The sequence below is a fragment of the Flavobacterium xanthum genome (genome assembly GCF_900142695.1).
Lineage (GTDB): Bacteria > Bacteroidota > Bacteroidia > Flavobacteriales > Flavobacteriaceae > Flavobacterium > Flavobacterium xanthum.
Map to the genome: position 1 here is coordinate 1 of NZ_FRBU01000026.1, position 45,375 is coordinate 45,375.

Here is a 45,375-nt window from a genome sequence, read left to right on the forward strand (position 1 = left end):
AAAAGAACGTTTGCCGTTGTTGCGGGTGCAAAACTAACTCCTTTATACCGGTATTCAAGCTTTTTTAAACTCTTTTTTTATCCTTTTCTTAACTTAATCTTTAACTTACTGAAACCGTGAATTTTGAAAGTAAAAGTTTTTTGTACTTCTCTCTCCCTTTCCAAAGCTAAGCATGTTAAAAGGATCAAAATCTAGTTTTTTTGTCATTATATCGCGCTAGCAGCGATCGGATATGTGACTCCTTTTAGACATTAATTGGTTCTCTAAACCTCTTTGTTGGGATTACAGACAAGATTAATACTGAAATCAGGTCCTTGAATGCAGTATCATCGAAGAAAGGTAGGAAGTTTTTATCGCCTGGGCAGTTGTTGCTTGTTTGTTTATTGCGGTTCTCATTGTATTAAGACATTCTATTCCTATATATAAGGTACACCGAATTCTAAATCAATTATACAACTCCCCGCGTTAGGGATAGTAGCAAAAAGCCCGCAGGCAAGTGAAGTGTAACGCAACTTGACGAGGACTTGTAGCGAATAGCCCGACCCTCTATAAAAAAGAGGCTACTACCCATTTAGATAATAGCCTCTTTTTTATAGAGGGAAACGCCCAAATGAAGTTTAATCGAAACGGATGGCTTTTACTGGTGAAATTTTAGTTATTATATAGGATGGAATTAGCAACACCAAGAAACAAACAGCAACTGTAAGAGCATTAAGCAAGGCTATATATCCCCAGTTCAAATAAACTGGGGCTTGATTGACATAATAATTTTCTGGATTGAGTTTGATGACACCAAAATGTTGCTGAATCAACAACAACGATATCCCTATGAGGTTTCCCCAAAACAGTCCTCTCACTATAAGGTAAAAGGCATTGTACAGAAATATTTTTCTAACTGACCAATTATTTGCCCCTAAAGCTTTAAGAATTCCTATCATTTGAGTGCGTTCAAGAATGAGCACTAAAAGCGCAACAACCATATTAATGGTGGCGACAAGTATCATGACCGCTAAAATTACTATAATATTAAAATCGAACAATTGAAGCCATTCGAATATATAACTGTATTTTTCGATTATGGATTTCGTATCTAACGTAGAAGACGTTTGTGCATAAACCTGCTCACCTGTTTCCTGAATAGTATTAAAGTCATCTACAAAAACCTCAAAAGCTCCCACTTGATCGGGACTCCATTTATTAATGCGCTGCAAGTGTCGAATGTCTCCTATTAAATAAGTGGCATCAAATTCCTGAAATCCAGAGTTAAAAATACCTGTGATTTTAAATCTTCGGATGTTTGGTAGTTTGTTTTGACTTTCTTTAATGAAAAACGTATTAAAAGAATCACCTACTTTTAGATTCAACCTTTTAGACAAGAATTGAGAAATTAAGACCTCTTGATTAAGCTCTTTTGAGAAATCAGGCAATTTACCTGAAACCAGATATTCTTTAATATTATTCCACTGGTAATCCTGCCCAACTCCTTTGAGGATTACTCCTTCGAAAGCAGTTTCGGTTCTTATTATTCCTGCTTTGGTTGCGATGGCTTGAATGTGACTTATTCCAGAAACTGAAGTGAACTTTGGATAAAAATCTTGTTTTTTAGAAATAGGAATAAGTGTAACTTCCGATTGATTATTATCATAATTCGAAATAATAATATGGCCATTGAAGGCAGAAATCTTCTCTCGGATTTTTTGTTGCAATCCAATCCCAGTTGCTACCGAAACAATCATCATGATCATTCCTATGGCAATTGCCGAAATTGCAATTTTTATAATTGGCGCAGATATACTACTTTTATAATCTTTAGCAGTGATAAGTCGTTTGGCAATAAAGTATTCTAAATTCAATTTGATATGGTATCTAGTTTGGTGTTCAAAAATACATTTTTATTATTTGTTTTACTAATCGTGTCTTGCGGAAGTTCGATAAAGATTAAAGAAGAAACAAAAAACTATACAAAAACTACAATAAAAAATCTCTTTCAAACAGTAAAAACTGGTGCTGCTAATTTTGATGCTTATCTGCCATTATTAAAAGATAAAAAAGTTGGTATTGTAACCAACCAAACAGGCATCTTACCCAATAAAACCCATTTGGTTGATTTCTTTTTAGAAAAAAACATAGCTATTCAAACTATTTTTGCTCCAGAGCATGGTTTTCGAGGAACTGCGGACGCGGGTGAACATGTAGTCGACGGAAAAGATTATAAAACAGGATTGCCTATTATTTCGCTTTATGGGGATAACAAAAAGCCCAGCTCCGAACAATTAGCTGGAATAGAGATCTTGGTTTTCGACTTGCAAGATGTGGGCGCACGATTTTACACGTACATTTCCTCTTTACACTATATTATGGAAGCTTGTGCCGAAAACAACATTCCTTTATTGATTTTAGACAGACCCAATCCAAACATAAGTACTGTAGACGGTCCAATTTTAGAAATGGAATTTACGAGTTTTGTAGGAATGCATCCCGTACCAGTACTTCACGGAATGACTATTGGCGAATACGCACAAATGATAAATGGAGAAAAATGGTTAAAACAAGGAATTCAATGTCAACTAACAGTAATTCCTTGTCTCAATTACAATAGAAATCTAAACTACAGTCTACCAGTAAAACCATCACCTAATCTTCCGAACGATCAAGCCGTTGCTCTTTATGCTAGTTTGTGTCTTTTTGAAGGTACTAATGTAAGTGTTGGTAGAGGTACAGAGAAGCAATTTCAAATTTACGGATCACCTTATTTACCCAACAATACCTTTAGTTTTATACCAAAACCAAATTTAGGTGCTAAAAACCCATTGCATAATGGAGTAAAATGTTTTGGCGAGGACCTAACCACTCAAACTAAACTGAATCAACTGGAATTGAAATGGCTTCTAAAAGCATATAACTCTACCTTAGATAAAGCAAAATTCTTCAATTCTTTTTTCACAAAATTAGTGGGAACTAAAAACCTCCAACGGCAAATAGAAAATGGAATTTCAGAAAAAGAAATCAGAGAAAGCTGGAAGGACGGCTTGCAAAAGTTTAAGAAAATGAACGCAAAATATTTGATTTATTAAAAATTAATCCTTTACTCGACAGAAAAGGATTGAAAATCACAATAGGGAGATATAATTGTAAATTATAATGGCAACTTCTTCTTCATTTCTTCTACTATATTAAAAGCAGCTGGGCAAATTGCGACGTTCTTTAACGTTAGATCTGTAATTTGCTGAAACTTCTTTCTGTCCGTATGCGGGAATTCGCGACATGCTTTTGGTCGGACGTCATAAATCATACATGCATTTTCATGATCTAAAAAAGTACACGGAACACTTTGCAAAACATAATCTTGGTCTTCATCAACATGCAGATATTGTTCTATAAATTGCTGTGGCTTTTGTCTCAAATATTTCGACACACGCTCAATATCTGCAGAAGTAAATAATGGCCCTGTTGTCTTGCAGCAATTAGCACATTTCAAACAATCTGTTTTTTTGAATTCAGCATCATGTAAATCCTGCATTACATAATCTAAATTTTTCGGGGTCTTTTTTTTCAGCTTATCGAAATACTTTTTGTTTTCGATATGCTTATCTTTGGCTTCTTTAGGAAGTTCGTTTAAAGTAGGTTTCAAATTGAAAGTTTAATTTTTTTGCAAAACTAACACTTTTTGAACGAGGATTATAGCTTTATGAATGTTGAATTTAGAATTACAAACAATGAAAGACCTTTTTGGCCAAGCCATACTCGATTATCAAACCAATAATTCTCCAGAGGATTTAATTACTGAGACTACCATCTCTGAAGAAGATGAAATGTCCGTTGCTTATTTATTCCGTTCGCACGACGAAATGCCATTAATGGAACAAAAAGCACTAGAACTTGCTAAAGGAAAAGTGCTAGATGTAGGTTGTGGTGCAGGAAGTCACAGTTTGTATTTACAAAACGAAAGAAATTTACATGTTACCTCAATTGATATTTCTACAAATGCCATTCAAGCCTGCACGCTTCGTGGACTTAAAAATGCACAAGTTCAAGATGTAATGACGATAGAAGATGAAAAATACGATACTATTTTATTATTAATGAACGGTGCTGGCATGTGCGGAAAGTTAAAAAACATCCCTAATTTTCTTTTAAAATTAAAATCATTACTGCTTCCTGGTGGTCAAATTTTACTGGACAGTTCTGATATCATTTATATGTTTGATGATGATGAAGATGGCGGCAAGTGGATACCTTCAAAAAACGAATATTATGGCGAAATAGTTTTCAACATCTCCTATAAAGGCGAGAAGGAAAAACCATTCGATTGGATGTTCATTGATTATAATACTTTGCAAAATGCTGCTTTAGATAATGGATTTCAATGCCAATTAATTCTCGAAGGGGAACATTATGATTATTTAGCAAAACTTTCATTTTAAAGTAATACCCTAGAAGGAGACAAGATAAAAATAAATCCTTCAATACTAAAAAAGTGAACAAGCTGGCAATTCAAAAAACCAATAGTTTCACACAAGGACTATAACGAAAAACCCCAAAACAGGATTAAATGTTTTGGGGTTTAATTTTTAAGGGATATTCAAATATTTATGTGTTTGTAATGATACGCGCCATTTGGGATTTTTCATGACATAATCCACAATTAACGGTGTCATTTCTTCTTTTTTGCTCCATTCTGGTTGAAGAAACAAAATAGCATTTGGATTTACTTTTTCGGCTTGTTCTTCAGCAAAAACAAAATCATGTTTATTATAAATAATTACTTTCAACTCGTGCGCATTATCATAAACGGTTTCTGTCGGTAATTTGTTTTTCTTTGGCGAAAGACAAATCCAATCCCAAGCTCCGGAGAGCGGATAAGCACCTGAAGTTTCAATATGAACTTTTAAATTTTGTTCTTTTAGTTTTTGAGTAAGCAAAGTCATGTCCCACATCAAAGGTTCTCCACCGGTAACCACGACAGTGTCTGCATACTTATTTGCATTTTCGACTATCAAATCAATACTCGTTGGCGGGTGCAATGCTGCATTCCAACTTTCTTTTACATCACACCAATGGCATCCAACATCACAACCACCTATTCGAATAAAATATGCTGCTGTTCCAGTATGAAATCCTTCTCCCTGAATGGTATAAAATTCTTCCATCAAGGGTAACATCGCGCCTTTGTTAACTTCTAATTGTATTTCTTTTGATAACATTATTTTATTTTAAAGTGCAAAGATAGTTAATTTGAAAAGGAGTTAATTTGAAATCGGTAGCTAATATTACAAACTTCGAAAATGCGTTAGCCATCAGCAATGTAATCCATAGTAAGAAATGAGAATTTTATCCTTAACTATTATTCTCTTAAAATATTAAGCACAAAAAAAACCGATAATCAAATGACTATCGGTTTCTATTATCCTTAAAAATTTCAACTATTTTAAAATCTTTATCGACTCAGCAGCATAACTATTTGCTGGATCTAAAGCAAGAGTTTTTTTAAAGTACTCAATAGCTTTAGGCTTGTCAGTGTTTGCAAAACTTGCTGCCATATTATTGTAAGATTCAATAATCTTAGTCTTAACGGCTGGTTTGGCAAGTTCTTCTGCTCCTAGTTCTGTAGTTTTTGCTACATAATCTTCATAATTCTTAACCATAACATCATCTTTTTCAAGTAATCTGTTGGTTCTTGCTTTATAAAGATAAGCTTCTAAATACGTTGGCGAAGCTACTAACACTTTATCAAAAGCTGCCAGAGCCTTTTCCAATCCAACTACATCAACTTTCACTCCTTTTTCTTTGTTTATGTTTGCGTAGTAATTCGCTAAACCAAAATAAACATTGTCATCAAGGAAATTTGAAGAATCATTGGTATTTGCACCATATTCAAATATTGCAGCAGCTTCGGTATACAGTTTTTCTGCAAATAATTTTTTACCTACTTCACTTAATTCTTGGACTGCTAAAGGTTCCATTTCAATCGCTTTTTTGATATCCACTAAACCTGCTTGAAAAGCAATTGGATCAATTGACAATCCATCAGCGCTAGTTCCTTTTTTAATTTTAGTTAAACCCAAATACAAATAATCTAATGCTATAGCTTTATTTCCTGGAGAAGTAATAAAACTGTCCAATGATTTAATAGCTACATCAACATTACCGTTTTTGTATGCAGCATATCCTAAATAACGGTAGATTCTTGGATTAACTTTGTCCAATTCTATCATTTTATTTGCTTCAGCTTCAAGTGCTACATAATCCTCTACTAAAATAAGAAAATCGGCACGACGCATTCTAGAATGAATAGAATAATCTGTTAAGGACATGTATTTATCGTAGTATCCTATTGCAGTTTTGTAATTTAAAGCAGCTTGAGATGGCTTGTTACGTGCTATTTTATAATACGTTTCTGCTAACTCTCTGTATACTGGTCCATAATTTGGATTCAGTGCAATTACTTCATTGTACGCTTTTAAAGCTTCATCATACGATTTAGCCCCTTTCAACAAAACTCCTAATTGCATTTTTGCTCTAAGCAAAGTATTGTCTGCCTGAAAAGCACTTCTATATGCAACATAAGCTTCATTTTGCTTACCATCACCATAATAAGCATCTCCTAAGGCCAGTTGCAATTGAGCATCTTGCGCATTATTAATTGCAGCTCTACTTAAAACTGCGATTGCATTTTTGTAATCTGGTTTCACCGCATTCATATAGGCTCTACCGATATAAATAAATTCTTCGAAATCTTTTCTTCTCATGTCGCCTGTAGCTAAAGCAAATTTAGCTTGAGCACCAGCAACATCATTTTTATCTAAATCCATTTGACCTAGACCAATGTGATTCAATTTAGCCCCATCAGAAGCGCTTAATCCATTTTGAAAATAAATCTTAGCAGAATCTTGTACATTTTGATTCAGATAAACATTCCCTAAAGTAAAAAATGCAGCTCCATTAGATGGCTTTGCTTTAATGATTGATTTTAAAATTGTTTTTGCGCTTTCAAATTGCTCCGCATCAATCGCTTTTTTAGCTTGATTAATATCCTGTGCTTGCAGCGTAAAAGCTGACGCCAATAAGGCAACACTTAACGTTGTAAATTTATTCATGTTCATTGTAGTTAAATTATTTTTCATCATTTTGGCTTTTAGTTATTGTAAATTTCCTCGCAGGAATACGTATAGGTAACAACCCGGATTTTAAAATTATTCTTTGTCCTACATCTCCACCAACGAATGAAGCGAACCCCATCCCTAGGCCAGAATAACCTTGACAGTTGATTATATACAAATCACGTGCCAAAGGGTATTTTTTTTCTGCTATATTATTTTGCGATGGCAAGTAGGATTCATTCCCTACGAGACCCGTTACTCTTAAAGCATTCACATTATCAACATACTTTTGCATCGCTGGCTGTGGCTGAGATAGCCAATTGACACCAACAACACCAATCATATCTGAATTTTCCGAAACATATTTTATCACTTCATCATTGGTTTTAAAGGAGAAAACCCCACTTTTAGGAATACTCTCAATCCCTGCCAAAGATTTCATGTAGCGCACCGTGCTTGAATTCAAATTGTCAAAAACCAATCCTTTAATTGATGGAGTAGACTTTCCTTGCATAAAACTTATGACCTCTTTAAGAGAGATTATCGAGTCTTGCTTATTCTTATTAGCAATAAACGCAATGGCATCTGTAGCAAATGGCGTTATTTTAGGGTTAATTTTTCTCGATCTAAAAATTTTCAATTCCTCCGCTGTCAAATTTCTAGACAAAATCGCTATAGCTCCTTTTTCATTAAATAAAGAGTTTAGGACTTCAGACTCCGATTTTGAAACAAGCTTTATCTTAGCCTCATAATTATTCTCAAATACGGCTACCTGATCCTCTATTATAGGAGACAACGTTTCATCAACAAAGACCGTTGCAGTACCTTTCAAAATAGTTTCCTCTTCCTTTGACGTATTAGTTTGATTACAAGAGTAACCTAACACTAGTACTAAGAAAAAAATAAAATATGGAAGTTTAGCAAATTTTTTCATAAACTAATTATTATTATCGTTAATAATTCGGAAGAATCTAAATGAAGCATAAGCTATAAGTAAAATTCCGAATGCGATTCTATACGCTGGAGACATATCTAAAGGGAAATTCTTCATGAAGATAATGAATAAACCTAATACAAGATATACCAGAAAAAACAAAATTCCTAAAACAAGAAGAAATCGCTCTTTAAGCGATTTCTTCCTAATATTACTAAGTATGTTATTCAACATTAATCTGCAGATTGAATAGTGATTGGAAGCGAATAAAGTACTCTTACCTTCTTACCATTTTGTTCACCCGGCGTCCATCTTGGACATTTTTTCAAAACTCGAATAGCTTCTTTTCCTGTACCATAACCAATATCTCTAATTACTTTGACATCTGTTAATGAACCATCTTTTTCAACTACGAAGGTAACGTAAACCTTACCTTTTAAACCTTCTTCTTCCGGTGTTTGATAGTTATCACCAACAAATTTATAAAATTTATTAATCCCTCCTGGAAAGTCAGGTTTAACTTCAATACCAGCAGTATTATAAATTTGATTATCTACCTCTTCAACTACCGCAGCTGTTCCTGTACCTACTGGTTCAACAGTTAAAACTGCATCAGGATCTCCTTTGATCGTAACTGCACCTAATTTTTTATCTTTTATTTCGACAGTTTTAGGTGGTTCCTCTGTAACTTCCTCCGCTTTAGCCACGACTGGTTTTACAAACTTCACTTGATCCACTTTTGGAGGTGGCGGTGGTGGTGGTGGGATATTCTTCTTTATCTCTTCCTTTTTAGGGGGCAATTTAATTGTAACAATTTTATTATCTAAAGTTTCATCTGCTTCGGTAGAATCAGGTAGTAAATTTAAAATAAGCGGCATACTGACTGCTAGCGCAAAAACAATTGCACCAAAAATAAGCGCTCTAACTGCAGTCTTGTTATTTGATTTTCTAAGTTCGTAAGCGCCGTAGGCCTTATTACGTCCCTCGAATACAATATCAAGCCATTGGTTTGTGAATATATCTAATTTCATTTTTCTTAATTATTAGGTTATTGAGTAGTAAGAAAATCTTATTTATCTTCTAACAATTTTAATTCTTCTGGAGAGAAATCATTTACAATTGCATTTGAAGGTACTCCCACAATATTCATCTCATCTAGTATATCTACTAAATTACGGTAGCTTGACTTTTTACTTGGTTTAATAATTACGATTAACCCTTTGTCTTTGTTACCAGTGTATTCAATTACTGATAATTTTCTTTTCAATAATTCTTTACGAATACCCTCTTTACCATAAGATATATCCTTAGGACCAGCAATTGGAGTTGCCAATAAACCCATATAATAAACCATTTTGTCATTATCACCTAACATCACCGTCAACGTACGGTTTTCGTCAACTTTAATGGGCTTTTCTTTGATTTTATCATCTTCCTTATCTGGCAAACCCAAGCTCATAGATTGAGGTTTAGACAGGGTCGTGGTAAGCATAAAGAAAGTAATCAATAAGAATGCCAAATCCACCATAGCAGTTAAATCTACTTTAGAATTTGCTTTTTTACTTCTTACTTTTCCACCTTTTTTGCCTCCACCGTCGCCGGTATTTAATTCAGCCATTTTAGTGTATGTGTTTTAATTATTTTTCTGTTGCTCTTAGACCAGTAACTAAACTAAAGTTATTGATTTTTTGATCCTGTAAAATATCCATTACTTGTTTAATAGCAGGATATTCTTCTTTTGCATCTCCTTTGATAGCAATTTGCAATTCTTTGTCGTTAACGTCAATATTTGCTATGCGAGAATTGTAGATCCATTCTTTCAGTTGATTGTCCAATGAATCTTTAGGGATTCCAGGTTGCAACCCCTCTTTATTGCGTTCCGAGGTTTTCATTCCAATCAACTGTTTTAGATTCGTAATTGGAACTCCAATACCTTCCATTAAAGAAAAAGTTTTAGTTTCCTCCTCTGTAAAGGTAACTCCATATTTTTGACCCATTAATTCAAGCGCTTTTATACGAACTTCTCTTCCTTTTAGGTCAAAGAATACTTTCCCTTTCCCAACAGTTATTGTAGCCAAATCAGTATCTGGCAGCTTGGTTTGAGTAACCGAAGCGGGCGTATCTACTGGCAATGCTTCCGGTATCTTTGCTGTAGCTGTCATTACAAAGAACGACAACAAAAGGAAAGCAACATCACACATTGCAGTCATATCAGTAGACCCTGCTTTCTTTTTCATTTTTATAGCCATTAATATATTTTTTAATATTTACAAGAAAATAGATTTCGTTTTCCAACTATCTATTTTCTTGTAAATTAAATTATTAATTATTTTTGTGTACTTCTGTAGTGTCTGTAAGTATTTACAATTGTGTTACCTGCCTCGTCAATAGAGTAAGTCAAATCATCAATTTTAGAAGTAAAAAAGTTGTAAGCTACAATTGCTAAAGCAGAAGTAGAAATACCTGTTGCAGTGTTGATAAGTGCTTCAGAAATACCATTTGCAAGAGCAGCTTGATCTGGTGTACCAGCAGCAGACAATGCACTAAATGCTTTAATCATACCTGTTACTGTACCTAACAAACCTGCAAGTGTACCCAATGAAACCATTGTAGAAAGCACAGTCATGTGTTTCTCTAACATTGGCATCTCTAATGAAGTAACCTCTTCAATTTCTTTGTGAATAGTTTCTGCAGCAGCTTCGCTATCAAAACCTTCTCTTTTAACTTCTTGATATTTCAATAAAGCTGATTTTATTGGATTTGCAACAGAGCCTTTTTGTTTGTCACATGCAGCAATAGCTGCTTCAATATTACCACTTTTAATATCGTTTTGTACATTTTTCATAAAAAGATCAAGATTTCCTGTACCTGAAGCTTTTGATATTACAGCATAACGTTCAAATGAGAACACAACAACCATTAATAACAAACCTAATAATACCGGTACAATAGGACCTCCTTTATATACCATTGCTAACATATTACCTGGCAGTGGATGACCTGTATTTACGCCGCCTTCGAAGTTAGCACCATTACCCATTATAAAATTCCATATTACCCATCCCACAAAAATACATGCTACAATAATGATTCCTGAGATCATTCCTCCTCCGTTTGCACCTTTTTCTTTTTTAACGTTTGCCATTTTTTTTAATTTTAATAGTTTTAAATAATTTATCTTAGTTATATTAAACTTGTAGTGGAGCAAATTTATATTTTTAGTTCAAATAAAAAAACTTTTTTTTATTTTATTACAATTAAATTTATTTCAAAAACATATTTATAGATTTTTACACTACATTTATATCAATATACGCAAACAATTAGGCATTATTATAAAATATAATATATATTTTTATGAATAATTAACATAATAATTCAATAAGATGCTATTTAGCAGGAAAACTATTATTTTACGGTATTAACAATAAAAAAGGAGGAAAACTGCGGTATACACCAAAATTGTTAATTTTAGAAAAATATAATATCTTGCATCGTATTTCAAAACAACCTATAATGGACACAAAGGAAAAATTTATTCAACAAATAGCACAAGGATATAGTTCTAAAGGTGAAAGCATTATTCTTGGTGGTGCGATTTTAGACGGAGAAGCTTTACCCAATACATTTGTAAAAGTGCCTTTAAAGACCATAAACCGACATGGCCTAATTGCGGGAGCTACCGGAACTGGGAAAACTAAAACCATACAAGTTTTTTCAGAACAATTATCAACCTTTGGAATACCTGTTTTAATGATGGACATCAAAGGTGATTTTAGCGGAATCGCAATGGAAGGAGAAGAAAAACCTTTTATAATGGAACGACATGCTAAAATTAACATTCCGTATTCCACTACACGTTTTCCTGTTGAATTATTAACTTTGTCTGAGCAAAATGGCGTGCGACTTCGCGCCACTATATCTGAGTTTGGACCCGTGTTATTTTCCAGAATTCTAAATTTAAATGATACACAGGCTGGTGTGGTTTCTGTCATCTTCAAGTATTGTGATGACCACAAAATGCCTTTATTGGATTTAAAAGACATCAAAAAAGTAATTAATTACATCACCGAGGAAGGGAAAGATGAAATTGAAGAACAATATGGCAAAATTTCCACATCGACAACTGGAACTATTTTAAGAAAAATAATTGAACTTGAACAACAAGGAGCAGACTTATTTTTCGGAGAAATGTCTTTTGACATAGAGGATTTAATGCGTATTGACGAAAACGGAAAAGGATACATCAATATTTTGAGACTAACTGATATTCAAGATAGACCAAAATTATTCTCCACATTTATGCTGAGTTTATTAGCCGAAATTTATCAACAAATGCCTGAAAAAGGAGATTCAGACCAACCAGAATTAGTAATTTTCATCGACGAAGCCCATCTGATTTTTAATGAAGCTAGCAAAACTTTATTAGAGCAAATAGAGACCATCGTAAAATTAATTCGTTCTAAAGGCATCGGAATTTATTTTATCACACAAAATCCTATGGATATTCCAAGTGGTATTCTGGCTCAGTTAGGTTTAAAAATTCAGCACGCTTTGCGAGCATTTACAGCCAATGATCGAAAAGCAATCAAACAAACCGCCGATAATTATCCAACATCCGAATATTACAAGACTGATGAAATTCTAACTAGTTTAGGAATTGGCGAAGCACTAGTTACCGCCTTAGACGAAAAAGGAATTCCAACGCCACTCGCAGCCACCATGATGCGTGCTCCGATGAGCAGAATGGACATTTTGACAGAAAGCGAAATTCAAGAAATCAATAGCAAATCAAAATTAGTACAAAAATACAGCGAACTTATAGATCGCGAAAGTGCTTATGAAATGTTGAATAAAAAAATTGCTGTTGTCGAAGAGGAAACAACCATACACAAGCAAACACAAGAAGATCAACAACGACAAAATCAGAGTTCTGATACAGCAAGTGCTGTTGGAAAATCTGTTTTAAAAGTTCTAACTAGTGCCACTTTTATCAGAGGCGCTTTTGGAATCTTGACAAAAATGTTTAAAAAATAAGTCAACCTGACCGCATTGTAAGGTTGATTCTAAAAAATGCAGCTCAATTATGAAAAAATATTTTATTCAAAACAAGCCTTTTATTGTACCAACCACTGATGGGAAATTAATAGAAGAGCATCACGGAAAGGCATCAACAGGTAATAATGACATCTCTATTGCTCACATGGTTGCTCCACCTAATTGGAGTGAGCCATTTCAAACTCCTGATTTTGAAGAATACACGTATATTATTAAAGGTAAAAAGCAATTTGTCATTGAAGATGAAACAATCATCCTAGAAGCAGGACAATCTATCAAAATCGAAAGAAACACCCGTGTACAATACTCCAATCCTTTTGACGAATCCTGCGAATACATCGCCATTTGTAAACCCGCATTTTCTATAGAAAACGTTAACAGAGAAGACTAATGCTGCAATAAATTGTATCTTTAGAATTCAAAAATAAATTTAATATGGGAATTCAAAAGAAAATTGTAATTATTGGTGCTGGTTTTGCCGGTTTGCGCTTGGCACAAGATTTAGAAAACACGGATTTTGACGTTTTATTAATCGACAGAAACAATTACCATCAATTCCAACCTTTAATGTATCAAGTAGCAACCGCAAGACTTGAGCCAGCAAGTATTTCATTCCCTCTAAGAAAAGTATTTCAGCATTCAAAAAATGTGCGAATTCGGATTGCAGACGTCATAAGTGTTGACTCACAAAATAAAATTTTAAAAACTTCTATTGCTGATTTTGATTACGATCATCTTATAGTCGCTTTTGGATGCACAACTAATTATTTTGGAAATGATGAAATTGAAAAATTTGCATTTCCAATGAAATCCGTTCCTGAGGCTATTCAACTTCGAAATCAAATTCTACAAACTTTCGAAGATGCTTTAATTGCTCCACCGGAAGAACTTCAAGCCTTAATGAACTTTGTAGTTGTAGGAGGTGGTCCTACCGGAGTTGAACTTGCTGGTGCTTTGGCGGAAATGAAAAAAAACATTCTCCCAAAAGATTATCCTGACAAAGACTTTTCAAAATTGACTATTTTTCTACTCGAAGGATCTCCCAACGTCTTGAACCCAATGAGTATCGATTCTCAAAAAACATCTCGCAAATATTTAGAAGAATTAGGTGTAATTGTAAAAACCAGCACCATCGTAAACCATTATGACGGCAAAAATGTAAGCTTACAGAACGGTGATATCATCAAATCAACTAATGTTATTTGGGCTGCGGGAATCATTGGAAACACCCTTGAGGGTATTCCTAAAGAAAGTATAACTAGAGGCAATCGATTTCTCGTGGACCGCTACAATACTATTGTAAATCTGGAAAATGTTTATGCACTTGGCGATATTGCTTTTATGGCTACTCCTAAATATCCTAACGGACATCCACAAGTGGCTAGCGTAGCTATCGAACAAGCCAAAGTTCTAGCGAATAACTTCAAATTTAGCTTGAAAAATAAACCGAAAATTGAATATGAATACCACGACAAAGGCTCTATGGCAACGGTAGGAAAGCGAAAAGCGGTTGTTGATTTACCCAAATTTAGTTTTCAAGGCAGACTGGCTTGGTTTACTTGGATGTTCATCCATTTAATGTTGATTTTGAGTGTCAAAAACAAACTCTCTATATTCATTACTTGGATGTTCAGCTATTTTAATAATGACAGTACTTTACGAGTCTTATTGAAACCGGCGACAAAAAATAAATAGATAAATCTGAAAAGGACTCCTTCAAAGAGTCCTTTTTTTATTTTAACAGTTCTAATATTTTATTTTCAACAGCTTTAGAGTCCCATATTTCTGCAATATTTTCTACTTTTAAAATTTCATCCATAATTGAATTTTGATAATCGCCAATAGCTAACGCTTCGGTATAAGGGCGATCACTAAAAGTAACTCTGCTGTAAAGCGGAATCCATTTTTCTGGATGTTTATCTGAGAATGATTTTTCGATTTTCTTTTGCAGAAGAAAGTTTTCATCTGCAGTCTTGGAGCTCATTTCTAAAAAATTACGATACGAAAGTTCCGCAATCGCATCTGCATTTGGTTTACGTGATTTTTGGTATTCAGAGAAAACTGTTTTCCAATCATCTCCATACTTTTCCATCATTTCGTAAAGCACGGAAATATCTTCAAAACCGGCGTTCATTCCTTGTCCATAAAAAGGAACAATTGCATGACTGGCATCGCCAATAAGCGCAATTTTATCTTCATAAGTCCATGGATAACATTTCATTGTCACTAACGTACTGGTAGGATTCTTAAAGAAATCTTCTGCTAATTTTGGAATTACATCTATTGTGTCAGGTAGATTTTTTTCAAAAAAAGCTTCCACTAATTTTATGTCTTTTAAAGATTCAAAAGAATTTTCTCCTTCAAATGGCATAAACAAAGTACAAGTAAAACTTCCGTCTAAATTAGGCAAGGCAATCAACATATACTCGCCACGAGGCCAAATATGAAAGGAATTTTTATCTAATTTATGTGTTCCGTCAGCATTTGCAGGAATGTTTAATTCCTTGTAACCAATGGGTAAAAATTCTTGCGAATAATCAAACATACTTTGGCGCTGCATGCGGTGACGAATTCTAGAAAAAGCACCGTCCGCACCAAAAACCATATCATATTTTTTATCTTCCCAGGCACCACGCTCCGTTTCTCCAATATGTAGCGTTGCATCATCTAGCGAAACGTCCCATATTTTATGTTCAAAAAAGAATTCAGCTCCTGCGGCTTCGGCTAAATCAATCATTTTCCTATTCAAAATTCCTCTTGAAATAGAATAAATCGATTCTCCTTCTTGACCGTAATTTTGAAAATTAAGCTTATCCACTAAGTGAATCGCGCGTTTTTCCATAGGAATTGCAATCTCACGCACGGCATTTCCTATTCCTACTCCATCCAAAGCTTTCCAACCTCGATTGGACATCGCTAAATTGATGGAACGACCAGAAAACTGTATTTTTCGGATATCAGGACTTCTATCGTAAACATGTACCGTGTGACCCGCTTTACGAAGATAAATAGCTAATAAAGATCCTACTAATCCAGAACCTACAACTGCTATTTTTATGGGAGTTTGCATTATTTATTTATAAAAAGTTAAGCAAAATTACTCATTTATTATTTTAGCTCCTTTATAAAAATCATTTTTTACCAGGAATAAAAATCAATTTAGTCGAAGTTCTAACAATCTCTTTCTTATTCAGCATCATTCTTCTGAATTTACCCATGTTATACAGCTCAGCCTGATCGCTGTAATGCGCACTTAGTGGATTACCAGACTGTCCTGTTGGTAAGATACTCCAGCTATTTTCTATATCTGAAAAGTCTATGATTCGTCTTGTGGATGGACCTCCTTTGACCAAGTAATTGCCGTCTTCCGTAAAATCAAAAAAGAGATTATTAATTACTTCCGTTGAACCTGAAACTTCAAAAGGCCCCACATTGAAAATACTTCGCAAAGCGGCTATCTTTCCTAATGGGTGCTGGTGTTCCACTGTATGCACTCGATTCCAAGTCCAATCCGAAACGGTATTTCCCAGTTGGTTTTCTAAAGCTACAACGGATTCTTTGAATGATTTGGAGACAATCTGACTTCTTGTTTCTTTCTGATTTTTAGTCTTAACATTATCCCACCAAAGTGATTTTTCATTCCTAATTTGTCTCGCTATAATTTGCTTCATGATGTGCGTTCCTAAAAACATCTTGAAATTTTCAGCACCAAGTTCATCTTCAAAAGTATTTTTTAAGTAATTAAAAATCCATTTATTATAGATTGTAGGAGCCACATCACTCAGATTATTAGTTCCTTTCCAATCTTTTAAAATACTCAGGGCTTCTTTTTCATTTTCTGAAAGGGATTCCTGATTTACATTTGAGATTAAATCCCTCACAACTTTTGGAGCTACAGAAGAGGTATTATCAAAAATCATTTTTCCTACCGAAACCATATCCCAATTTGATTTTGGATTCAATAATTGCGTAATTCGTTTGGCTCGATCTTCAGGAAGATAATAACCGGGATACAAAAACCCGTCAATTGGTTCGGGTTGATTATTTGCGGAATAGACATAATTCCATCTAGGATTCACCGCCGAAGGATTTTTGGAGAAATCCAGATATTGCTCTATATCATCCTTTCCACTAGCACCATCCAAAATAAAATTTGGATTTACACCTTCCTTATGCTTATACAATTTCCCGGTTGCCCACCAAGCCACATTTCCTTTGGCATCGCCATACATAACATTCAATCCTGGAGCGGCGATTAGTGAAACACCTTTCTGAAAATCGGATTTATTTTTAGCGTGTGAAAGCGCATACACCGCATCGAGAATTTGAATGGGTTGTTGTGTATAAATCCAAGACATTGCCACAGGTTTGTCTTGCTGTAAACCATCAATTAAATCGTTCATAACAGGACCGTGGCGCGTCACTTTTACATTCAAAACTACATCAGTAGAATCTTTTACTTTGATTGTTTTTTTTCGAATTTCGTAGGTACTAAAACCAGTTGGTGTCTTATATTCATTGGCATTGGCTGGATTATTTTGCTCTTGGTACAAATCAATATCATCATTTTCAAACATAGTTAAACCATAGGCATATTCCCTATTATGGCCTAATAATGGATAAGGTGTTCCTGCTAGATAACAGCCATATAATTCGAAATCTGGAGTGACGATATGTGCCTCATACCACGTTCCAGGCTGCGAAAATCCAATATGTGGATCGTTAGCAAAAATAACTTTTCCGTTCTTTGTTTTCTTTGGAGCAATAACCCAACTGTTACTTCCTATAAAAGGAGCAACAGGGGACTGATCCAAAAGTAGCGCCACTGACTTTGAAATAGCAGCGTATTCTTGAGGCCTGTTTTTTGCGTTTTTAATTTTTGTCGTATTAAAGGCACCATCAATTCCAAAATCCTTAAGATAATCCATTCCATATTTATTTCGAATATCAGTTAACAACGGATCTGATTTTTGAGCCATCGCAAAACTAAAAGACATGTATCCAAAAATATTATAGACATCCTTTATGGTAAACTTTTCTTTTTTAACGCCCACCAAACTAAATTCTATTGGTGTCGTTCCTTCCTCCATGTATTGATTAATACCCTCCAAATAAGCCATTGTCAATTCATAACTGGGAATATTTTTATCTAAATCCGCAATCGCTTTGGCAGAAGCCTCTTCGATTCCTAAGCCAGCGAAGAATTTGTCATTTTTAAGAGCAACCGAACCAAAAATTTCTGATAATCGTCCCAGAGCAATGCGGCGCATCAATTCCATTTGCCAAAGCCTATCTTGAGCATGAACATAGCCCAAAGCAACCATGGCATCTTTTGAGTTAGTGGCATAGATATGAGGCACCCCAAATTCATCAAAATAAACTGTAGTTTCCTTTTGAATATTTTTCAACCGCACTTTACCTTCATATTTTGGTTGCAGATAAAAACCATAGAGAAGGACTGCTACCACCAAAACAAATAGTAAAGCAAGCAAAAAAATAAAGGATTTTTTAAGTAATTTCATCATTGGATAAATTGAAAAACAAATATATAGGATTTGACAGATAATTAAAACTATTTATTTCAATGTATGCTATCGAAACAGACAGCACTAAATTATTATATAATTTTTGTTTAATTAATTTCGTAATTAATTAAACAAAAAGTATATTTGTTGTAAATAACAGTAAATATGAAAAACATTTCAAGAGATGCTATTGATAAAATGGAAAAAATCGAAAGATTAAATTTAATCAATTCCTGCACTGGTTACAAATCTGCTAATCTACTTGCTACAAAATCCGTTGATGGCAAATCAAATGTTGCCATTTTTAGCAGTATCACTCATCTAGGCAGTAGCCCAGCGCTGATTGGATTCATAATGCGCCCAACAACGGTGCCCAGAGACACGTACAAGAATATTAAAGAAACAGGATATTTCACAGTGAACCATATTACTGTTGACATGATTGCAGATGCGCATCATACTTCAGCAAATTATGAACTGGGAATTTCTGAGTTTGATAAAACTAATTTAGAAGAAGAATATAAAAATGGTATTGAAACCCCTTTTGTAAAAGGAAGTCCTGTTCAATTGTATTGCAAGTACGTTAATGAATACTACATTAAAGAAAACGACACCATTCACCTAATCGCTTCTATCGAAAATTTATTTTTTGAAGAAGAACTTGTACATAAAGACGGTTGGTTGCAAATTGATAGAGGGAACGTTGTGGCAATAAATGGCCTAGATGGGTATTGTTTACCCAAATTAGTGGATCGTTTCCAATATGCGAGAAAAGAAATTCCAAGCACCTCCTTTTCCAAAAAATAAGAAATGAAAAAACTGCGGTTAATCCTTGGTGATCAATTAGATTTACAGCATTCTTGGTTGCAAGAATACGATGAAAACACGATTTATGTTATGGCCGAAATGCGGCAGGAAACAGATTATGTAAAACATCATATTCAAAAAGTTGTGGCCTTTTTTCTGTCAATGAGGAATTTTTATACAACTATAAAAGACTTGGGACATCAAGCAGTCTATTTTCAAATTACCGATGGTACCAATCCACAGGATTTAGAAAAAATAATTGCTCTTTGCATCGAAAAATATAAAATCGAAAAATTCGAATACCAATTTCCTGACGAAAACCGACTGGATGAACAACTAAAAAAAATTTGTTCCAAATTAAAAATTGCCTCAGAAGCTTTTGACTCGGAACATTTTTATACCAAGCGTCACGAACTTTCTGAATTTTTTGAAGGAAAGAAGTTGTTGCTGATGGAAAATTTTTATCGGAACATGCGAAAAAAACATCATGTCTTGATGGATGGCAGCACTCCATTAGGCAACCAATGGAATTTTGATGCTAACAATCGTAAGAAATACAAAGGAGAAGTTCCAGTACCTTCAGAAAAAAATTTCCATACAAATGTTTCTGAAGTTGTTGCCCAAATCAAAGAAGCAGGAATTACAACTTTTGGAAACATCGATACAAATAATTTCAGTTGGCCTACTTCTCGTCAGCAATCTTTGGAGGTTTTAGATTATTTCTGTAAAAATCTATTAAAACATTTTGGTGATTATGAAGATGCGATGCATACCGAGGAAAAATTCCTTTTTCATTCTCGTTTGTCTTTTGCTATGAATAGTAAAATGCTGTCACCAAAAGAAGTCATAGAGACCGTCATCGCTTTTTATCATGCCAATGAAACTGAGATTTCCATCTCACAAGTAGAAGGATTTGTAAGGCAAATTCTGGGTTGGCGCGAATACATTCGAGGAATCTATTGGAAAGAAATGCCAAACTATGCCCAACTGAATGTTTTGAAAAACACGAATAAACTACCTGATTTTTTCTGGACGGGTAATACCAAAATGAATTGCATGAGTCACGCCATCAATCAAAGTTTAGACGAGGCTTACGCGCATCACATTCAGCGTCTAATGATAATTGGTAATTTTACGTTATTAACGCAAATTCATCCTGACGAAGTAGACGCTTGGTATTTAGGCGTTTACATCGATGCAATCGAATGGGTCGAAATGCCCAATACTCGCGGGATGTCACAATATGCCGATGGTGGAATTATTGCTACAAAACCGTATGTATCTTCTGGAAGTTACATTAATAAAATGAGTAATAATTGTGCCAAGTGCCATTACAATGTCAAGGAGAAATTTGGAGATAAAGCGTGTCCCTTCAATTCACTGTATTGGAATTTTCTAGATGAGAAAAAAGAGTTTTTTAAAGGAAATCAGAGAATGTCCATGATGCTGAATTTATTAAATAAAATAAATCCTGAAGAATTGTATAAGATCAAAACGAAGGCAAATGCCATTATTGAAAATATGGATTCGTATTAAACAAAAATTTACTCAAAAAAAAAGAGTGTTTAAGCTCTCTAGGAACTTAAACACTCTTTTATATATTACGAATAAATTTAATTCTTTTTGCTTCCGTCGATAATTGCTCCAGTACCAGCACCTATTCCAGCGCCAGCAACACCACCAATTATAGCTCCCTGAACTTTTTTCTTGCTGATAATTGCTCCGGTAGCAGCACCAACTCCTGCGCCAATTACAGCTCCCTTAGCTGTACTACTCCATCCTTTCTTTCTTGTTGTCGTTGAATTTGTAGTAGTGGTCGTTGTTCCAGGTGCCTGTTGATTAACTACAACAACTTCCTTTTGAGTTTCAATTTTGGCTTCTTCAATCTTAACCATTTCAACTTGCATAGAATCAATAACCCTTTGTTTCTCCATTTCAACTTTCATGGAATCTACAGTAGCTAGTTTTGCTTTTTCAATTTCCATTTTTCCTTGATTTTGACAAGAAACAACTACTAAAGACAACAATATAAAATATATAATTTTCATAATTTGATTTTTATTAATTTCTAATCTACAAAGGAACGCTTAAAGTCCTAAAAAACAGTTATACAATTAAAACTATTTCTTATATAATTCAAAGCTATGCTTTATTTAGAATTCCTGTTTTCAAAATTTGACCAAATTCATACATATCTGTGTAGGATGTATATATTGGAACTGGTGCTAATCGAATAACATTTGGTTCGCGCCAATCAGTGATGACAGCGTTTTTCATTAAATAGTCAAATAATCTTCGTCCTTCACCATGAAGCAATACTGATAATTGGGAGCCTCTTTCTAATGGATTGGATGGTGTAATGATTTCGAAACTACTATCAACTTCTTTATCAATTTCTTGTAAAATAAACTCTAAATACGATGTGATCTTATCTCTTTTTTGCAGTAGTGCTTCCATTCCAATTTCATCAAACATGTCCACTGATGCTAAATAAGGTGCTAATGACAGAATAGGTAAATTGCTAATTTGCCAACCATCGGCTCCATGAATAGGATCGAAATTTTGTTCCATCTTGAACCGACGTTCTTTATTGTGTCCCCACCATCCTGCGAATCTTGGCAACTCTGAATTGTTGTGATGGTTTTCATGTATAAAACATCCTGAAGCATTTCCGGGACCTGAATTCATGTATTTATAACTGCACCATGCTGCAAAATCCACATTCCAATCGTGTAATTCTAGTTTCACATTTCCAGCAGCATGTGCTAAATCCCATCCTACGTAAGCTCCCGCTTTATGACCTGCGGCAGTTATGGTTTTCATATCAAAAACTTGTCCTGTGTAATAATTGACTCCACCAATCAATACCAAAGCCAACTCGTCACCAACTTCTTCAATTTTTGCCAAAACATCTTCCAAACGAATGTTGTGTTCACCTTCGCGACGCTTGATTTCTACAAGCGCATCTTCTGGTTTATATCCATGAAAATGAACCTGACTTTGAAACATATATTGATCCGAAGGAAATGCTTTTTCTTCACAAATAATTTTATACCTGGTTTTTGTAGGTCGGTAAAAAGAAACCATCAACAAATGAAGATTCACGGTCAAGGTGTTCATTACCGTAACTTCGCTTGGCAGCGCCCCAACAATCTTACTCAGTGGTTGTGCAAAGCGCTCGTGATAATCCCACCATGGTTTTTGACTATAAAAATGACCTTCAACAGCTAAATTTGCCCAATCATTCATCACTTCATCTACATACGCTTTAGTCCTTTTGGGTTGTAGTCCCAGCGAATTTCCTGTGAAATAAATCACTTTTTTACCATTTACCTGTGGAAAAAGAAACTCTTCTTGGTACTTATGTAATAGATCTTGCGAATCTAACTGTCGTGCAAATTCAATGGTATTTTCGAAAATCATAATTTGTTTTTTGTTTTGTAAAAGTACAAAAAAAAGACCTATCGATAAAGGACTTTAAAAGGATTGAATGTAAAACTATAGTTAAAAAAATTAGCCTTTCACGAACTAAAATAAAAAATCTGTGAGTAGTAAAAATAACATCACACTCCTAAATTGACTATATTTGATTGACTATAAAAAACTCAACAATGCTTAAAAACAGTTTAAACGTAATTATTATTGCCATAGCTTTAGTAATTTCCTCCTATCTCTTTTCGAATGCTTTTCAGAATCGCAATAAAAGCAACGATACCATCAGTGTGACGGGTTCCGGAAAGAAGGATTTCGTATCGGATTTGATTGTTTGGAGTGGCTCTTTTTCTAAAAAAAGCATGACGCTTAAGGAGGCTTATGCCGCATTAGATATTGACAGAGAGAAAATAAAAAGCTATTTATCAGGCAAAGGAATTGCCTCGAATGAAATGGTTTTCTCAGCGGTAAATTTCAATAAGGATTTTGAAACTACCTTCAATGAAAACGGAACGACAAGACAGCAAATATTCACTGGATTTACGTTGACACAAAGCGTAAGCATTCAATCTAAGGAAGTCAATAAAATTGAGGAATTATCCCGACAATCCAGTGAGTTGATTAATTCCGGAGTGGAATTCTATTCGTCTCCACCGGAATATTATTACACAAAGCTGGCTGAATTAAAAATAAAAATGATTGCCGAAGCTACAAAAGACGCGAGCATCAGAGCCAAAAGTATTGCTGAAAATGCGGATGCAAGTTTAGGAAATTTAAAAAAATCAGACATGGGCGTTTTTCAAATAACTGGTCAAAACTCATCAGAAGATTTTTCTTATGGCGGTTCTTTTAATACGCAATCCAAAAACAAAACGGCTAATATTACGGTGCGATTGGTGTATCAAGTGGATTAAACTCAGGGGTGTTTTACACAACAATTTTGTGTGAGGGATGGAAGCGGCATCCTTTATTTTCTTTCTTTAAGAAAATAAAGATACAGCGTACAGCCCGACCCGCTTTTTCAGCGGGGACACCCAAATTTGACTTCACTTAGAATAAAACAAAAAAAAACTCGCCATTACTGACGAGATTCTATTATTTAAGATCTGGAATGAATGCCGCTTAGATGATTAACATTGCATCACCATAAGAATAGAATTTATATCCTTCTTCAATTGCTTCTGCGTATGCTTTTTTCATTAAATCATGACCACAAAATGCGGATACCATCATTAATAATGTTGATTTTGGCGTGTGAAAATTAGTGATCATACACGTTGGAATAGCAAAGTCATGCGGAGGAAAGACAAATTTATTTGTCCATCCATCAAAAGGATTCAAAGTGTTTTGAGAAGAAACAGAACTTTCAACGGCTCGCATGGAAGTTGTTCCTACAGTACAGATACGTTTCTTTTTGGCTTTAGCCCCATTGACAATATCACATGCTTCCTGACTTATTTTTAATTCCTCAGAGTCCATTTTATGTTTAGATAAATCCTCAACTTCTACTGGATTGAAAGTTCCTAAACCTACGTGAAGCGTTACTTCAGCAAATTTGATTCCTTTAATTTCTAGTTTTTTCAATAAATGTTTAGAGAAGTGCAATCCTGCAGTTGGTGCTGCAACGGAACCTTCCTCTTTAGCATAAATAGTTTGGTAACGCTCCGCATCTTCTGGAGTTACGTCTCTGGAAATGTATTTTGGGATTGGAGTTTCTCCAAGTTCTGTTAGTTTATTTCTGAATTCTTCATACGAACCGTCGTAAAGAAAACGCAAGGTTCTTCCACGGGAAGTGGTATTGTCGATAACCTCAGCCACTAATGAATCGTCGTCTCCAAAATATAATTTGTTACCAATTCTGATTTTACGTGCCGGATCAACTAAAACATCCCAAAGTCTTTGCTCAGAATTCAATTCTCTAAGTAAAAAAACTTCGATTCTAGCGCCTGTTTTTTCCTTATTTCCGTACAAACGAGCTGGAAAAACTTTAGTATTATTCAGAATCAAAACATCACCTTCGTCAAAATAATCGATAACATCTTTGAACATTTTGTGCTCTATAGTTCCTTTCTTACGATCAATAACCATTAGACGTGCTTCGTCTCTGTTTTCAGCTGGATATTCGGCAAGAAGTTCTTTTGGCAAATCGAATTGAAAATGTGATAATTTCATTTGATAAATTTATGAGTTATGGATTTTAAAGCATGAGTTTTGATCACACGCTATTAAATCGTGTGCAAATATACGATTGTGAGATAGGCGTTGTCAAGTGTTTTGCTGTTTATTTTCAAAAGCCGTTGATTAACTAGCCTTTAAACCGATTATTTTTCTGAAATATCAAAATCTAAACTTTTTAAATCATTCCAAAAATCAGGATAGGACTTAGAAACTACTTCTGCATTTTCGATTAGAATCGGAACTTTTAAAGCTAGTGGTGCAAATGCCATCGCCATCCGGTGATCGTTATAAGTGGCAATTTTGACACTATGATTGATTTCGTTTGAAGCCTCAAGTGTCAAGCTCTCATTGGTAACTGCGATTTTTGCACCTAGTTTTGTTAGTTCAATTCGAAGTGCTTCAAGTCTATCTGTTTCTTTAATTTTTAAAGTATGAAGCCCCGTCAAATGGCAGCCAATCCCTAACCCTAGACAAGTGACCACAATAGTTTGTGCGATATCCGGAGTATTGTTTAATTCTAAGTTTAAAAATTGCGGTTTAAATTCAGGCTGTTTAACTAAAATCATTTTGTTTTCTTCAAAATGCGTTTGAACTCCCATTTGCTTATAAATTTCAACCAAAGCCGAATCGCCTTGCAAACTGGTTTCTTTATAGCTGGTCAAAGAAACAGTTGCCTTTTCAGCTAATGCAACCAAACTAAAAAAGTAAGAAGCAGAACTCCAATCGGATTCTACGGTCATAACTTTTGATGCTACTTCTTGTTTTGGATAAACGGTAATGACATTTCCTTCGAAACTGGTTTTGATGTTCAAATCATTCAACAAAGCCAACGTCATTTTGATATAAGGAACTGAAGTAATTTCGCCAACCAAAGTGATTTCAATACCATTTTCCAATTTTGGCGCCACTAATAATAATGCCGATATGTATTGACTACTCACATTGGCAGGAATATTCACTTTAGAAGCGGTGATTTTTTGTCCTTTGATTCGGATAGGCGGATAACCCACTTCTTTCTCGTAGGAGATTTTAGCCCCTAATTGTTCCAAGGCTTCTACCAAAACTTTTATGGGCCGCTCTGTCATTCGTTGAGAGCCGGTCAAAACTACTTCTCGTCCTTCGCTTACAGCAAAATATGCTGTAAGAAAACGCATTGCTGTTCCCGCATGATGAATATCAACTACTTCCTCGTTTCCTTTCAATGCCTTTTGCATTACTTCGCTGTCATCAGAATTGGAAGTATTGGCTAAAGTGATATTTGGAAATAAAGCTTGTAATAATAACAATCGGTTGGTTTCACTTTTTGAGCCAGTAACTGCAATTTCGGCTTGTAAATTAGAATGGGAAGTTTGTAACAGTAAATTCATGTTTGTAATTATGAGTTATGAATTATGAATTATCAGTGGTCTAATTCAAGTTCGCAATTTACCACTCCGTATTTATAATTCATAATTTATACTTCACAAATTATTTGAGTTTTTCGTTGTTTTTGTGACGGTCTTTGTCTCTAACGGATTTCAAATCCATTTTTTTGTCGAATGCCTCCTGCAGATTAATCCCAGTTTGGTTTGCCAAACACAATACCACAAAAACCACATCGGCTAATTCTTCTCCCAGATCTTTATTCTTATCACTTTCTTTCTCTGATTGTTCTCCATAACGGCGGGCTATGATTCGGGCGACTTCGCCTACTTCTTCGGTCAGTTGTGCCATATTTGTGAGTTCGTTGAAGTAACGAACGCCGTGTTCTTTGATCCAAGTGTCAACGTCGAGTTGGGAATTTTTTAAGTTCATTGTTTTTTGTTTATGAAATTAATTTTAAATTTTCAAAAAACCTAATTGATACACCATAGGTTGCAATTTTTCGGTTAAATCTTTATAGGATTCTTCAAAGGATTTAAAACTTACGGGTTGAAAATCGCCACTTTCGTTGCGCTTTTTCATTGCGTTCCGTATTTGATACCAACCAACATCTGGACGATTCAATTTTAATTCCTCTCTCACGCTTCGAACATCGGTTTGGGAGAAATAGGCTTGCCACAATTTTTTGCCCTCTCTTAGAATAGCGTTAGCTTCATTAGAAAATATCTTATCCGTGAGATAATTTACCATAAAATCACTTTCAAAACGGTCGGTTGCGCCAACTTCTTCTTCGGTAAAAGGTATAAAATGATTGACGATATTCCATTTCTTGTCGTTCCATTCTAGGTCGTTGGCGCTGGCGGTTCGTTGACAACGATTAAACAACATCCAAATTAAACAATCAGTTTTGAATTCTTCTGTTAATTCTTTTGTGGGCTGTAAAAACTGGTCACGGTCATTTAACCATGTTGGAGTAACTAATCTACGAATAGAGAAAATTATAGAGGCTTGCCACAAGTTTTCGTCTGTAATATAAAAACCATTTCCACCACCATAAGGAGAAGAAAATATAATTGTTTGTTGTTCGGCATGTTGTAAATCATTTACACCACAGTACATATAAGCAATCGCATTATCAGACCAAGTCTTTACACGTGGATTTGTTTGAGAAGGAGAAATTGAATTTCTTAATGGAACAACCAAATCTTTATTTGTTTTTGGTCTATTCAACCAAACATTAAGAAATGTATTGTTGGGTAAATTATAAAATGTTTTTTCTCCGATTGGTGTTGCATTTTTATCTAAAACATCAACTACTATTTCTTTAACCCTGACAGGGTTCAAAACCCTGTCAGGGTTGTTGGCCGTTTTCCAAACTAAAAACCCAATTGGGAATTTACCTGTAAGTCCTTCAAATGCTTTATTATGAACTACAAATCCCCCTAAATATTTGGCAATCCAAACTTGTCTAAATTTTTCAAAGTTAGGAGCATTTACATATTTCATCGTGCTGAACATAGCAATAGTTGCTGTTGGAATTTCATTTGCTATTCGTGCTAAAAATTGTGTAAACAATTCGTTGCTAGCTTTTCCATATTCACTCATTAATAATGAAGCTATTTTTGTCTTTGCAACACCTGTTTTATTTTCAGCTGTAACTCCTTTGGCAATATTTTCAAAATTTGTAGCCTCAGCATACGGCGGATTAATCAATACCAAAATCTTTTTACCATCAGCAATCGCTTTGCGCAAGCCTTCGGGTACTTTATTAGTTAACGTGTAATCAATTTTTCCGTCATCGGTAATATCATCATTGAGGTAATCGTATTGAAATCGTTGCGCTGCTACACAGGTTTTGGTGGCTTTCATTACATCTACATCGGCACTGTCTAGTGTGCTCATATAAATGTTGCGTGGGTTGGAGTGTTTTACTTCAAGATTGCCCACTCCGCAACACATATCCCAAACCAAATAGTCTTTTTGCCAATTTTCCCCAAGGGTTTCGGCTAGTTTATCATAGGCTTTGTCAACCACTGCCAATGGCGTGTAATACGCTCCTTTAAAACTGCGCTCGTCCATGGGAATTAAACTATCGCGACGTTCTAACAAATAGTTGCGGTATTCTGCTTTTGGTGGTTTGTGATAAATGGTCCAAAACTGGCGATAGCCTTCTTTGTTGCCCAATTCGTAGTTTTTGCCGGCAAGGGCAAATACTGGTGCCCCGTTTTTGTGCATCAATTCGGCAGGCAAATTCAGGTGCGTTGACGAGGTACCATCGTGCATAATATCGGCAAAAAACAACAAGGCATAATCATCTTCGGCAACGCCATTTATTTCTCGACCTATCATTGCTACCCATTTGTCAAAAACTTGTTTCAAGTTGTCTGGGGTAATGGCGGTGCGAATGATATCGCCTTTGGCAATGGCATTTTTTATGGTTGAAATAAATTCTTCTTCGTGGGTTTCTATCTTAAACGAAACAAAGTGCGTACCTATGTGAGCCGAAATAGCATCGAGTGCTTCTTGGGTATATTGACTCGCTGATTTTCCCCATTTGATGGTTTTCTTTTCCAGAAAAGGAATAACATCGGTACTTTTCATAATGGCAGCTTTCTTAGTGTCGATTACACACAAAAAAGGCGGCACATAATCGCCTTTATTTAACGCATCTTGTACATAATGCATCAGTTGGGTAAACATGGCGTAGGTAGAAAGCTTGCTGTTATCTTTGGCTTCAAACCATATTTCTTTAGTTTGAATATCGATTAGGTTTTTTTGGTATTGTTTGAGACCCAACGCCTTTATATAGATGTCTTTCACATCTTCTTCGCTAGATACTTTTTGTAGTTTTTCGTAAAGGGTCATACAATCTTATTTGTTTTACAGATAAAAACAAATGTAAGAATTGTAAAATAAAAAACACTCCGAGTAGAAGTGTTTTGATTATAATTTAAATTGATCTTTTCTAAATTTTCTGGGAAGTAAAGCTGAGTTTGAAAAACAATCAATAATTTTGTCAAATTCTTCATCAGTTAATTTTCCTTTAAACTCAATGTCTTCAATTTGATAGGTCGACAAAAGATTAACTTCTGATTCATCAAAGACGTATTGAGCATACAAATACGTATCTAACTTAAAAGAAAAATTATTGTTTGTAACTACAACATCTTTAGGAATATAATAACAACAAATACACTTTTCAGGAAATGAAATACAACCATGATTTTTCTCGATGTTAGCATGAAGTGATTCTACTTTTGTTGGTAAAATAGCAGCTATAAATCCATTTTCGATTGTTTTTAAAACAAGAAAGAATTTGTTTTTAGGTTCGTTTCCATTCTTAAAGATATACTCTTTAAAATAAAACAGATGTCCTTTCTCAAACATCATTTATCTTTGATTTAAAGATGCTGTAAAGTTCAAAAATTCTAAATGATCCTTGTAGAATGCTAATTTATTCTCATCGTATGAAACTAAATCGGCAAAATCAATTTTAAAATCTGTAGCATTGATTTCTTCCTTTAGCAAAGCGTCTAAAACACCATTTTTTTGAGCGGTTGTGTACCAAAGAGAATTTTTTTGATGTGTATAATCAACTAAATAATTGGTGTTTTTGCCTGAGAATGTTGTTACAATTTCATCGAAAATAGCAATATCAGAATCAGAAAATTCATCATCATTAAAACTATTAACCGCAGAAATATGAGTTTTGTTATCAATAATTTCAGATTTAATGTATTCTTTCAAAAGTGACGTTCCGTCATTAAACTCAATGTATAAATCCTGACAAACAGGCCCATATTTCCAAATCTCATATTGCAGATTAAACATAGGAAAACCTCTTTTCTTTACAGAAAATTCATCTAAAATATAAACTAGTTTCAACAAACTTGTCTTTGGAAGAAAGCCCATTTTTTCAATTAAATAAATTAAACCATTGCCTAATTTATCTATTTGATTTCGTGAATATTTATTGTGATTTATCATAATTGGATTGATTAATAATGAACTGATTTTCAGAAACATGAATTTTAATCGGGGTGCAAATGTAGCATATTTTATTATAGATTAAGATTAAATATACAACTAATTATTGTAACTCTAACAAAACCTACTCTCTATTTTTACTGTCAATTACTATTGTTACTGGCCCGTCATTTAACAGAAGTACTTTCATATCGGCACCAAAAATACCTGTTTGCACTTTTTTACCCAGTTCTTTTTGCAAATGGCTTACAAAATTTTCATACAAAGGAATGGCAATTTCTGGTTTTGAGGCTTTGATATACGAAGGCCGATTGCCTTTTTTGGTCAACGCATGCAATGTAAATTGGGAAACTACAAGTACTTCGCCGTCGATATCTTTGACAGATAAATTCATCAGATCGTCTTCATCACCAAAAATGCGGATGTTCGTAATTTTATTCACCAACCAATCAATATCTTCTTGATTATCGGCATCTTCAATACCAACTAAAACCAATAGACCTTTTTGAATATCCGCTACGATTTTGTTATCTATTGTTACGGAGGCTGAGGAAACTCTTTGGAGAACTACTTTCATAGCCACCTAGCCCCCGAAGGGGGAATTCTCAAAATTGTAAATAAAAAAATTTGTCATGATTTCTAATTTTATTTTTAACAGTTTAACGTTCCCCCTTCGGGGGTCGGGGGCTTTTATTCCCTCGTTTTATCACTAATGATTCTATCCTCATTGTGAATGTCCGTGCGGTAATTTTCATCATCACCTTCCAGAATTTTAAGGTAACTTCTGTAGCGTGACCATGCAATTTCATCTTTCTCTAAAGCTGCTTTTATGGCACAATGCGGTTCATCCTTGTGCAAGCAATTGTTGAATTTGCATTGCTCTTTCAATTTGAAAAACTCAGGAAAATAACCACTGATTTCTTCTTTTTCCATATCCACAATTCCAAAACCTTTGATGCCTGGCGTATCGATAATTCTGGCATCAAAAGATAGATCATACATCTCAGCAAACGTTGTTGTGTGCTGTCCTTGTTTACTAGCCTCAGAAATCGTTTTTGTTTTTAAATGCAATGACGGTTCCATAGCATTCACCAAAGTTGATTTTCCAACTCCAGAATGCCCAGAAAACATACTCACTTTGCCAATCATCATTTCTTTTAATTGTTCAATTCCCTTCATTTCAGTAGAAGAAACCCGCAAGCATTTGTATCCAATTTCTTGATACACATGTTGCATGTACAACTGTTCGTCTAGCGTAGCGTCATCAAAAGTATCTATTTTGTTAAAAACAAGAACAGTTTCAATTCCATACGCTTCAGCAGTAACCAAAAATCGGTCAATAAAATTAAAAGTCGTTGGCGGATTATTGATTGTAACTAACAAGAAAACCCGGTCAATATTAGACGCAATAATATGCATCTGATGTGATAAATTCACTGATTTCCGTACGATATAGTTCTTCCTGTCATGAATTTTATGAATCGTTCCTGTAACAGTGTCGGATGATTCTTCTAATTCATAATCTACAATATCACCTACAGCAATGGGATTGGTACTTTTGATTCCTTTAATTCGGAATTTCCCTTTCATACGGCATTCTATAAAATCACCTTGTTCGGATTTTACGGTGTACCAACTTCCTGTAGATTTGTATACGAGTCCTGTCATGGAGCAAAGGTAAAATTTTGTTTCAAGTTTAAAGTTTAAAATTTAATGTTTTTTAAACCCTCTTAAAACGAAAATCCCTTCCACTAATATTAGTGGAAGGGATTATTTTATGATAAGTTATAAATTATTTCAAATAAGGAAAATTTCTAGACACTTTTCTCATCATACTCTCAACAATATCATCTGTAGAGATGGAGATATTATCATTCATAGTCTTAAAAAAGCGCCATAACATCTCGCCATCCTTACCATTATTAATCGTCATCGTTAATGATCCAGATCCTGTTTTTCCACCAAAACCCCCCAAAAGAACGGCTGTTGCAATAGCAGCTCCCTCAGATTTGGACTGTTCTGATTCGAAAGTACCGCTAATTACTGCATCAACACCAAGTGCTTTTGCAACTTCATCCTTAGTCATTTCATCCAACTTATCTGCAATTCCAGATTTTTTAAGTAAAATATTTGTCTTTTCTACGTCTTGAAAATTTACAGCATAAGAATCCGCTTTGCGTAGTAAAAAAGTATACATACTGGACTGGATCGACTTAGACATTTTAAGTTCTTGATCTCTATTACCCTCGACACTAAAATTTTTAGGTTGCTTTTTATAAGTAATTTTGACTGTAAAAGGCAAAATAGCAACTGTTTTATGCTCTTTTATTAAAGATGCAAGTTCAGGACTTTCAAATACTTGTTTTTGCGAATATCCTAGAAAACTTAGGAATACAAATGACAGTACAAATAATTTTTTCATAAAATGTAGTTTTAAATTTAATACTGCACAATACTACAAAAAAACCTACAAATAAATTGTAGGTTTTCATAATTATTATAAAATTATTTTACGCATTCAACACTTTGTCTTGGTGACTGATACTTTCTTGGTGAATTGCTTTGAACATTCTTAGTACAAACTCTTCCGAAAGTCCTTTGGTCTCCCCATCCAAAATCATTTTACCTAATATTTCATTCCAACGGCTGTTTTGTAATACTGCTACGTTGGCTGCTTTTTTAACCAAACCAATTTCATCCGCTACTTTCATACGTTTGCCTAAAAGTTCTAGCAAAGTGGCATCTAAAACATCAATATTTGCTCTCAATTTTTTCATTTTCTGCGTAAACTCATCTGATACATCATCCGTTTTTCGCACTTTTAAATCAATAAAAATTTGTTTCAACGCATCAGGAGTCACCTGCTGTGCAGCATCACTCCAAGCGTTATCAGGATCAATATGTGTTTCGATAATCATACCATCATAATTCAAATCTAAAGCTTCTTGCGTCACTTCAAGAATCATTTTGCGGTCTCCAGTAATATGAGATGGATCTATAATTAAAGGTAAATCAGGGAATTTATTTTGCAATTCAATAGCAATTTGCCATTCTGGAATGTTTCTGTATTTAGTTTTCTCGTAAGTCGAAAACCCTCTGTGAATAACCCCTAATTTCTCGATTCCGGCATTGTACAAACGCTCTACACCACCTAACCACAACGATAAATCTGGATTTACTGGATTCTTTACCAATACAATTTTCTTAGTACCAGCCAAAGCATCTGCAATTTCTTGCACTGCAAAAGGATTTACGGTAGTTCTTGCTCCAATCCACAAAACATCGATATCATATTCCAATGCTAATTTTACGTGAGCCGCATTGGCTACTTCCGTTCCCATCAACAATCCGGTTTCTTCTTTTGCTTTTTTCAACCATTTCAATCCAATTTCTCCAACACCTTCAAATCCTCCTGGACGCGTTCTTGGTTTCCAAATTCCTGCTCTAAAAATACTTACATCTGAATCTTTCAATTCATGTGCTATTTTCAACACTTGTTCTTCGGTTTCAGCACTACAAGGTCCTGCTATCACTAATGGATGAGTCAAATTAAATTCATTCAACCAATTTCTCATTTCTTTCTTGTTTTCCATCTTTTCTAAATTTTATTTTTTTTTAGTTTTTAGTTATTTTTGAACAACAGAGTGCGTTATTTCTTAACGTTCATTCCGTTTAATATTTCCTTTATTTTATTCACACTTTGCATTTCATTGTAAATCGCATCGTAATCTTCATTTTCTAATAATTCCTTAAACTTTGACAAATTCGAAATGTATTCATCCAATGTTTTTACGACCTGTTTCCTATTTTGTTTAAAAATTGGCGTCCACATCGCTGGCGAACTTTTGGCCAGACGAACCGTACTTTCAAAACCAGAACCCGCCATATCAAAAATATCCTGTTCGTGTTTCTCTTTGTCAATTACCGTTTTTCCTAACATAAAAGCACTTATGTGAGACAAATGCGATACATAAGCAATGTGTTTATCGTGTGATTTTGGATCCATATAACGAATCCTCATTCCCATTTCTTTAAACAAATCCAACGCTTTTTCCTGCAATTTGAAAGTCGTTTTCTCTACCTCACAAATGATGTTTGTCTTCCCTTGAAACAATCCTTTTATCGCTGCCGAAGGTCCTGAGAACTCCGTTCCTGCTATAGGATGCGTAGCGATAAAGTTTCTTCTTTTAGGATGATTCGCAACCGCTTCACAAATAGGCATTTTAGTGGAACCCACTTCAAAAACTATCGTTTGATCACCAATTACATCCAAAACTTGCGGCAAAACAGTCAATGTCACATCCACAGGAACCGAAACAATCACGAAATCCGCATCAGCTAAATCCGCAAATGTGGCACTAGCATCAACAACCCCTAAAGCGATGGCTTCTGCCAAATGAGTTTCGTTGTTATCAATCCCATAAATTTTGGCTTCCGGATGCAGCGTTTTAATGTCCAATACCATCGAACCGCCTATCAATCCTATTCCTATTACAAATACTTTCATCTCTTATTTTTTTTGTAGCTAATCCTGCTATTCGTTTCAATCTTTTATGCCGAACCACGGCATAAAAGGATTTCCACTGCTATCAGGGCTAGGGAATCTCGTTATCCAGAAATTTATTTTTCTTTAAACGACTTTTTTTAAGCAAATCTGCTAATAGCTTCCTGTACTTTTTCTTCTTTTACACACAATGCAAATCGTATGTATCCTTCGCCATTGCTCCCAAAAATAGTTCCCGGCGCGATAAATATAGATTTCTCGTACAATATTGTATCAATAAACCGTTCCGCAGAGGTTATTCCGTCAGGCAATTTGGCCCAAACAAATAACCCAACACCTTCTTTGTACACTTTACATCCCAATTTCTCAGCCAACAGCTCCGTTAGAACGCGCCTCTTTTTATAAATTTCGTTCATAGAATCAAACCAAATCGCATCGCTTTTCAACGCTTCGATTGCTCCTTTTTGAATCCCAAAGAACATCCCGCTATCCATGTTGCTTTTTACTTTCAAAACAGCATCGATACAAGCTGCATTTCCTAACAGCATTCCCACTCGCCAACCCGCCATGTTGAAAGTCTTGCTCAAAGAATTCAATTCCAAAGCCACGTCTTTTGCTCCTGCCACTTGCAACAAACTCATCGGATTGTCATTTAAAACAAAACTGTATGGATTATCATTGATTAATAAAATGTTGTATTTTTTGGCGAAAGCCACTAACTTTCCAAACAATTCTAAACTTCCTCTCGCTCCTGTTGGCATGTGCGGATAACCAATCCACATGATTTTTACTTTCGATAAATCCAGTTGTTCCAAAGCCTCAAAATCAGGTTCCCAGTTATTGCCTTCTTTTAAATCATAATATACTGGAACTGCTCCCACCAAATTAGTCACCGAAGTATATGTTGGGTAGCCTGGATTTGGTATCAACACCTGGTCTCCTTCATTCAAAAAAGCCAGTGAAACATGCATAATTCCTTCTTTAGACCCCATCAAGGGCAAAATTTCATTAGCTGGATTTAACGCAACTCCATAATTATTTTTGTAAAAATCAGCCATACCTTGACGTAATTCTGGCAATCCTTGGTAACTCTGGTATTGATGCGCATTTTCATCTTCCATTGCCAGAACCACTGCATCAATTACAGCTTGTGACGGTTGTAAATCAGGACTTCCAATACCCATATTGATAATGGGTTTTCCTTCGGAAGCCAGTTGTCTTACTTCTCTTAATTTTGAGGAGAAATAGTATTCTTCAATTATATCGAGACGTTTAGCTGTTTTGATCATGATCTTACATTTATATTATTACTCTAATCTTACTCCTTTTTGGGACTGAGCTAGGTGGCTATTGTTTTGTATTTTTATATTCCCCTAATACTTTGAAATATTCCGCCATAATGACCAATAATGATTTTGCTTTAGCATAATCTTCATATTTTTCAAAAGTAACATCCACAAAAAAGGAATATTTCCAAGGCGTCTCTATTTTTGGCAACGATTGTATTTTGGTTAAATTCAGTTTACAATCACTCATCACATTCAAAACTGCCGCTAAACTGCCACGTTTGTGATCCAATTCGAATTTGATGGACGCTCTGTTAATTTCATTTTCTGGAACAAATGAATTCTCTTTTTTGACGATTACAAAACGGGTCATATTATTTTTAATCGTTTGAATTTCCGGCGCTAAAATTTCTAAATCATACATTTCAGAAGCGGTTTTACTGGCAATTGCAGCAATTCCTTTCAACTGATTCTCCTGAATTCTACGCGCGGTTTCAGCAGTATCTTTGTCTTCAACTAGTTTTATATTTGGATATTTTTTAAGGAATTCCATACATTGTAAAATAGCCATAGGATGCGAATGAACCTCCAGAATATCTTCCATTTTCTGCCCTTTTAACGCCATTAAATTTTGATGAATTCTCAAATAATGTTCTCCTATAATGTGCAAATTATTTTTGTCAATCAAAGCGTAATTTGGAATAATTGGCCCCGCAATAGAATTCTCAATCGCCATAACTGCCTGATCTGATTTCCCTGAAAGAAGGTTATCCACTAACTCTTCAAAGGATAAACATTCGTCCAGAGCAATATTTTGATCGAAATATTCCTGTGCCACCTGATGATGAAAAGAACCCGTTATGCCCTGTATTCCAATTATTTTATTCATTTTACACACTTTTAAGCAAAAAAAAATCCCGATTTACATCGGGATTGTATATTTATAGTATCAATTTAATTTTTCTAATTAAATAACCATACAACAATCCCTTTCTACCTTCCAGAAGAAATAATAAGAGTTGCTAAAATAAAATCGGTTACTCAACATGTTGTTGTTTTTTTTTTATTAATTACTCTGCGAATGTATACATAATTTCCAGCTAACCCAAAAAAAAGGAGGCTTTTATTGCACTAAAAAAGGATTCACTAAAAAACTGGTTATTAATTATGTAATAATTAAAAAAAGGCTTTAAAAATCTCATTTAGTTAGTGAGTATTTGAAATTTATATCCCTTAAATCTTTTCTAACCTCCATTTTATGCCAATTATAGACAAGACAAACTCGTACCACTGCCTATCAGAGTTATTATAATGCCAAGAAAATATGAAAATGATTTTATTTACAGAGGATTAAATCAGTACTACTTTAAAATTAATATCAAATCAAGCCACTAATTTTTCGGTAAGCCATTTTTTTCCTTCCGAAATTCGGGTCACCAACATCGCTGATACTAGATCGCCATTGGCATTTAGCAAAGTTGCCATTGGATCTACTAAAGTTCCTATAATCATAGCTGCGGGCAAAGCCTGTTCCATAGGAAATCCATAAACAGTTATGGCGAGAATTTCTCCTATGTAACCTCCATTTGGAATTCCGCCCTCGACAACCGAAACAATTACCGTAATTCCTAACGCAATCAGCAACGTATTCGGATCGGTTAAATCTTTTCCAAACATGGCAAAAATCACGGCAATTTTAATAATCGAAGACATGCTCGAACCATCCTTATGCAAAGGCGCACCCAGTGGAATAACTACATTTCTGATGTGAGCCGGAATATTTATTTTTTCGGCACCTTCCAGATTAGCAGGAATTGTAGCAATGCTACTGCACGTTCCCAATGCCGTTAATGAAGGCGTAATATTATTTTTCCAAAATACTTTAAATCCTACTTTTCCCCCAGCAATGAAAGCATACAAACTAAAAAATACGACAAAGTAAAAAGCACAAACTGCATAATACAATCCCAAAGGTTTTGCGTAGGCGCCAAATAATTGAGGTCCAAAAATCCCAACCTGATATGCAAAATAAGCTCCTAATCCTATCGGAGCCGTTTTCATAATGATGTGCAGCAACTGTTTCATCACTTCATTACCTGAATTCAAAAACCTACTGAAATCTTTCCCTTTTTCACCCGATTGCAAACTGGCAAATCCTATCAAAAATGAAAATATAATGAGCGCTAACATATTTTTCCGAGACAAAAGTTCAAAGAAATCACTTGCAGTTAGCAGTTGGGTTATTTGAGATCCCGCGCTACTTTCCTGAATGGTTTCTAATGGAATTTTAGAAATAATAATATCCTGCTGAATAGGAAATAACAAGACAGCAACGAGCATCAAAATAGCCGAAATCAATACGGTGCTTAAAAACACTCCTATAACAATTACAAATAATTTTCCCAGTTTCTCTGTTTTTTCTAAATTGGCAATCGAAGATGCAATCGTAAAAAAAATCAACGGAATAATGGCTGTAAACAACAAATTCAGAAATATATCGCCCAAAGGTTTAATCACTTCTACTCCTTTTCCAAAAACTAAACCCAATATACTTCCTGCCAAAATTCCGCCAAGAAGCAATAATATACTTTTGTAATTCTTCAAGAAATTGCCAATTTGTATTGTTGCCATAATATTCTATTTTATTGTAAATATATAAATCTATACCACTAGTTATAACCTATTTTTTGACTTTAAAAATCGGAATTTATAGCCATTTGAAAATTTGAATTAAAAAAATCTTAAAAATCCTTTGAATCAGTGGCAAAAGAAACAACAAATCAATACTTTTTCTGTTTACTTTTGTACCAAATAAAATTCCATGTCAATAGAAGTTAGTAATATATCCAAAAGTTACGGTGCCCAAAAAGCACTGGATAACATTTCATTTTCTGTCAAAAAAGGAGAAATTGTTGGTTTTTTAGGTCCAAATGGTGCTGGAAAATCGACTTTGATGAAAATATTGACCACGTATATCAATGCCGATGAAGGGATAGCAATCGTAAATGGAAACGATGTGAACACCCAACAAAAAGCAGTGCAACTTTCTATTGGTTATCTTCCAGAACACAATCCGTTATATTTGGATTTGTATGTGAGAGAATATTTGGCTTTCAACGCAGACGTATACAAAGTAGCCAAATCGCGCATTGAAGAAGTAATTCAATTGACAGGTTTAACAACCGAAAGCCATAAAAAAATAGGACAATTATCCAAAGGATATCGCCAACGTGTAGGTCTTGCAAACGCTTTATTGCACAATCCTGATGTTTTGATTCTCGATGAACCAACAACTGGTTTAGATCCGAATCAATTAATGGAAATTCGAAATGTGATTAAAAACGCAGGAAAAGACAAAACCGTTTTCCTTTCTACACACATTATGCAGGAAGTAGAGGCAATTTGCGACCGTGTTATCATCATTAATAACGGGAAAATTGTAGCTGATAAAAAACTGGACAACTTAATTTCTGCCGACAAAGAACAGGTTATCGAAGTGGAATTTGATTACAAGATCGAAGAACAAGCTATTGCAAAAATCCCCCATTTAAAATCTTTCAAAAATATACATGATTGCTCTTGGGAACTGACTTTTCTATCCGATAAAGACATGCGCCCAGCTGTTTTCGATTTTGCTCACGATAACGGATTGAAAACATTACAACTGAATCAGAAAAATAAAAATTTGGAGGCTGTTTTTAGAGAAATTACGAAATAAGTGTCAGGTATTCAGTTACGACTATTCAGTATTCAGATAAAAAAGTTCCGTTTTGTCATTCCTCCTTCGTCAGAATGACAAAAACATTCAAAAAGCTTCCAGCCTTTTGAAGGCTGGAAGCTTTGGATACAATATTCTAAATTTCTAAAAAACCTTACTCGCTATTTGTCTAATATTTTCTGATTTTCCCATTGAATAATAGTGTAAAACTGGAACGCCCGCTGCTTTCAACTCTAATGATTGTTGAATCGCCCATTCGATTCCAACTTGTCTGATATCTGCATTGTTTTTACATTGATCCACTGCATGAATTAAATCTTCCGGCAAATCGATTCGGAAAATTTGTGGCAATACTTGTAAGTGTCTTTGTACAGCGATTGGTTTAATTCCTGGAATAATAGGAACGGTAATTCCCATTTCCCTTGCTTTGGCAACAAATTCAAAATATTTTGCATTGTCAAAAAACATTTGGGTTACCACATAATCCGCACCGGCTTCTACCTTCTCTTTCAAACGTTTCAAATCGGAAATTAGCGATGGAGATTCCAAGTGTTTTTCTGGATATCCAGCAACTCCAATACAAAAATTGGCTTTATTATCAACATCCATGACTTCATGCAAGTACTTTCCGCAATTTAGTTGATTAATTTGCTTGACCAAATCAACAGCAAAATCATTCCCTCCTAATTTAGGAACAAAAGATTGTTCGTCTTTCATCGCATCACCTCGCAAAGCCATCACATTATCAATTCCCAAATAGTGACAATCGACCAATAAATACTCGGTTTCTTCTTTGGTAAAACCACCGCAAAGCACATGAGGAACTGTGTCGACATTATATTTATGCTTGATTGAAGCACAAATTCCAAGTGTTCCCGGACGCATTCTGGTTAGTTTTTTTTCCAATAATCCATTACCCTTATCGACATAAATAAATTCCTCGCGAGAGGTGGTTACATCTATAAATGGCGGTTTGAACTCCATCAACGGATCAATATTATCGTATAATTCCTGAATGCTTTTTCCTTTTTGAGGCGGAATAATTTCGAAGGAAAATAATGTTTCTCCTTTTGCTGCTTCTATATGTTGTGTTACTTTCATTCTTTTTTTGTTTAAAGTTTAAGGTTTAAGGTTTAAGGTTTCTTTCGAACAACTTTAAACTTTAAACCTTAAACATTTTTTTAATCCGCAATATTTGGGTTCAGCCATTTCATAGCTACTTCGGTGGACACACTTCTTCGTTTGGCATAATCGATGACTTGATCTTCTTTTATTTTACCTAGTCCGAAATACTTGCTTTCTGGATTTCCAAAATAATAACCAGACACGGATGAAGCGGGCCACATCGCCATACTTTCAGTCAGCGTTACACCAATTTCTTCTTCCACATTTAGTAATTTCCAAATAGTTGGTTTTTCTAAATGATCTGGACAAGCCGGATAACCCGGTGCAGGACGAATACCTTTGTACACTTCTTCAATCATGGCCTCCGTACTTAAATTTTCATCGGCCGCGTAACCCCAAATTTCCTTACGGATTCTTTCGTGAAGGTATTCGGCAAAAGCTTCTGCAAAACGGTCTGCTAATGCTTTGACCATAATCGAGTTGTAATCGTCCAAATCTCTTTCGAATTCGGCCGCCCATTCATCAACCCCAAAACCAGTCGTCACACAAAACGCACCCATATAATCTGTTTTACCGCTGTCTTTCGGAGCAATAAAATCAGACAATGCGATGTTTGGAGCACCTTTAGTTTTTTGTGATTGTTGACGAAGCGTCAAGAAGAGCCCCCTAACCCCCAAAGGGGGAACTTCTACCTTTGTCGATAATTCTTTACTAATAGTATCAATAGTACCATTTAAATTATTCAGAACTTGATTGTTTGTATATCTGACAACTTTAAATCCTTTTGCTTCTAGCCAAATAGTTCTGTCTCTGTCGTGTTCAATTTGTTCAGGATCATTATGAATAGAACCATCTACTTCAATCACTAACTTTTTTTCTAAACACACAAAATCAACAATATATTCCCCTACTATATGTTGTCTTCTAAATTTAAACCCTTCAATCCCCTTATTAGACAAAACATTCCACAGCATTTTTTCAGCTTCTGTCGGCTTGTTTCTCATCTCTTTTGCCCGTACTTTTAACCTGTCATACAAAACAGGACTTGCAGTTTCCCAAGCCTGCTTATCTACCATTTCAGTAGCTCCCCCTTCCGGGGCGGGGGGTGCTTCGTATATTTCAATATCATCATCATTGACCTGATTCGCTGGGAAAATTCCATAAATTCCTTTGGCTGTCAATTTCTTTTCTTTCAAAATAACATCCAGCATTTCTTTGGCATCCGCAAAAACAGAAGTCGCTTGTTCACCTACAACCTCATCCGTTAAAATAGCAGGATATTTTCCGAACAATTCCCATGTTCTAAAAAACGGCGTCCAGTCAATATAGGGAACCAAAACATCCAAATCGATTTCGATTGTTTTTGTTCCAATAAAATTAGGCTTCATCGGGTTGTATTTATCCCAATCCAATTGTAGTTTATTTTTGCGAGCTTGCTCAATAGTCAGGAAATTTTTGTCTCGCGAACGGTTCAAAAACGTTTCTCTGAAAGCATCGTACTCCGCTCGAATATCACTTGCATATATTTTTTTATCTTTATTCAGTAAACTTCCCGCAACGGTTACTGCTCTCGAAGCATCGTTTACGTGGATAACTGTTTCTCTGTACTGAGGTGCAATTTTTACGGCAGTATGGGCTCTTGAAGTTGTTGCTCCCCCAATCATTATTGGGATTTTCAAACCTCGTTTATCTAGTTCTTTCGCCAGATATACCATTTCGTCTAATGACGGTGTAATTAATCCGCTTAACCCAATGATATCCACGTTGTGTTCTATTGCAGCAGCTATAATTTTTTCTGGAGGTACCATTACACCTAAATCTACAATTTCATAATTATTACAAGCTAAAACCACTGAAACAATATTTTTTCCAATGTCGTGTACATCTCCTTTTACAGTTGCCATCAATATTTTGCCATTCCCTCGCTTGTCGCCAGCTTCTTTACTAGCCTCAATGTAAGGCAATAAATACGCTACCGCTTTTTTCATGACCCTTGCTGATTTTACCACTTGCGGTAAAAACATTTTCCCCGAACCAAATAAATCCCCAACGACATTCATTCCCGCCATCAAGTTGATTTCGATTACTTCGATTGGTTTTGTCGCTGCTAATCTTGCTTCTTCAACATCAATTTCTATGAATTCATCAACTCCTTTTACTAACGAATGCGTTAATCGTTCCTGAATAGTTCCCGAGCGCCATTCTTGAACTGCTTTTTCATTGCTCTTTACATCTCCTTTTACATTTTCGGCAAAGTCCAATAATCTTTCGGTTGCATCATCACGTCTGTTTAGAATTACGTCCTCAACACGTTCTAAAAGATCCTTCGGAATTTCGTCATAAATAGAAAGCATTTCTGGATTCACAATTCCCATTGTCATTCCGTTTTGAATCGCATGGTACAAGAAAACCGAGTGCATTGCTTCCCGAACCGTATCATTTCCTCTAAACGAAAACGACACATTACTCACCCCACCGCTAATATGTGCATGTGGAAGATTCTCCCGAACCCATTTGGTTCCTCTAAAGAAATCCAATGCGTTCAAGCGGTGTTCTTCCATTCCTGTTGCTACCGGAAATATATTTAAATCGAAAATAATATCTTGAGCTGGGAATCCCACTTTATCCACTAATATATCATACGAACGTTGGCAAATTTCTATTCTACGCTCATAATTGTCCGCTTGACCTACCTCATCAAAAGCCATCACAATTACTGCAGCACCGTAGCGCTTGATTAATTTGGCGTGATGTATAAATTGCTCTTCCCCTTCTTTTAACGAAATAGAATTCACCACACTCTTACCTTGCACCACTTTCAAGCCCGCTTCAATAATATCCCATTTCGAGCTATCAATCATGATTGGAACCCTAGAAATATCCGGTTCAGCAGCAATTAAATTCAGGAATTTTGTCATGGCATATTCGCCATCAAGCATTCCTTCATCCATATTAATATCAATGATTTGTGCGCCACCTTCCACTTGTTCTTTTGCAATACTGAGTGCTTCTTCGTATTTTTCTTCTTTGATTAATCGAAGGAATTTTCTAGAACCTGTAACATTCGTGCGTTCACCAATATTGACAAAAACGCTTTCCGGCGTAATGATCAAAGGCTCTAATCCCGCCAACACAAGGTTTTTTCTAGTTTCTTTTTCTGCCATTTTATTTTGAGTTACTAAGTTCCTAAGTTGCATAGGTTCTAAGTTATTTTATCCTATAATTTGCTTTTTACAAAGCACTTTTCAGTTTTTTGGGCGTGTTCGCCGCGGCGAACGGGCTATTCGTTTCAAGTCCTCACTACGTTGCGCTATCGCTACACTTCGCTGTGGGCTTTTCACTACTATCCCTCACGCGGTTCTGTGATAACAACAATATTATTTGCTTCTTTTTGTCATTCCGACAAAGGAGGAATCTCACTAGTTGCTAACGTGATGTGATTTCTCGTTCCTCGAAATGACAATCTAAACTACTTTATTTCTCATGAACATTTTCTGTCTTTGTGGGGAATCTCAGCAACCTCCTCGAATAACATAGATTCTTCCTTCTCTCGCTAGCATAAGAAATCTACTTACATTTATCATTATAATAATTTGCAATTTCAAATATATTTTCCTTCGTGAATTCTTTTGTATTAATTTTTTCACTTAATTCCTCACAATCTTTAAAACATTCTGCTGCCATTACTCTAAAGGTTTTGAATGTATTAACTTTTTGATACATTAATCTAGGAATAGATTCATTATTAAAATAACAATAATAATCTGAGTAGCTGTTAGAATTAAAATTTCCTCTCAAATTAACTACACTCACTTGACCTCCTAAACCATGCCCCATGGAGAAACCGCCACCACCTTCAAAAGCATGGACTCCATAAATTTTAATCTTATCCTTTTCAACAATCAATTCTGCTAGAACATACTTTTTTTTATCAGTGCTATTCTTTTCTAACAGGAGCGAAGCTAGAATAAAATCATTTTTATTAATATTCTTCTTTCCGCTATAAACAGTAAATTTTAAGTTATTAATATCCGAAAAACCAATCTTCTCATGATTTTTCTTATTTACATCTTTAAAATCTATGTGATACAAACTTACTCTACCAAAACCACTTACTACATTTCCGTTTTTCAATAACACTTTAACTTCTTCATATTTCGTCCCAAATTGAGAATAACTAAAATTTGTAATTAGAACCAACAGTGTAATTGTAAAATATTTTTTCATCATCTAAATAATTTATTATTGTTTTAAGTATTTATTAGGTGGATTCAATTAATTAATGCGAATTCCTGATTATTGTTTAATAATTGTAAATATACTTCATTTGGAGAATCAAATTGATGCCTTTTCCGAGGT

The 45,375-nt window shown here is 34.9% G+C and carries 39 protein-coding genes; 9 read left to right on the plus strand and 30 right to left on the minus strand.

The genetic code is table 11. The features are described from left to right. Positions 1-617: 617 nt before the first annotated feature. Positions 618-1,853 carry an ABC transporter permease gene (locus BUC11_RS11435; RefSeq protein ID WP_073354184.1) on the minus strand — a complete coding sequence of 412 codons (1,236 nt, stop codon included), beginning with the start codon at positions 1,851-1,853 and terminating at the stop codon, positions 618-620. A 6-nt stretch (positions 1,854-1,859) separates the two neighbouring features. Here BUC11_RS11435 and BUC11_RS11440 point away from each other — a divergent pair, with 6 nt between their 5' ends. Further along, a complete protein-coding gene (locus tag BUC11_RS11440) occupies positions 1,860-3,074 on the plus strand; it encodes an exo-beta-N-acetylmuramidase NamZ family protein (RefSeq protein ID WP_073354185.1) in 1,215 nt (404 codons plus the stop codon). A 62-nt stretch (positions 3,075-3,136) separates the two neighbouring features. Here BUC11_RS11440 and BUC11_RS11445 read toward each other — a convergent pair whose 3' ends face one another. After that, positions 3,137-3,631, minus strand: a complete 495-nt coding sequence (locus BUC11_RS11445; protein WP_073354188.1) for a YkgJ family cysteine cluster protein — start codon at positions 3,629-3,631, stop codon at positions 3,137-3,139. Between the two features lie 85 nt (positions 3,632-3,716). Here BUC11_RS11445 and BUC11_RS11450 point away from each other — a divergent pair, with 85 nt between their 5' ends. After that, on the plus strand, positions 3,717-4,424 hold the full coding sequence (locus BUC11_RS11450) for a class I SAM-dependent methyltransferase (protein ID WP_073354241.1): 708 nt from the start codon (positions 3,717-3,719) through the stop codon (positions 4,422-4,424). A 147-nt stretch (positions 4,425-4,571) separates the two neighbouring features. Here BUC11_RS11450 and BUC11_RS11455 read toward each other — a convergent pair whose 3' ends face one another. From BUC11_RS11455 to BUC11_RS11490, 7 genes are all read right to left on the minus strand, one after another. Next, positions 4,572-5,204, minus strand: coding sequence for a 7-carboxy-7-deazaguanine synthase QueE (locus tag BUC11_RS11455; RefSeq protein ID WP_073354189.1), 633 nt, complete (start codon positions 5,202-5,204; stop codon positions 4,572-4,574). Positions 5,205-5,423: 219 nt separating this feature from the next. Beyond that, a complete protein-coding gene (locus BUC11_RS11460) occupies positions 5,424-7,124 on the minus strand; it encodes a tetratricopeptide repeat protein (RefSeq protein WP_317041246.1) in 1,701 nt (566 codons plus the stop codon). Further along, positions 7,114-8,034 carry a PstS family phosphate ABC transporter substrate-binding protein gene (locus BUC11_RS11465; protein ID WP_073354191.1) on the minus strand — a complete coding sequence of 307 codons (921 nt, stop codon included), beginning with the start codon at positions 8,032-8,034 and terminating at the stop codon, positions 7,114-7,116. Before BUC11_RS11465 ends, BUC11_RS11460 begins: the two co-directional genes overlap by 11 nt. 233 nt (positions 8,035-8,267) lie before the next feature. After that, complete coding sequence (locus BUC11_RS11475) at positions 8,268-9,065, minus strand: energy transducer TonB (RefSeq protein WP_073354194.1); 798 nt, start codon at positions 9,063-9,065, stop codon at positions 8,268-8,270. A 38-nt stretch (positions 9,066-9,103) separates the two neighbouring features. Continuing rightward, positions 9,104-9,652 carry an ExbD/TolR family protein gene (locus BUC11_RS11480; protein ID WP_073354195.1) on the minus strand — a complete coding sequence of 183 codons (549 nt, stop codon included), beginning with the start codon at positions 9,650-9,652 and terminating at the stop codon, positions 9,104-9,106. A gap of 19 nt (positions 9,653-9,671) precedes the next feature. After that, on the minus strand, positions 9,672-10,271 hold the full coding sequence (locus tag BUC11_RS11485) for an ExbD/TolR family protein (protein ID WP_231379944.1): 600 nt from the start codon (positions 10,269-10,271) through the stop codon (positions 9,672-9,674). A gap of 89 nt (positions 10,272-10,360) precedes the next feature. Beyond that, positions 10,361-11,179: a MotA/TolQ/ExbB proton channel family protein gene (locus BUC11_RS11490; RefSeq protein WP_073354199.1), complete on the minus strand. Its 819-nt coding sequence runs from the start codon at positions 11,177-11,179 to the stop codon at positions 10,361-10,363. Positions 11,180-11,550: 371 nt separating this feature from the next. Between BUC11_RS11490 and BUC11_RS11495 the strand changes: the two genes are divergently transcribed. The 3 genes from BUC11_RS11495 to BUC11_RS11505 are packed head-to-tail and all read left to right on the plus strand — an operon-like array spanning position 11,551 to position 14,787. Beyond that, complete coding sequence (locus tag BUC11_RS11495) at positions 11,551-13,071, plus strand: helicase HerA-like domain-containing protein (protein WP_073354201.1); 1,521 nt, start codon at positions 11,551-11,553, stop codon at positions 13,069-13,071. A gap of 49 nt (positions 13,072-13,120) precedes the next feature. Then, positions 13,121-13,483 (plus strand): cupin domain-containing protein, encoded by a 363-nt coding sequence (locus BUC11_RS11500; protein WP_073354202.1) that lies wholly within the window; start codon positions 13,121-13,123, stop codon positions 13,481-13,483. A gap of 44 nt (positions 13,484-13,527) precedes the next feature. Next, positions 13,528-14,787: an NAD(P)/FAD-dependent oxidoreductase gene (locus tag BUC11_RS11505; protein ID WP_073354203.1), complete on the plus strand. Its 1,260-nt coding sequence runs from the start codon at positions 13,528-13,530 to the stop codon at positions 14,785-14,787. 37 nt (positions 14,788-14,824) lie between these two features. Here BUC11_RS11505 and BUC11_RS11510 read toward each other — a convergent pair whose 3' ends face one another. Continuing rightward, positions 14,825-16,162 (minus strand): FAD-dependent oxidoreductase, encoded by a 1,338-nt coding sequence (locus BUC11_RS11510; RefSeq protein WP_073354205.1) that lies wholly within the window; start codon positions 16,160-16,162, stop codon positions 14,825-14,827. A gap of 61 nt (positions 16,163-16,223) precedes the next feature. Continuing rightward, positions 16,224-18,614: a penicillin acylase family protein gene (locus tag BUC11_RS11515; protein ID WP_073354206.1), complete on the minus strand. Its 2,391-nt coding sequence runs from the start codon at positions 18,612-18,614 to the stop codon at positions 16,224-16,226. Positions 18,615-18,782: 168 nt separating this feature from the next. On the opposite strand from BUC11_RS11515, the gene BUC11_RS11520 reads away from it, so the two are divergent. Together BUC11_RS11520 and BUC11_RS11525 are read left to right on the plus strand one after the other, a co-directional pair. Further along, positions 18,783-19,424: a flavin reductase family protein gene (locus BUC11_RS11520; RefSeq protein WP_073354209.1), complete on the plus strand. Its 642-nt coding sequence runs from the start codon at positions 18,783-18,785 to the stop codon at positions 19,422-19,424. Between the two features lie 3 nt (positions 19,425-19,427). Continuing rightward, positions 19,428-20,960: a cryptochrome/photolyase family protein gene (locus BUC11_RS11525; protein ID WP_073354210.1), complete on the plus strand. Its 1,533-nt coding sequence runs from the start codon at positions 19,428-19,430 to the stop codon at positions 20,958-20,960. Between the two features lie 77 nt (positions 20,961-21,037). Here BUC11_RS11525 and BUC11_RS11530 read toward each other — a convergent pair whose 3' ends face one another. Continuing rightward, entirely contained in the window at positions 21,038-21,472 is a 435-nt protein-coding gene (locus BUC11_RS11530) for a YMGG-like glycine zipper-containing protein (protein ID WP_073354211.1), read from the minus strand. A gap of 94 nt (positions 21,473-21,566) precedes the next feature. Further along, positions 21,567-22,847: a kynureninase gene (gene kynU / locus BUC11_RS11535; protein ID WP_073354213.1), complete on the minus strand. Its 1,281-nt coding sequence runs from the start codon at positions 22,845-22,847 to the stop codon at positions 21,567-21,569. Between the two features lie 188 nt (positions 22,848-23,035). Here kynU and BUC11_RS11540 point away from each other — a divergent pair, with 188 nt between their 5' ends. Beyond that, the gene (locus tag BUC11_RS11540) at positions 23,036-23,770 is read left to right on the plus strand and encodes an SIMPL domain-containing protein (RefSeq protein ID WP_073354215.1); all 735 of its coding nucleotides are present in this window, start codon (positions 23,036-23,038) and stop codon (positions 23,768-23,770) included. Between the two features lie 208 nt (positions 23,771-23,978). On the opposite strand, the gene queA is transcribed toward BUC11_RS11540, so the two are convergent. The 14 genes from queA to BUC11_RS11610 form a co-directional block, all read right to left on the minus strand. Then, positions 23,979-25,028: a tRNA preQ1(34) S-adenosylmethionine ribosyltransferase-isomerase QueA gene (queA, locus tag BUC11_RS11545; protein ID WP_073354216.1), complete on the minus strand. Its 1,050-nt coding sequence runs from the start codon at positions 25,026-25,028 to the stop codon at positions 23,979-23,981. A 149-nt stretch (positions 25,029-25,177) separates the two neighbouring features. After that, positions 25,178-26,401 carry a 3-phosphoshikimate 1-carboxyvinyltransferase gene (gene aroA / locus BUC11_RS11550; RefSeq protein WP_073354218.1) on the minus strand — a complete coding sequence of 408 codons (1,224 nt, stop codon included), beginning with the start codon at positions 26,399-26,401 and terminating at the stop codon, positions 25,178-25,180. A gap of 100 nt (positions 26,402-26,501) precedes the next feature. Next, positions 26,502-26,828, minus strand: coding sequence for a nucleotide pyrophosphohydrolase (locus tag BUC11_RS11555; protein ID WP_073354219.1), 327 nt, complete (start codon positions 26,826-26,828; stop codon positions 26,502-26,504). 24 nt (positions 26,829-26,852) lie between these two features. Next, a complete protein-coding gene (locus BUC11_RS11560) occupies positions 26,853-29,261 on the minus strand; it encodes a hypothetical protein (protein ID WP_073354221.1) in 2,409 nt (802 codons plus the stop codon). A gap of 78 nt (positions 29,262-29,339) precedes the next feature. Then, positions 29,340-29,786, minus strand: coding sequence for a hypothetical protein (locus BUC11_RS11565; RefSeq protein WP_073354223.1), 447 nt, complete (start codon positions 29,784-29,786; stop codon positions 29,340-29,342). Beyond that, complete coding sequence (locus tag BUC11_RS11570; protein WP_073354244.1) at positions 29,787-30,383, minus strand: Panacea domain-containing protein; 597 nt, start codon at positions 30,381-30,383, stop codon at positions 29,787-29,789. 124 nt (positions 30,384-30,507) lie between these two features. After that, complete coding sequence (gene dtd / locus BUC11_RS11575; RefSeq protein WP_073354225.1) at positions 30,508-30,960, minus strand: D-aminoacyl-tRNA deacylase; 453 nt, start codon at positions 30,958-30,960, stop codon at positions 30,508-30,510. A gap of 113 nt (positions 30,961-31,073) precedes the next feature. Next, positions 31,074-32,051: a ribosome small subunit-dependent GTPase A gene (gene rsgA / locus BUC11_RS11580; RefSeq protein ID WP_073354226.1), complete on the minus strand. Its 978-nt coding sequence runs from the start codon at positions 32,049-32,051 to the stop codon at positions 31,074-31,076. A gap of 124 nt (positions 32,052-32,175) precedes the next feature. Next, positions 32,176-32,805 (minus strand): hypothetical protein, encoded by a 630-nt coding sequence (locus BUC11_RS11585; protein WP_073354228.1) that lies wholly within the window; start codon positions 32,803-32,805, stop codon positions 32,176-32,178. Positions 32,806-32,893: 88 nt separating this feature from the next. After that, complete coding sequence (locus BUC11_RS11590) at positions 32,894-33,976, minus strand: bifunctional 3-deoxy-7-phosphoheptulonate synthase/chorismate mutase type II (RefSeq protein WP_073354229.1); 1,083 nt, start codon at positions 33,974-33,976, stop codon at positions 32,894-32,896. Between the two features lie 56 nt (positions 33,977-34,032). Continuing rightward, on the minus strand, positions 34,033-34,890 hold the full coding sequence (locus BUC11_RS11595) for a prephenate dehydrogenase (protein ID WP_073354231.1): 858 nt from the start codon (positions 34,888-34,890) through the stop codon (positions 34,033-34,035). 137 nt (positions 34,891-35,027) lie between these two features. Continuing rightward, on the minus strand, positions 35,028-36,176 hold the full coding sequence (locus BUC11_RS11600; RefSeq protein WP_073354232.1) for a pyridoxal phosphate-dependent aminotransferase: 1,149 nt from the start codon (positions 36,174-36,176) through the stop codon (positions 35,028-35,030). Between the two features lie 58 nt (positions 36,177-36,234). Further along, on the minus strand, positions 36,235-37,062 hold the full coding sequence (locus tag BUC11_RS11605; RefSeq protein WP_073354234.1) for a prephenate dehydratase: 828 nt from the start codon (positions 37,060-37,062) through the stop codon (positions 36,235-36,237). Positions 37,063-37,556: 494 nt separating this feature from the next. Continuing rightward, positions 37,557-38,804 carry a dicarboxylate/amino acid:cation symporter gene (locus BUC11_RS11610; protein WP_073354235.1) on the minus strand — a complete coding sequence of 416 codons (1,248 nt, stop codon included), beginning with the start codon at positions 38,802-38,804 and terminating at the stop codon, positions 37,557-37,559. Positions 38,805-38,994: 190 nt separating this feature from the next. Between BUC11_RS11610 and gldA the strand changes: the two genes are divergently transcribed. Continuing rightward, on the plus strand, positions 38,995-39,891 hold the full coding sequence (gldA, locus tag BUC11_RS11615) for a gliding motility-associated ABC transporter ATP-binding subunit GldA (RefSeq protein ID WP_073354237.1): 897 nt from the start codon (positions 38,995-38,997) through the stop codon (positions 39,889-39,891). Positions 39,892-40,035: 144 nt separating this feature from the next. Here the strand turns inward: gldA and metF are convergent, their stop codons facing one another. The 3 genes from metF to BUC11_RS11640 form a co-directional block, all read right to left on the minus strand. After that, positions 40,036-40,992 (minus strand): methylenetetrahydrofolate reductase [NAD(P)H], encoded by a 957-nt coding sequence (gene metF, locus BUC11_RS11620; RefSeq protein WP_073354238.1) that lies wholly within the window; start codon positions 40,990-40,992, stop codon positions 40,036-40,038. 80 nt (positions 40,993-41,072) lie between these two features. After that, complete coding sequence (locus tag BUC11_RS11635; RefSeq protein WP_084129632.1) at positions 41,073-44,180, minus strand: vitamin B12 dependent-methionine synthase activation domain-containing protein; 3,108 nt, start codon at positions 44,178-44,180, stop codon at positions 41,073-41,075. 403 nt (positions 44,181-44,583) lie between these two features. Next, a complete protein-coding gene (locus BUC11_RS11640) occupies positions 44,584-45,246 on the minus strand; it encodes a hypothetical protein (RefSeq protein WP_175547749.1) in 663 nt (220 codons plus the stop codon). Between the last annotated feature and the right edge of the window lie 129 nt (positions 45,247-45,375).

Excerpts from the sequence above, each read along its gene's own strand:
- BUC11_RS11440 (WP_073354185.1), top strand. The coding sequence starts at position 1,860 with ATGGTATCTAGTTTGGTGTTCAAAAATACATTTTTATTATTTGTTTTA.
- BUC11_RS11450 (WP_073354241.1), top strand. The coding sequence starts at position 3,717 with ATGAAAGACCTTTTTGGCCAAGCCATACTCGATTATCAAACCAATAAT.
- BUC11_RS11455 (WP_073354189.1), bottom strand. The coding sequence starts at position 5,204 with ATGTTATCAAAAGAAATACAATTAGAAGTTAACAAAGGCGCGATGTTA.
- BUC11_RS11460 (WP_317041246.1), bottom strand. The coding sequence starts at position 7,124 with ATGAAAAATAATTTAACTACAATGAACATGAATAAATTTACAACGTTA.
- BUC11_RS11465 (WP_073354191.1), bottom strand. The coding sequence starts at position 8,034 with ATGAAAAAATTTGCTAAACTTCCATATTTTATTTTTTTCTTAGTACTA.
- BUC11_RS11475 (WP_073354194.1), bottom strand. The coding sequence starts at position 9,065 with ATGAAATTAGATATATTCACAAACCAATGGCTTGATATTGTATTCGAG.
- BUC11_RS11480 (WP_073354195.1), bottom strand. The coding sequence starts at position 9,652 with ATGGCTGAATTAAATACCGGCGACGGTGGAGGCAAAAAAGGTGGAAAA.
- BUC11_RS11485 (WP_231379944.1), bottom strand. The coding sequence starts at position 10,271 with ATGAAAAAGAAAGCAGGGTCTACTGATATGACTGCAATGTGTGATGTT.
- BUC11_RS11490 (WP_073354199.1), bottom strand. The coding sequence starts at position 11,179 with ATGGCAAACGTTAAAAAAGAAAAAGGTGCAAACGGAGGAGGAATGATC.
- BUC11_RS11495 (WP_073354201.1), top strand. The coding sequence starts at position 11,551 with ATGGACACAAAGGAAAAATTTATTCAACAAATAGCACAAGGATATAGT.
- BUC11_RS11500 (WP_073354202.1), top strand. The coding sequence starts at position 13,121 with ATGAAAAAATATTTTATTCAAAACAAGCCTTTTATTGTACCAACCACT.
- BUC11_RS11505 (WP_073354203.1), top strand. The coding sequence starts at position 13,528 with ATGGGAATTCAAAAGAAAATTGTAATTATTGGTGCTGGTTTTGCCGGT.
- BUC11_RS11510 (WP_073354205.1), bottom strand. The coding sequence starts at position 16,162 with ATGCAAACTCCCATAAAAATAGCAGTTGTAGGTTCTGGATTAGTAGGA.
- BUC11_RS11515 (WP_073354206.1), bottom strand. The coding sequence starts at position 18,614 with ATGAAATTACTTAAAAAATCCTTTATTTTTTTGCTTGCTTTACTATTT.
- BUC11_RS11520 (WP_073354209.1), top strand. The coding sequence starts at position 18,783 with ATGAAAAACATTTCAAGAGATGCTATTGATAAAATGGAAAAAATCGAA.
- BUC11_RS11525 (WP_073354210.1), top strand. The coding sequence starts at position 19,428 with ATGAAAAAACTGCGGTTAATCCTTGGTGATCAATTAGATTTACAGCAT.
- BUC11_RS11530 (WP_073354211.1), bottom strand. The coding sequence starts at position 21,472 with ATGAAAATTATATATTTTATATTGTTGTCTTTAGTAGTTGTTTCTTGT.
- kynU (WP_073354213.1), bottom strand. The coding sequence starts at position 22,847 with ATGATTTTCGAAAATACCATTGAATTTGCACGACAGTTAGATTCGCAA.
- BUC11_RS11540 (WP_073354215.1), top strand. The coding sequence starts at position 23,036 with ATGCTTAAAAACAGTTTAAACGTAATTATTATTGCCATAGCTTTAGTA.
- queA (WP_073354216.1), bottom strand. The coding sequence starts at position 25,028 with ATGAAATTATCACATTTTCAATTCGATTTGCCAAAAGAACTTCTTGCC.
- aroA (WP_073354218.1), bottom strand. The coding sequence starts at position 26,401 with ATGAATTTACTGTTACAAACTTCCCATTCTAATTTACAAGCCGAAATT.
- BUC11_RS11555 (WP_073354219.1), bottom strand. The coding sequence starts at position 26,828 with ATGAACTTAAAAAATTCCCAACTCGACGTTGACACTTGGATCAAAGAA.
- BUC11_RS11560 (WP_073354221.1), bottom strand. The coding sequence starts at position 29,261 with ATGACCCTTTACGAAAAACTACAAAAAGTATCTAGCGAAGAAGATGTG.
- BUC11_RS11565 (WP_073354223.1), bottom strand. The coding sequence starts at position 29,786 with ATGATGTTTGAGAAAGGACATCTGTTTTATTTTAAAGAGTATATCTTT.
- BUC11_RS11570 (WP_073354244.1), bottom strand. The coding sequence starts at position 30,383 with ATGATAAATCACAATAAATATTCACGAAATCAAATAGATAAATTAGGC.
- dtd (WP_073354225.1), bottom strand. The coding sequence starts at position 30,960 with ATGAAAGTAGTTCTCCAAAGAGTTTCCTCAGCCTCCGTAACAATAGAT.
- rsgA (WP_073354226.1), bottom strand. The coding sequence starts at position 32,051 with ATGACAGGACTCGTATACAAATCTACAGGAAGTTGGTACACCGTAAAA.
- BUC11_RS11585 (WP_073354228.1), bottom strand. The coding sequence starts at position 32,805 with ATGAAAAAATTATTTGTACTGTCATTTGTATTCCTAAGTTTTCTAGGA.
- BUC11_RS11590 (WP_073354229.1), bottom strand. The coding sequence starts at position 33,976 with ATGGAAAACAAGAAAGAAATGAGAAATTGGTTGAATGAATTTAATTTG.
- BUC11_RS11595 (WP_073354231.1), bottom strand. The coding sequence starts at position 34,890 with ATGAAAGTATTTGTAATAGGAATAGGATTGATAGGCGGTTCGATGGTA.
- BUC11_RS11600 (WP_073354232.1), bottom strand. The coding sequence starts at position 36,176 with ATGATCAAAACAGCTAAACGTCTCGATATAATTGAAGAATACTATTTC.
- BUC11_RS11605 (WP_073354234.1), bottom strand. The coding sequence starts at position 37,062 with ATGAATAAAATAATTGGAATACAGGGCATAACGGGTTCTTTTCATCAT.
- BUC11_RS11610 (WP_073354235.1), bottom strand. The coding sequence starts at position 38,804 with ATGGCAACAATACAAATTGGCAATTTCTTGAAGAATTACAAAAGTATA.
- gldA (WP_073354237.1), top strand. The coding sequence starts at position 38,995 with ATGTCAATAGAAGTTAGTAATATATCCAAAAGTTACGGTGCCCAAAAA.
- metF (WP_073354238.1), bottom strand. The coding sequence starts at position 40,992 with ATGAAAGTAACACAACATATAGAAGCAGCAAAAGGAGAAACATTATTT.
- BUC11_RS11635 (WP_084129632.1), bottom strand. The coding sequence starts at position 44,180 with ATGGCAGAAAAAGAAACTAGAAAAAACCTTGTGTTGGCGGGATTAGAG.
- BUC11_RS11640 (WP_175547749.1), bottom strand. The coding sequence starts at position 45,246 with ATGATGAAAAAATATTTTACAATTACACTGTTGGTTCTAATTACAAAT.